Source organism: Ruegeria sp. YTSC230 (genome assembly GCF_059609665.1).
On sequence record NZ_JBXWMC010000004.1, the window covers coordinates 335,727 to 382,108 of the forward strand.

Below are 46,382 nucleotides of genomic sequence, written 5' to 3' on the forward strand. Positions count from 1 at the left end.
TTCGTGCATTCTCAATCGTACTGGTGACCCTAGCTGGCGCATCCCAACACCACGCTACACCTCCGAAGTTAACGTTGGGGCAGGCAAAGGCAATAGGCTTTACGTCAATTTGTATGATCTTTTTGGGTAGCCATGCTCGTAGGCAACTTACCGTTGCATTGATTGAACATGTCCTGGGACTGCGCCTCGCCCCGGTGTCAAAAGGGGGGCGAGGCGAAAAAGTCAGTCGCCGCGCAGCAGGGCGGCCACGCCGGTGCGCGCGATCTCAACAAGGCCCAGCGGGCGCATCAGATCGGCAAAGGCGTCGATTTTGTCAGGGGCACCGGTAATTTCGAATATGAACGAATTCAACGTGCTGTCGACGACGCTGGCGCGAAAGATATCGGCTAGACGCAGGGCCTCGACCCGCTTGTCGCCCGCGCCGACAACCTTGATGATCGCCAGTTCCCGCTCGACCGAGGGGCCTTCGACAGTCAGGTCGTGAACCTCGTGTACCGGAACGATACGGCCCAATTGGGCTTTGATCTGTTCTATCACCTGAGGGGTGCCGGTGGTGACGATGGTAATCCGGCTCAGGTGGCCAGTGTGATCCACCTCGGCGACGGTCAGGCTTTCGATGTTGTAACCCCGGCCCGAGAACAGTCCGATCACCCGGGCCAGAACACCCGGTTCGTTTTCGACCAAGACAGCAATCGTATGGCGTTCCTGCACGTCCGAAAACGTGGGGCGTAGGTTATAGGCGGAGTGGCGCGTTGCACCTTTTTTGATATGTAGGGCAGACATTTATGTCCCTTTCATAATCCTGTGATAGTCGGGTGCGGTGCACCCGACAAAATCTGTCAAATTGTGTCAGACCAGAACCGAGCCTTTGGAGTCGATCACGCCCTGTGTCTCGGCCTCGCCCAACAGCATTTCGTTGTGCGCCTTGCCCGACGGGATCATGGGGAAGCAGTTCTCGTGCTTTTCGACCAGACAGTCAAAGATCACCGGGCCGTCATAGTTGATCATCTCCATGATGGCGTCATCCAGATCGGCCGGATCGGAACACAGGATGCCCTTGGCACCAAAGGCCTCGGCGAGTTTGACGAAATCGGGCAGGGCCTCGGACCAGGAATGCGAGTACCGCTCGCCATGCAGCAATTCCTGCCACTGACGAACCATGCCAAGGCGTTCATTGTTCAGAATAAACTGTTTCACCGGCAGGCGATACTGTGCCGCGGTGCCCATTTCCTGCATGTTCATCAGCCACGAGGCCTCGCCCGCGACGTTGATGACCAGCGCGTCAGGGTGCGCCATCTGCACACCGATGGAGGCCGGGAAGCCATAGCCCATCGTGCCCAGACCGCCCGAGGTCATCCAGCGGTTCGGATCTTCGAACCCCAGATACTGTGCGGCCCACATCTGGTGCTGACCGACCTCGGTGGTGATGTAACGGTCATGTTTTTTGGTCAGCTCTTCCAGCCGTTCAAGCGCGTATTGCGGTTTGATCGTCTTTTCGCTGTTGGTGTAGGCCAGACAATTGACCTTGCGCCATTCGGTGATCTGATCCTGCCACTTGGCAACCGACGCCTCATCTGTCTTGCGGCCACGCGCTTTCCAAACCTTCAGGATGTCCTCCAGCACATGTGCAACATCACCAACAATCGGGATGTCCACGCGGATCACCTTGTTGATCGAGGAAGGGTCGATGTCGATATGCGCCTTTTTCGAGTTGGGCGAGAACGCGTCAATCCGCCCGGTGATCCGGTCATCGAACCGCGCACCGATGTTAATCATCAGGTCGCAGTCATGCATCGCCAGATTGGCCTCATACAGACCATGCATGCCCAGCATGCCCAGCCAGTTTTTGCCCGACGCCGGGTATGCGCCCAGGCCCATCAGGGTCGAGGTGATCGGGAAGCCGGTTGCATCGACCAGTTCGCGCAGCAACTGGCTGGCCGCTGTGCCGGAATTGATGACGCCGCCGCCGGTGTAAAAGACGGGCTTCTTGGCGGTCTCAATTGCGGCCACCAGTTCGGTGATCTCTTCCAGATCGCCTTTCAGAACCGGCTGATAATGCGAGGTCGAAGGCTTCGGCGCGCTATACTCGCCCGAGGCGAACTGAACGTCCTTGGGAATGTCGACAAGCACCGGGCCGGGGCGACCGGAGGTGGCGACATGGAATGCCTCGTGCATCGTGTCGGACAGCGAGTCCGTATCCTTGACCAGCCAGTTATGCTTGGTGCAGGGGCGGGTGATGCCAACGGTATCGGCCTCTTGGAACGCGTCCGAGCCAATCATAAACGTCGGAACCTGTCCGGTCAGAACCACAATCGGGATCGAATCCAGCAGCGCATCCGTCAGGCCGGTCACGGCATTTGTCGCGCCGGGGCCAGAGGTCACAAGGGCAACGCCGGGCTTGCCGGTCGACCGGGCATAGCCTTCGGCCGCGTGAACCGCACCTTGTTCATGCCGCACCAGAATGTGACGAATATCGTTTTGCAGAAAAATCTCATCATAAATCGGTAGCACAGCACCGCCGGGGTATCCGAATACCGTGTCCACGCCCTGATCCTTGAGGGCCTGAACTACCATCTTTGCGCCGGTCATCTCACGTGTCATCTGCTTTGCTCCGTTCGCGACATGTGTCTTGCGTTTGACAAAAAAAAGCCCCCGAGATTTTCGGAGGCGCATGGGTTCGATTATGGTTTACCGTTACCGGCCCATGCGCGTGGTTCCTACGATTACGACTAGCGTTCTCATCGCCAGAGGCTCCTTCTTTGCGTGCAGGGACATTATGAGCCGGGGGAAGGGGCGTCAACAGGCTTTTGCACCAATTTTCTAACTCTGAGGGTGAATTTTGCGACATTTTATTGCGCAGATTGACGCATGCAGGGAATATTCAGGAAAAATGCCCCCTTTGACCTCCGGAATTCTGCCTTGAGGGTAGTCAAAAAGCGGCATCGCGATGTCCGAAACAAGCATGATGAGCAGTTTTGACTGCGGCACCCTGAGATTGACCGAACAAGGAAGGGAGGCGGAGGATGATCCATGATCTGGTTGATCTGGGGCGGTATCCGATCGATTGCCCGGACTCGCGCGCATATGAACGACTGATCGGTGATCTGCGCCGCGAGTTGGATCAGGACGGTTGTGCCGTTTTGCCCGGTTTTATCCACCCCGAAGGTTTGGCGCAGCTATTGAAAGAGGCGGATGCCGTGGCCGAAATGGCGCATCGGTCTTTCAACCGCACCAACGCCTATTTCTCGCAGGACGATCCTCGGTTGGATCTGAACCACCCAATACGCAGATTCTATGACCGGTCGAACGCCTTCGTTCCGGCGGATAACTTTCCCAAATCGGGTCCGCTGCGCCGAATCTATGAATTCGAGGGCTTTTTGCCGTTCATACGCGATGGGCTGGATGAGCCGGAGGATCGGTTCTTTCGCTATGACGACCCGCTGGCGGATGTGATTGTCAACGTGGTCGAGGAAGGGCAGGGCTTTCCCTGGCATTTTGATACCAACAACTACACCGTGACACTGGCCATCCAGAATGGCGAGGCGGGTGGGGCCTTTGAATACGTGCCGAACCTGCGCGGCATCGAGGACGAAAATTTCTCATCCGTGGCTTCGGTGCTGGACGGAAACCGGGCACTGGTCAGGACGTTGGAGCTGCAGCCCGGGGATCTGCAGATATTCAAGGGCAGATACGCATTGCACCGGGTCGCCCCGGTACAAGGAACGCGCAGCCGATATGTCGGCATCTTTTCCTTTGTCGAAGCCGAAGGCATGTGTGGCGGGGTTGAGCGTACCCAACAGCTGTATGGGCGGGTTCTGCCGCATCATCACCAGCGTGCTGGATTGCGCAAGGATCAGTTGTTGGATTGACCGGTCGCGGGTTACAATCGAGAGCAGGGGCTACCGTCGGAGGGGCACATGCCGGAATTGCTACAGCTCACGCCATTTGTTCTGTGTTCGTCACTGCAAAAGCAGATTGATTTTTATTGCGATCGGTTGGGATTTTCCTGCGGTTTCAGGCAGGATAATTACGCCTTCCTGTCGCGTGGCAAGGTTGCCATCCGATTGCTTGAATGCCCACCACGCGATGATGGGCGTGCCTTGGGGGATGATCAGTCCTTTTACATCGATGTGGCCGGGATTGATGATCTGTATGAAACCCTCAAGGCAGGGTTGGCTGATTTACCAGAGGGGCGCGTGCGTCCGCCGTTTGATCAGCCGTATCAACAACGCGAGTTTCACGTCCTGGATGAGGACGGAACACTGGTGTTTTTTGGCGAAGGTTTGCGAGCAAAGTCTTGAGTTAAAAAGCTCCCGCCCGTCGTCGATGCGCCTTCGGCGCACGTCCTCCGGTTGGGCCAGGCAGCGCATTCCGCGCTGCGGGGTCAGAAGCCAGGGCTTGTGCCTTGTAGTACGCCATGTTCAAGCGCATAGCGGGTCAGGCCAGCGGTGGATGAAATCCCAAGTTTGCGACGGATGTTCTTGCGGTGCGTTTCAACTGTTCGAACCGAGATATCCAATGCTGCGGCGACTTCCTTGTTGGATTTGCCCTGCGCCAATTCCAGCAGAATTGTCTGTTCGCGCCCGGTCAATGCCTCGCGGGCGCTATCGCCTTTGGGCTGAAGCGATCCACTGGCTCCGGTGCACAAGTACTGCTCACCACGCATCACTGCGTCGATAGCCTGTTTGATCTCGTCCGTCGGCACGTCCTTGAGCACGTATCCGCTGGCGCCGTGGCTCAGCGCGGTCGAGATGTATTCGGGGCTGTCATGCATGGACAGGATCAGGATGCGTGTTCGGGGCAGGCGTTCCAGAATGATCTCGGTCGCGCTAAGGCCGCCTAAACCGGGCATGTTCAGGTCCATCAGGATCACGTCGGGCGCAAGATCGGTCGCTTGATCCACAGCCTCTTGTCCGCTGCCCAAGGTCCCGACCACCTCGATCTCATCATAGCTTTCAAGGATCGACTGAATCCCTTCGGCGACCATGGGGTGGTCGTCAACGATAAGAACCCGGATTTTCTGATCGCTCATGTACCAGCCTTTCGGTTAGGCGTTGCGTCCTCTTGCGGCGGCAGCATGTGGCTCAGAGGCAGGCTGACCTCGATCACTGTGCCGCTGCGTGGGGCGCGTGATGACAGAATGCGCAGCGATCCGTCAAGCTGTTCGATGCGTTCCTGCATGTTGCGCAGGCCGATACCGGGGTTGGCGGGATCAGGTGTGGTGCGTAACCCACGGCCATTGTCGGTGATCCGCATTGTCGCGCCTTTCTTGTGGCCGCGCAGGTCGATTGTAACACGGGTCGCGCCGGAGTGGCGTTCAATATTGGTCAATGCCTCTTGAGCAATACGGTAGAGGGCGATCTTGCTGTCCTGGTCCAGCCGGTTGCGGAACACAACGGTCGAGAATTCGGTCTCGATCCCGGTGCGTTCGCAGAAATCGTCGGTCAGCGCCTTGAGGGCAGGGCCAAGGCCCAGATCGTCCAGCACGCCGGGCCGCAAGTCGCGGCTGATGCGGCGGACTTCTGTAATAGCCGCGCCCAGTGTGTCGATGCCCTTTTCCAGAGGTGCCTGTGCCCCGGCATCGTCACCGCGAGACAGGCGACGGCGGGCATTGTCCAGCGCATAGCGGACACCGACGAGGATCTGGCTGATACCGTCATGCAATTCGCGCGCCACGCGCCCACGCTCTTCCTCTTGCGCATCAAAAACCCGCTGCGTCAGTTCTTTAAGTTTGGCATCTGCCAGGCGGCGCTCGCGGACGTTCAGCAACATGCCCGAGGTGAAGACAACCAATACCGCGGCAAGAACAATTGCGCCAATATAAGAGAAAGTCCGTTGCACTCGGGCCTCAACCTCGGCCCGCGCGTTGGCGACTGTCGCGACGATGTCGTCGATGAAAACTCCTGTGCCGACAGCCCACCGCCAATCCTGCAGGCCGACCACATAGGCGATCATTTGCGCCTCTTCGCCTGTCGAAGGTTTTTGCCACATGAAACTGTGCCAGCCCGCACCTTGACGGGCTAGGCTGATGAATTCGTCCACAACAGGAGTGCCGTCGCTATCGGTCAGCCCCTCCCAGTTCCGGTTGATGAATTCGGTCTGGCGCGGGCTGACGAGATTGTTGCCGTCATAGTCATAGACAAAAAAGAACCCGTCCTTGCCGTAGATCATCGCTGACAGGATTTGCGTCACAAGGTTCTGCGCGACCTTATCCTCTGTAGATGCCCGTCCGTAGATATAGGCAAACCCGTTTCGAGCCTGCGTGACATAGTTCTTAAGTTCTTCTTTCTTGGCTTCAATCAGTCGCCGCTCAAGCGCTTCAATTTCACGTTCGGCGGTTGCCCGGGATTCATGAACCACGAAGAACGCAATCGCGGCCACTGCGACGACCAGAGGGATCGCCGCCACAAGCGACAATTTCTGGCCGTAGGTCAGTGAAATCAGATTACGGAATCCCCTCATAGGCGAATCGATACGCAAGCAGGCGGCAAATTGCAAAATTTTTGGTGAATTGGCGCATATGAGAGGGCCGGCGCGAAGAATTATTTTGCATTTGTCACGGTTTGCACCCGGGAAAACATCAAAAACGCGATCCCCTACGTAGTACTAGGTATTCACATTCACATCTTGGTCATTAGGCTGACGCGCACTGAAAACGACTACGCCCGGCAATTGCCCGGGTTTTGAATATGTAGGGGAGGAACACTCATATGGATCGTCGTTCATTTCTAAAAACATCTGCTCTGGGCGGCTCGGCAGCTGCAGCCACCACGCTGGCGGCACCGGCATATGCGCAGGGCAAGCGCACGCTGACCATGGTAACCTCGTGGGGTCGCGGCCTGGCGGGTGTTTTCGACAGCGCACAGCGCTGCGCCGACAGCATCACCGCAATGTCGGACGGTAACCTGACCGTTGACATCAAAGCTGCCGGTGAACTGGTTGGCGCATTCGAAGTCTTTGACGCGGTATCGTCGGGGCAGGCCGACATGTATCACGCAGCGGACTATTACTTTGTTGGTCAGCACCCGGGCTATGCCTTCTTTACCGCTGTTCCGTTCGGCATGACCGCTCAGGAAATGGTAAACTGGTATTACCAGGATGGCGGCATGGAGCTGCATGACGAGCTGGGCCAGATCTTTGGTCTGAAATCGTTCCTGGCAGGTAACACCGGCGCGCAGGCGGGTGGCTGGTACTCGAAAGAGATCAACGGTCCAGAAGACTTCCAGGGTCTGAAATTCCGTATGCCTGGTTTGGGCGGTCAAGCTCTGGGTAAACTGGGCGCGTCCGTGCAGAACATTCCGGGCTCGGAAGTGTATCAGGCGCTGTCGTCCGGCGCGATCGACGGAACCGAGTGGATTGGTCCGTGGGCTGACGAAAAAGCCGGTTTCCAGGAAATCACCAAGGTTTACTACACCGCCGGTTTCCACGAGCCGAACGCAGGCCTGTCTCTGGCAACCAACCGCGACGTCTTCGAAAGCCTGACGCCTGCGCAGCAGAAGATCATTGAGATCGCGGCGGCTGAATGCCACCAGTGGAACCTGGCACAATTCCTGGCCAATAACGGTGCGGCCCTGCAGCGTCTGCAATCAGGTGGCGTCAAGGTCATGGAATTCCCCGACAGCGTTTGGGATGCGTTCGGTCAAGCCAGCCAAGAAGTGCTGGACGAAAACATGGGCGACGAGCTGTTCAAGAAAATCCACGACAGCCACATGGCGTCGTCGGCATCGTCGGCCGGCTGGCAGGACCTGTCGTCGGGTGTTTACACAACACAGCGTAACCGCGTCCGCGGCTAAACGTTTTCCAAACGATCAATTGGTTTTCCCGCCTTCGCGGGGAAACCTTTCTCTGTTGCGTATGCGCGGACCCATCAAACCGCTATAATCAGCAGTGCAACTGATACGACCTGGGGACAACATGCAGGACGAAAACGGTATCTCGTTCTTCGGCGCCCTGTGGAACGGACTTGTGTGGTTCGTTCAAAACATTGCCGAAGCCTTCTATAATTTCGGATACGCCATCACGCATCCGCAACTCTGGCTGAACTGGTCGGACAAAGAAGCGATCATGCGCTTTGTCTATTACGGTGGATCAGTCGAGTTCTTCTTTGTGGTTTTCACCATCTTCCTGGTTCTGACAGCCATCGGGCTGTACTACCGGAATTTCATGTGGGGCATGGTGCGAGGCCTGGAAGGGTTCGCCAACACCACCGGGCGTTTCTTTGCCTGGGCCGGTTTGTTGATGGTCATTCAGCAGATCGTCATCGTGTTCATGCAACGCGTGTTTACCCGCCCGGATATGTCGTTTGGACTGGGTATTCCGTTTCAGATGGATATCAGCTGGTTCGCGGAAGAGCTGAAACTCTATAACGCGATGGTCGTCTGCCTGTGCTGCACATACACATTCGTTCAAGGTGGTCACGTGCGAGTTGACCTTATCTATGCCGGTATCAGCCACCGCGCCAAACGCGTGGTCGACATGTTGGGTGCGCTTTTGTTCATGATGCCGATGGCCGTGCTGACGTGGATGTATGGCTGGTATTTCATGTGGCGGCACCTGATCGTGCCGAAGCCTTCAGCCAGTGACACGCTGGATCGTTTGGTAATGAAATCCCGCGCGCTGCGCTGGAACATTGAAACCATCGGGTTCAGCCCGAATGGGTTCAACGGTTACTTCCTGTTCAAGATCCTGCTGATTGCATTTGCCGGAATGGTATTCCTGCACGCGATCGCATTCCTGTACCGCTCGTATCTGGAATACGTGGAAGGGCCGGACAGCGTTGGAAAATATCTCGACAAGGACAGTCTTGGCGAGGGTGAAGAAGCCTACGAAGGCGCACATTAGGGACGGAGACCCAGACTATGTTATTCGGACTTGATGGCGTCGAGATAGGCCTCATTATCGTATTCTTCTGCCTCTTCGGGGGCATCCTTTCCGGGTTCCCGGTGGCTTTTGCCATCGGTGGGGCCGGTATCATCTCATTCGGGATCATCGCCGCGCTGGACAGTGCCGGTCTGTTAATACACCAGGCAATTGATACCAGTTCCCAAGCATACCGAGACCTTGTGAATTCGGGCGTCAAACCGGACACGGTGTCGGTGTTCCGCTTCCCGGATTTACCAAGGATCGCCGAGCCGGTCTTTGTGCAAGGCTGGGAAACCGCGCTGGACCGCAATGTCTCGTTCATCGTGAACCGCATGAACGAACGCGTTCTGGCGGGGCAGTCTATTGAGACCCTGCTGGCCGTCCTGATGTTCGTTCTGATGGGCATCACGCTGGAACGCTCAAAGATCGCGAACGATCTGCTGACAACAATGGCGCGCGTCTTCGGACCGCTGCCGGGTGGTCTGGCCGTGTCGATCGTGGTGGTGGGTGCATTCCTGGCGGCCTCGACCGGTATTGTTGGTGCGACCGTGGTAACCATGGGCCTGCTGGCGCTGCCGACCATGTTGCGCAACAACTACTCGCCTGAACTGGCGACGGGTGTGATTGCGGCATCGGGCACGTTGGGGCAGATCATTCCGCCGTCCATCGTGATCGTTCTGTTGGGCACCTTGGCGGGTGATCTTTATTCAACTGCGCAGGAAACGCGCGCTCAGGACGCTGGCTGTACCGATGCGCTGACCTATTTGGGGGAACCGGCTGTGGTTTCGGTCGGTACGCTGTTCCAGGCCGCCTTGTTGCCGGGGATCATGTTAGCGTTGCTCTATGCGCTTTATGCCTTTGGCTATGCACTGTTGAACCCTGAGAAAGCCCCGGCAGTTCCAATGTCCGGCGGAAGTGGTGAGCCGATCACGCGCAGTGAAGGGCTGACTTGGTTGCTTGGAGCACCTGTCGCCCTGATCGTTGGCGCAGTCCTGCTGGGCAGCTCGGGGGTCATTGGCAGCCAGAACATCAACGTCTCGGCGTTTTCAGACATCGGTGCGGGCGCGTCGCTGCGCACCAATGTTTCCGAGCAGTGCAAGGTGTCGATGATTGAGCTGCACGGACAATCCGCCTGGGATCAGGCCGTATCCGAGCAGGAATCGATTGACGCCGCAGGTGGTGTCGCCAACGCCGAACGACTGAGCGAAGAGGCGCTGGTCGAGGCGCGCGAGGCCAAGATCGCCGCTGCGGCGCCGATTGGTACTGGTGTTGCGGTGATTGTGGTTCTGCTGGGTCTGACACTGGTCATGGGCCGCGGCATTGCGCCGTCCAAACCGACGCAACCGTTGATCCTAGGGGCGATCGGTCTGCTGTTGATGTTGCTGGTTGATGTTCTGTTGATTGCACCAACAACGTCTTCGGGATTGACCTTCGTCCTTCTGGCTTTGCCCTTTGCCTTGGCAATGTACGGCTGCAAGGAGGCGGCAGCCCGGTGTGCCACGAATGATCTGATCCGGGTGGTCTTCCCGCCATTGGTTCTGATTATCGCGGTGCTAGGATCAATTCTGGGCGGTGTGACCAACCCGACACCAGCGGCCGCGTTGGGAGCGGGCGGAGCGATCATGCTGGCAGCCTATCGCAAGCTGCAGGATCAGGAGCGTTCCGGCAAGGTGATCATCTGGGCCACTTTTGCCGTGATCATTGCGCTGCTGATGGGCGTGAACTTTGATCTGCGCATCAATCAGAGCAATGTGAACTTTGAGACCTGGGTCGCCTTCATAATTGCTTACGGTGCTTATCTGTATGCTCTGTTCGGTCTGTTGTTTGGGTGCTGGGTTTTGTTCACCAGCGGTGTTCTGACGCCCGTGGTGCGCGAAACGGCCAAGGTGACCTCGATGGTGTTTACCATCCTGATCGGATCGCAACTGCTAAATTTGGTGGTGATCTCGTTCGGGGGTGAGCACTATATTCAGCAGTTCCTGCGCAGCTTTGACAACGAGTTCACGGTCTTCCTGATCGTGATGCTGGTGCTGTTCATTCTGGGCTTCGTGCTAGATTTCCTCGAGATCATCTACATCGTGATCCCCATCGTGGGACCGGTGATTTATGGTGGTTCGTTCGATCCGAAATGGGTGACGATCATGGTGGCGGTGAACCTTCAGACGTCGTTCCTAACGCCGCCGTTTGGGTTTGCGCTGTTCTACCTCAGGGGTGTTGCACCCAAAGAGGTCACAACAGGCCACATTTATCGTGGGATCATCCCGTTCGTGATCATTCAGGTGGTTGGGATTGCGATCCTGTGGTTCTTCCCGTCGATCGTGACCATTGTTCCGGATCTGATCCCGAATTGATGCGACGTTCATAACCAAATTGAAAAGGGGGCCTTTGGGCCCCCTTTGCTTTGGTGTTTAGGGGAAGGCGCGCTGCCCCTTCTTGGTCTGCGACCAATTCACCCCCGGGATATTTTTTGCCAGATGAAGTGCGGATCAGGTGAATTGGATCAGGTCCCAGCGATTGCCGAACGGGTCGCGCCAGACGGCGACGGTACCATAGGGCTCATTGCGCGGATCTTCCTCGAAATGGACGCCTGCCGTGACCATTGCGTTGTGGTCACGTTGGAAATTATCCGTTTGAAGGAAAAAGCCGACGCGCCCGCCGGTTTGGTTTCCAACGGCAGCGGTCTGGCTTGGGCCATCTGCCTTGGCCAGTAGCAGGGATGCGTTGCCCGAACCCGGCGGAGTAACCCGGACCCAGCGTTTGCCACCGCCGAGATCAACATCTTGCAGCAGAGTGAATCTGAGTGTTTGGGTATAGAAGGCGATCGCGTCGTCGTAGTCCGGCACCACGAGGGTGACGGCGAAAAGACTTTGGGTCATGGGATATCAGCCTTTGGTAGGGTGGCGGTCGGGCAGTTGGATGCTGGCAACCTGTTCCGCGATTGGCGCGGTGGACAAAGGGTGGCGGCTGGAATCCGTCAGTTCAGATGGGTTGTTTACGCTGATCCATTCGCCCTGGTAATAGGCCTCAAGCCCTGAGAAGCGCGCTTTGTAGCCCATCTTGGGGCTGCCCGGCACCCAGTATCCGAGGTAGACATAGGGCAATCCGGCTTCGCGCGCGATGTCGATGTGATCGAGGATCATATACGTACCCAGCGAGTTCTGCGGTTGCTGGGGGGAGTAGAACGAGTAGACCATGCTGAGGCCGTCATCCAGAACATCCGTCAGGCTGACGCCGATCAGATCTCCTGTACTTGGGTCGCCATATTCTACGACCCGGCTGCGGATCGGAGTTTCTTCGATCATCGCGGCGAATTCGAAAACGTCCATATCGGCCATTCCACCATCCGCGTGGCGGGTATCCAAGTAGCGGCGGAAGAGTTCGTATTGCTCGTCCGTGGCCCAGGGTGAGTTCGCCCTGCGTTGCAGGTACGCGTTGCGTTTTGCCGCGCGTTTCTGACTTTTGCTTGGGCGGAAGGCCGTCACGTCGATCCGGGCCGACAGACAGGCCGCGCAATCGGAGCAGGACGGGCGGTACAACACGTTTTGCGATCGGCGAAACCCTTGTTGGGACAAAGAGTTATTCAGCTGATCCGCACCCTCCCCTTGAAGGGCAGTGAACAATTTACGCTCCATCCTGCCCTCAAGGTAAGGGCAAGGCTGTGGGGCCGTCACATAAAATTGTGGCGCGATTGGCAGCGTGTGTCGCATGAACGTTCCGTGTTTCCTTGGACCGGATGATAACAACCGATCCTAAAACCGCCAAGTGATTCACGTCGTTGAATTTTTTACGCGCGCTGGTTGATCATGACAGTTCCAAGGAACGCATCGGTAAGTCCCTGGCCACGTGCGCTGGTCAGCATCATGATGACTGAGATGATCTGTATGACCGGAAAGGCCATGCTGACAAAATACCCGGCCGTGTGGGCCACCGCTTTGCCCAAATCCATCCGGGATCCAAATGAATCGCGCAGTTCGATCCCCATAAAGCGCATGCCCAGTGTGGCCGAGCCATTGGCGATGGTAATCACGCGGTAGACGAAACTGACGACGGCGTAGATCAAGGCCAGGACGAAGAAGCCCAGACCAAAGGTCAGCAGGATGGCCACCGTACACAACAGCGAGATAAAGGCGATGTCGAAAAGCCAGGCGATAAAACGCTTGGTCGCGACAGACTGGTAAAACTCCGGCTGTCGGTCTGGGTCGGGCAGGTGGGTCATATTTTGATTTCCGGCTGAGAATTTAGGACACCCTGTCCCGAATGTCGGGACAGGGCAAGGTCGGCTTAGGCGCGTTCGCCGTTTTCAGCCTCATCGTTGTTTTCACGGGCGCGTTCGTCCATGAACTGGTCAAACTCGGCCTTGTCTTTGGCGTCGCGCAGGCGGCGCAGGAAGGATTCGAATTCCTGTTGTTCGCGCTCGAGCCGGGCCAGGGTGTCGGACTTGTAGGCGTCAAACGCGCTATTGCCGGATGGCTTCATCGCACTCATGTGGCTGTGCCAGGATTTGCGACTGCTGCAGGATTTGCTAAACATGCGTTTGCTCCAGATCATATAGGCAAGAAGCGCCAGGCCAACGGGCCAGAAAAAGATGAAACCAAGGACCATGGCGGCGATCCAGGCCCCTTTGCCCTTGTCATCCATCCAGGCTTCGGCACGAGAGAGCCACCCCGGATTTTGTGGGACGGCGTGGTCGGACAATGCGGTCATTTGGGTTCTCCGGGTTTGATGTAAATTGCGTTCACATTGTCTAGATGGGGACTGAAGCGGGGGTTGCAAGGGGTCGATGTAAAAATGATTTACATTTTGGATTTTGCGACGGTTGACCTTGCTGCGGAACGGGCGCACTTTCCGCCCATGCAACATGTTGAAAATACGACACCTCCGACGCTGGATGAAATTCTAAACCTGGAAAAGCAGGTTTGGACCGCCCTGATGGAAGGCAATGCGGCTGCAGACCGGGCCTTGCTGAGCCCAGATTTTCTTGGGGTTTATCCGACGGGGTTTGCGAGCCGGGATGATCACGTGGGACAGTTTGCCGACGCTCCGACGATGGCGCGCTATGAGCTAAGCGACACCCGGTTGCGGGTTTTGACCTCGGATATCGTTCTGCTGTCGTACCGGGCCGACTATCAGCGACCCAAGGCCGAGGGTTGGAGGGCGATGCTAATCTCGTCGCTTTGGGAGCGGCGGCATGACGTCTGGGTCAACAGTTTCAGTCAGGATACGCCCCTGGAGGGGAAATGACCGGGCCTCTTTCCATTCAGCGCCTGCCACGTGCATTCGACCAGTCGCTTGGCGATGATGCGCGCGCGGCGGTCAGCGGCATTACATCCGAACAGGGCGAGTTGATCGCTGGGGCAGCAGGGTCCAGCCCCTATCTGAAAAACTTGATCGATCACGAAAACGATTGGTTGGCCTCAGCGTTGCAAAACCCCGATGACGCGCTGGCCGACGTTTTGCAGGCTGCGCGAATGCTACCGCCGGATCAGTTGAAACCGGGACTGCGCCTGGCCAAGCGACGGATGGCGTTGCTGACCGCTCTGGCTGATCTGGCGGGCGCGTGGCCGTTGGAAAAGGTGACCGCGGCGCTAACCGATTTTGGCGCGTTGGCGGCGGATGTGGCGGCCAAGGCCGAGATCGCCAACCTGATCCGGCGCGGCAAACTTCCGGGCATGGGGCCGGACGATGTCGAAACCGCCGCCGGGATGATTATCCTGGCGATGGGCAAGATGGGCGCACACGAGTTGAATTACAGCTCGGACATCGACCTGATCGTCCTGTTCGATGAGACGCGGTTTGATCCCGATGACTTCTACGAAGCTCGGCAAGGCATGGTGCGGGCGACGCGCAATTTCTGCGCCACGCTCAGCGATAAGACGGCGGATGGGTATGTATTCCGCACTGATCTGCGCCTGCGCCCGGATCCAGCTGTGACGCCGGTCTGTATGGCGGCTGAGGCAGCCGAGCGGTACTATGAAAGCCTGGGCCGCACGTGGGAGCGCGCGGCCTATATAAAAGCACGCCCATGCGCTGGCGATATTGCGGCAGGACAACGGTTTCTGGATACGCTGCGCCCATTTGTCTGGCGGCGTCACCTTGATTTTGCTGCCATTCAGGACGCTCACGACATGCGCCTACGCATACGTGAAAATAAGGGAACCGGCGGTGCTCTGACCATTCCGGGCCATGACATGAAACTGGGGCAGGGCGGCATTCGCGAAATCGAGTTCTTTACCCAGACCCGCCAGTTGATCGCTGGGGGTCGAGACCCTGACTTGCGCGTGCGCGGCACGGTGCCCGGATTGGCGGCGCTTGCCGAAAAAGGCTGGGTCCCGCAGGACGTGGCAGACAAGCTGACCGATCACTACCGCGCCCATCGTGAGGTCGAACACCGTATCCAGATGGTCCATGACGCTCAGACCCACAAGGTGCCGCAATCGCCGGACGGGATAGAACGCGTCGCTTGCCTGATGGGGATCGACGTCGACGAACTGACCCGTGACCTGACCCACAGGCTAACCGAAGTGCACGACCTGACTGAAGGCTTTTTTGCGCCCGGTTCCTCGACGCGCGCGCCAGTTGGCGAGGTGGATTTTGACCAGAACGTTCTGGCCCGCTGGACGACATATCCCGCACTGCGATCACAACGCGGCGCGCGGATTTTCGAACGTCTCAAGCCCGAGCTGCTATCGCGTTTGGCAAAAACGGCGCAACCGGACGAGGCGCTGCGGGCGCTGGATGGTTTTCTGTCAGGCTTGCCCGCCGGCGTTCAGCTGTTTTCACTGTTTGAGGCCAACCCCCACCTGATCGACCTGCTGATTGATATTGTCGGGACATCCCACGCGCTTGCGGCGCATCTGTCGCGCAATGCATCGGTGTTTGATGCGGTGATCGGCGGGAGTTTCTTTAGCGACTGGCCGGGACAGGCCACGCTGCAGGCGGATCTGGATCAGGCCCTTTCAGAGGAAACAGATTACGAAAGCCAGTTGGATCTGGCCCGACGCTGGTGCAAGGAATGGCACTTCCGCGTTGGCGTTCATCACCTGCGCGGGCTGATCGACGGCGAACAGGCGGGGCAGCAATACGCTCAGCTCGCTAGTGCTGTGATCGCTGCGATCCTACCGCGTGTGTCCGAACAGTTTGCCCGTAAACACGGTCCGGCCCCGGGGCGCGGTGCAACCGTGCTGGGCATGGGGTCACTAGGGGCTGGGCGGATCAACTCGCAATCCGATCTGGATATGATCGTGATCTACGACCCTCTGGATCAGGATATGTCCGAAGGACCACGCCCATTGGCCACTCGCACTTATTACGCACGGTTTACGCAGGCGCTGATCACGGCCCTATCAGCGCCGATGTCGCAAGGGCGGCTGTATGAGGTCGATATGCGCCTGCGTCCGTCAGGCAATCAGGGGCCGGTGGCGACAAGTTGGGCCAGCTTTACCAACTATCAGCAGAACGAGGCCTGGGTTTGGGAGCATCTCGCCCTGACGCGGGCCCGCGTGATCGTCGGAGACGAAGGTCTGGCCGAAGACATCGAGGCGTTCCGCATAGGCTTGCTGTCGCAACCGCGTGACCAGCAGAAGGCCCTGCGCGAAGTGGCCGAGATGCGCGCCCGCCTGGCCGCTGCCAAATCACCAGCAGGGATCTGGGACGCCAAAAACGGCCCCGGCCGGATGATGGATATCGAGCTGATGGCTGAAACCGGGGCATTGATGTCGGGCGTGGCGCAGCGTGATGTGCATTCCGGTTTGGACGGCGCCGTCGCTGCTGGTTTGTTGGACGTCGCTCAGGCGCAAACGCTGAAGGACTGCTACGACCTATGCTGGTCCGTACAATGCGCGGCGCGATTGTTGTCCGGCAAGGTCATCGAAGCTGACAAGGTCGGCGAAGGCGGATCTGCCTTCCTGTGCCGCGCGACTGGATTTGAACAGGTTGAACAGCTGCAAAGCGCGCTGCAAGACAACTACAGCACGGCCGCCGGGATTATTGGCGGCGTGATCAGGGACGAAGATGATGGCGCAGAGTAAAGATCCAAATGATCACAAGGGGTTGATCCGCGAGGCGTATCGGATCGAAGGCATCACATTGCCTGAATGCCGCAGCATTTTTCTGGACTGGGCGCTGAGCCTGCCCGCTGAACGGGACCAATCCCAAGCGTTAATCGACCTGCATGCCGCCTATTCCCAGCAGGACGCCGATCACCCGATGACGCAGGTATTGGCCGAGGGGTTAAAATCTGCCAAAACCCCCAAGCGGCGGGGCGGTTGGCGATCGCGCCACCGCTAGGGCTTTTCCCTCGGGGTATTCGCGACTATGAGGGCGTCATGACCCAAACTGCCGATCACCCCCGTATCCGCCTGAAACCCAAAGCCAACGCACGTGGCCTGCGCCACGGTTTTCCGTGGGTGTATGCCAATGACATCGTGACGGACCGTCGGACACGAAAGATCCCAGCAGGGGCTTTGGCGGTGCTTGAGGATGACAAACGCGCGCCCATAGCGCTGGTTGCGGTGAATCCTGACTCCAAAATCATGTGCCGCGTTCTGGACCGCGATCTGGACGGGCAACTGGACGCAGCGTGGTTCGAAACCCGCCTGCGCCGTGCGCTCGAGATGCGTGAACGCCTGTTCGACGCACCCTATTATCGCCTGATCCACGCCGAAGCGGACGGCTTTCCCGGCGTCATCATCGACCGGTTTGGAGATGCCTGTGTGATCCAGCCCAATGCCGCGTGGGCCGAGGCGCATCTGGAAACTCTGACCGAGGCTTTGGTCACTGTCACCGGCGTGACAACCGTGCTCAAAAACGCCTCGGGCCGGACCCGAGGGCTGGAAGGCCTGGATGATGTAAACCTCACCTTGCGTGGCACCGCCCCCGATGCGCCGCTGCCGGTGCCGATGAACGGCGCCACGTATATGGCCGACCTGACAGGCGGCCAAAAAACCGGGCTGTTCTACGACCAACGGCCCAACCATGCCTTCGCCAAGCGACTGGTGCAGCCCGGCGCGCGGGTATTGGACGTCTTCAGCCACGTGGGTGGCTTCGGACTGGCCATGCTGGCCGGTGGCGCGGGGCAGGCGCTGTCCGTAGATGGATCTGCAGCCGCGCTGGATCTCGCGACCAAAGGGGCCGAGGCCTCTGGTTTTGCTGACACGTTCCAAACCCGCCAAGGCGACGCCTTCGATGTCCTGACCCAATTGGGTGAAGAGGGCGCGCAGTTCGACGTCGTCATCTGTGATCCGCCAGCCTTTGCACCTTCCAGACAAGCGCTGGACGCGGGCCTGCGTGCCTATGAACGAGTGGCCCGTCTGGCGGCGGCTCTGGCCAAACCCGGCGGCTATCTGGGTCTGTGCTCGTGTTCACACGCGGCTGATCTGGGCCGGTTCCGCGACGCCTCGTCTCGCGGGATTGGCCGTGCAGGAAGACAGGCGCAACTGATTCATACAGGCTTTGCCGGGCCCGACCATCCACAACTGCCGCAACTGGCTGAAAGCGGCTATCTCAAAGCTGTGTTCTACCGGCTGTGAAAGCAGTTCTGGATACCTGCGTCATCTACCCTACGGTGATGCGAGAGATGCTGCTCGGCGCTGCCAAACTAGGCCATTTCACCCCCGTTTGGTCGGCGCGCATCCTTGAGGAATGGGCCCGCGCGGCCCGTAAGCTGGGCCCAACAGGCGAGGCTCAGGCCCGCGCCGAAATCGTAATGGCGCAAGCCAATTGGCCCAAGGCCCAGTTTCCCACCGCAGCCAATGTCGAACAACGACTCTGGCTGCCGGACAGCGCGGATATCCACGTTCTGGCAACGGCTGTTGCATCCTCGGCGGACGTGATCGTCACCGTCAACGCCAAGGACTTTCCCCGAAACATCCTGTCCGAGGAAGGGCTGGACCGCCGCGATCCAGACGGTCTGCTGCACAGCTTCTGGCAATCCGATCCCGACGGTATGAGCGACACAGCCAACCGTGTCCTGGCCGAGGCAAACCGCCTGTCGGGCGACCAATGGACCCTGCGCCCGCTTATGAAAAAAGCCCGCCTCCCACGTCTGGGCAAAGCGCTCGCCACATAACCGGGATCCAGCTTCATCTGGCTAAAAATATGCCAGAGTGCGCGATAGACTGGCCTCTCGCTGCCCTTAGATCAGCCACGGTTCCAACGCTGCTCTAATGCCTCCAGGGCAGCGATCCGTTCGTCTGTTTTTGGATGGCTCATCAACCAGGCGGGCACAACGCCAGCACGCTGCTGCGTCAGGTCTTCCAGCTTGTGAAACAACGACTTCTGCGGCCCGATTCCGATCCCGGCTTTGGTCAGCAAAGCGGCGGCATACTCATCAGCTTCATACTCATCACTGCGCGACAGGCGCGACGCCAACAGGTGTGTCAGCATATTTGCAATCCACGCGCCGATAAACGGGATAAAGCGGTTCAGCAGCATCATCAAAGCGGCCCGCAGCGCATTCTGCCCGGAAAAGTCGATCATCCGGCGGCGCGCATGCCCCAGCGCCACGTGACCCAATTCATGCGCGATGACGCTGGCCATTTCCTCGGCGGAAACCTCGCCACTGCGAAATTTGCGGTAGAATCCACGCGTGATGAAAATCCGTCCGTCCGGTGCCGCCAGACCGTTCACGGGGTCAATCTCGTAGATGTAGACCGGCACCCGGTCGATCTCTAACGCTGCAGCCAGCCGGTCGGTCATGCGCTTTAAGGCCGGGTCGGCCAGCTCAGTCGACTTTGCATCCAAATCCTTATGGGTGCGCCAGACGGAAATCCGGTACATCACAATGGCATAGGCGATCGCCAGCAGGATCGGGGTAAGACGTAGCATGGTACAAATATGGTTTCGGGCAGGGGATTAGGCAACTGGCCCAGTGTCATAAACTCCGCGTTAAATAACAAGATTTTTGTCCATTGCTTCCAACGGCCCACTGCGCAAAAGAAAATCGCCGCCGGTAACCCGCTTGAGGGCAATCAAACTGAGGTGAACAGGTGAAATACCGCGGCTGCCTGACTTGTCGCAGAGCAGGTTGCGCCATAACTTTGAAATTATGTGGTCATTTGCCGATATCCGCCCGGCCTATAGCAGGGCTGAACGTGTCAGTGATGGCGTTGTTCATGTCCTTGGCGTCACTGCGGCTATCGTTGCCGTTCCGTCGCTGATCGCGTTGACCGCCTTATACCGGACCGAGCCTGCCGCTGTTCTTGGGGTCTCGGTCTACGGCTTCACGCTCATACTGATGCTGTCGTTTTCGGCTTTGTACAACATGGTGCAATCTGATCGATGGAGTGAGCTGCTACGCCGCCTCGATCACTCGGGAATTTATGTAAAAATTGCAGGTACTTACACGCCATTCATCTTGCTTTCCGGTGCCCCAATGACCGGACTCATGATCGGTCTTTGGTCATCTGCAACCCTTGGATCAATCCTGAAAATGATCGACCCGCACCGGTTCCGTTGGTTTGGTTTGGCGCTGTATGTGTTGATGGGATGGGCGTCCGTTTGGGCGGGTCAATCGCTGCTGGCCGACTTGTCGAAGCCTGTTGTGGCGCTGATGATCACCGGAGGCATCGTCTATACCGCAGGCATCGCCTTTTATCTTCTGGATTGGTTGCCGTTCCACAACACAATCTGGCATGTCTTCGTTCTGACAGGCAGCGTGTTGTTTTTCCTTGCGGTTTCGTTCCGTATTGCCTGGGCGCCGGTCCTGCAGATATGACGGTCAGCGGGTCAGTTCCCGCATCCCCTGTTCCAAACCGGCCAGCGTCATCGGCACCATGCGGTCCTCGAAAACCTCGCGGATCATGCCGATGGAATGGGTGTATTCCCAGTACTTTTCCGGCACCGGATTGATCCACAGGTTTGATGTCCACTGCTCGCGCGCACGTTGCAGCCAGACCTGACCGGCTTCTTTGTTCCAATGTTCGTTCGCGCCGCCGGGATAGGCAATCTCATAAGGGCTCATCGAGGCGTCGCCGACGAAGATGCACTTGTAGTCTGAACCATAGGTGCGCAGTACTTCGTGGGTCGGGGTCTGTTGATCCCATCGGCGGTGATTGTCACGCCAGACGCCTTCATACAGGCAGTTGTGAAAATAGTAATATTCCAGATGTTTGAACTCGGTTCTTGCAGCGGAAAACAGCTCTTCGACAACTTTGATATGTGGATCCATCGAGCCGCCCACATCCAGAAACAACAGCACTTTGACTGCGTTGTGACGCTCGGGGCGGGTTTTGACGTCGAGATAGCCATGTTCGGCGGTGGCGCGGATGGTGCCGTCCAGATCCAGTTCCTCGGCCGCACCTTCGCGGGCCCAGCGACGCAGGCGCTTCAGCGCGACCTTAATATTGCGCGTACCCAGTTCAACCGTGTCGTCCAGGTTCTTGAATTCGCGCTTGTCCCACACTTTTACGGCGCGCTGATGACGGCTTTCCTTCTGGCCGATCCGCACACCTTCGGGATTATAGCCATAAGCCCCGAACGGCGACGTCCCGGCGGTGCCGATCCACTTGTTGCCACCCTGGTGGCGGCCTTCCTGATCCTTGAGACGCTCGCGCAACGTCTCCATCAGTTTTTCAAAGCCGCCCATGGCCTCGATCTCGGCTTTTTCCTCGTCTGAAAGGTGTTTCTCGGCCATCTTGGCCAGCCATTCGGCAGGGATATCGACAGCTTCGAGCACCTGATCAAAGCTGATCTCTTCCAGACCTTTGAAGCTGGCGGCAAAAGCTTGATCGAACTTGTCGATATTGCGCTCGTCCTTCACCATCGACACGCGGGCGAGGTAATAGAACGCCTCGACATCATAGGTCGCCAGACCCTTTTTCATGCCTTCCAGAAAAGTCAGATACTCGCGTAGTGATACGGGAATGCCAGCTTTGCGGAGGTTTTCGAAAAAGGGCAGAAACATGCGTTAACCCACCAAACGAACCAGGATCAGGGAAAGCACCAGACCTACAATGGCAAATGCGATGCCGTAACCGGCCGCATATTGGGCAATATCCGCGCCGCTGCCATTGCGTTTGCGAGCCTTCATCGCGCCAAGGATCGCCCCCAATAACGCCATTCCCAAAACTACGACCATGCGTTACCCGCCTCTGTTGTTGGTGGACGGACCTTCGGCAACTTCCTGCATCAGCGACCGGACCACGACTTCCGAGCCAAAGCCGTATCGCGCCCATGCCAGACTGTCCAGCCTGACGGTACGTGCCTGTTTCGAGCGTCCGGCCTGATTGAGCGCTTCGGATTTCAACAGTAACAGAGTGGCCAATTGAGAGGCGTTTTCAGCCCGCGACATGACAGCAATTGCCTTGTCCAGTTCGGGCAGAATCTCTGGTCCTTTTCCCTGTGAAAGCGCGAAGGCCGCGGTTTGCGTGGTCACATAGGCCTGATGAATTTCAGTTCCCGGAGCAGAGCGCAGAAATTGCATCGCAGTTTCGTATTGTCGGATCGCTTCTTGCGGATTGTCGAATTGCGCCATGCGGCCAAGAATATAATGCGGATATGCCCGTCGATGGTCGGTCCAGCCCTTTTCCTGCCCGATCTGAACCGCTCTTTCCGCGGCTTTCACCCGGTTGCGTGTGCTTGGCCTTGATCCAAGCGACTTTTGGACGGCGTTGATCCACTCGCGCGGTGTGTCCGAAACAGGTTGCGCCGGCAAAGTGTCGCCGCGTGGGTTCAGCCGGCTAAGGATGCCGGGCAGGACCGCCTGGACTTGCTCACGCGTCATTCCGCTGCGCAGTTGGGGCGAATAAGCCGTGCGCAGGATCAGCATGTCAAAACCGGTCAGAATGGTGTGGATGTTGTCGTCGTTGAACACCGAATCCGGCAGGTGGTACAGATCATTCAGTGGCCCCAGTGCCTGTGCCAGTTCCTCGTGCAGGCAGTCGCGCTTTTCCTGCGGGCTCACGTCATAAGGAATGAAAATGCCCAGCCGTTCGCGGCTGCGCAGCGCGGTCCAACTGCTCTTCCGTTTGCGCCGGTCCTGTCGATATTCCTCAAAGCTGGATGCGTTGGGAACCACGAAACAGGCGGCTTGCGGCAGGATGCGCTGTATCTGCTCCTGGCTAACGGCCTCGATTGTTATGTTGGCCTGGCCATCCGTTATCTGGCGAATGTCGATCCCGGCCTCGCGTTGCAGACGCGTCAACAACCGGGCCAGATCGCGCTGCATTGACGGTGTGGGTGATCCCGTAAGCCGAACGGTGATGGGGCCCTCGAACCGCGTGAAGACGGGCAGGGTGGCGCCGCCTTCGAGCGCGAAGTGCAAAGAAAGGAAATCGGCTGCAATATTAGCGTTCGACCGGGCGGGTGGTCTGGGTCGGGTTGACGTGAACGCTTTGGCGGGCGGCAGGTTTGCCTCGATCGCCTTAACGCGTGTTGGCGGTTCAGGGGTGGTGACCGCGGTGCATCCGGCGACGGCAAAGCCAAACAGGACCGCAGCGACCCTGATCATGGGCGTTGATACCGGATAAAGGGCGTTTGCTTGCCGATCCGATCATAGAGCTTGCGCGCTGTGTGATTGAACTCTTGCGTCAGCCAATAGACGGACGGTGCGCCTTGCTGGTCGGCCTCATCATACACCGCTTGAATCAACGCGCGGCCAACACCAGTTCCGCGCGCCTCGGGCCGGGCGAACAGGTCTTGCAGGTAGCAAACGCTTTCCTCTTTCCACGCATGGCGGTGAAAAAGGTAATGGGTCAGGCCTACAAGATGACCATCCGCTTCGGCAACGAAACAAGAAAAATCATTGGGATTATCCGCAAGCAATCGTGCGAAGGTGCTGTCATATGTCTGATCCGGCACGGTCGTTTCATAAAACGCCAGATAGTCGCGCCACATCTCGGCCCATTCGGCGCGATCTTCGGGCAGCAGCGCCCGGATATTGAAGGTGTCAGACAAGCAATGGCTCCTATGTCGTCAGGCCGAACTGCCCGACGGCGTCGGACGGCCTTTTGGCCAATGCTGACACCGGGCCCCCCGCAAGGCAAGCGGGGATCACCAAGTGTTCAAATTTCTCAGCGTTTGCTGCGTGCCATGAAGGCGAGACGCTCAAACAAGTGAACGTCCTGCTCGTTTTTCAGCAGAGCGCCGTGCAACTTGGGCAACGCATTGGCCCCGTCGCGTTTGAGGTCTTCGGCGGTCAGGTCTTCGGCCAGCAACAGCTTGAGCCAGTCCAGCACTTCCGAGGTCGATGGTTTCTTTTTCAGCCCCTGCGTTTCACGGATTTCGTAAAACTGGGTCAGCGCTGTGGTCAATAATGCATCCTTGATGCCCGGGTGGTGCACGTCGACGATACGGCGCATGGTCGCCTCATCCGGGAAGCGGATATAGTGGAAGAAACAGCGCCGCAGGAACGCGTCGGGCAATTCCTTTTCGTTGTTCGAGGTGATGATCACTATGGGGCGGTTTTTGGCTTTGATGGTGTCCCCGGTTTCGTAGACATGGAACTCCATCTTATCGAGTTCTTGCAACAGATCATTGGGAAATTCGATATCGGCCTTGTCGATCTCATCGATCAGCAGCACGACCTTTTCATCGGTCTCAAAGGCCTGCCACAGTTTGCCCTTGCGAATATAGTTCGACACGTCATGTACGCGCTCGTCACCCAATTGGCTGTCGCGCAGGCGGCTGACCGCGTCATATTCGTACAGGCCTTGCTGCGCGCGGGTGGTGGATTTCACGTTCCACTCAATCATCTTCAGCCCCAGCGCGCCTGCTACCTGTCTGGCCAGTTCGGTCTTGCCGGTTCCGGGTTCACCCTTGACCAGCAGGGGACGTTCCAGCGTAACGGCGGCATTCACTGCAATTGTCAGGTCATCGGTGGCAACATATTCGGCTGTACCTTGGAAACGTGCGGTCATGGGCCCCTCATTCAATATCGCGCGGCATGTGTCTTTGGGGTTATAGTGGGGTGAAAAATTTGACAAGACAGGTCGCAACGTCGTGCAGCGCGAAATTGACGTGCGACTCCAATGCCTTTGGTTGATTCGGGTGCCAACATAGGGCGCGACGATTTTGGGAACGCCCAAAAAATGCCTGTCAATTTTCACAGAAAAACAAGGATTTGTTGTTTTAAGTCTCATATTTAGACGACCTGAAACAGCACGCAGCCGGGCTAAGTTTCCATAGTGACATTCCCCCCGCTGTCGGATAAACGCTCCGCAGAAGGGGATTGCCGCATGTCAGGTGAAGCAAAGGTGACCGGCGTTGCAGGCCACACCGAGGGAGCAAAAATGAAGCAGGAAGTATTTCTGCCAGAGGATTATCGTCCAGCCGAAGACGAACCATTCATGAACGACAAGCAGTTAGAGTATTTTCGTCGTAAGCTGCTGGATTGGAAAACTGAACTTTTGGCAGGCAGCCGCGATACGATCGAAGGGCTGCAGGACAACACTCGCAACATTCCGGACGTCGCAGACCGCGCAAGCGAGGAAACTGACCGTGCGCTGGAACTGCGGACACGTGATCGCCAGCGCAAGCTGGTGGCCAAGATTGACTCGGCCCTGCGCCGGATCGACGAAGGCGAATACGGATATTGCGAGAAAACGGGCGACCCGATTTCGCTGAAGCGTCTGGATGCGCGCCCGATTGCGACCATGACGCTTGAGGCGCAGGAACGCCACGAGCGCCGCGAAAAGGTCCACCGCGACGATTGATCGCTGGAAAAATCAGAATTCTCAAACGCCGGGGTCTTTTGCTCCGGCGTTTTTGCTTTAAGCCAGTGATATGAATATCAACGGTCTGAAATTTGGCATCATCGGCGGTGGTATCGGTGGGATCGCCGCCGCTCTGGCGTTGCGGCAACGCGGCGCTCAGGTTGTGGTTTTTGAGCAGGCAGCTGAATTGACCGAGGTTGGCGCCGGCTTGCAGATCAGCGCCAACGGAATGGTTGTGCTGCGTGCCCTGAACGTTGTGGGTGAAACACCCGAGGCGGGCCAGCGGTCCTACGGAACGGTGCTGCGCGACTACCGGACAGGGCGGTCTGTTAGCGAGATACCGGCACCGGTCGCTGGACCTACCTATTACTACCATCGTGCTGACCTGGTGGAATTGTTGCACAAAGCAGCGCTTCGGGACGGTGTTGAGTTTCGACTGGGCGCACGAGTTGCGCAGGTGCGCAAACATCCCTCCGAAGCCGAGATTGTTCTGGAAAATGGTACAAGCCTGCTCGTTGATTGTGCGATTGCCGCCGACGGTGGGCGAAGCACGATCCGGGTAGACATGAACGGGCCCGAAGCACCGAAATTCACCCATCAGGTGGCCTGGCGGGCGACGATTCCTTGGGCGCGTCGCGATCACAAACCCTGCGCCGTTCTGACGATGGGACCGGGCCGGCATGTTGTTACGTATCCTCTGCGCGACCACACACTGATGAACGTCGTCGCGATCGAGGAACGATCCGACTGGCGGGAAGAAGGCTGGCGCCGACGCGGCGACCCCGAGGAACTGCGCGCTCGATTTTCCGACTTTGGCGGCGTGGTCGGGGAAATTCTGGGGCAGGTACAGGAACCCCACATCTGGGCGTTGTTTCTGCGACCAGTCGCAGAACGCTGGCAGAACGGGCGCATTGCATTGTTAGGGGATGCGGCTCACCCGACACTCCCATTTATGGCGCAGGGTGCCTGCCTTGCGCTTGAAGATGCGTGGGTCCTGGCCCGATCTTTTGATGACCAATCCGGGATAGAGCAGGCGCTGTCCACCTATGAAACCCGCCGTCATCGAAGGGCGCAGCGGGTGGTTTCTGCGGCCGGTGCCAACGCCCGAAATTTCCACCTGCGCGGCCCGATGCGGCTGGCCGCACAGGCGGCTCTGATGGCGGTAGGGCCACGATTGTCCCGGAAATACGACTGGATTTACAGCTACGACGCGACGGCCTGAGGTTTCACAGGTCCAAGTCGACCCAGACGGGGACATGGTCCGAGGGCTTTTCATGCCCGCGTATCTCGGCATCAATCCTGCAATCGCGCAACAGATCGGCGGCCTGCGGCGTAAGAAGGAAATGGTCGATACGGATCCCGTCATTCCGGTTCCAGGCACCGGCCTGGTAGTCCCAGAACGAATAATGCTCAGGACCTTGGGTGACGGCGCGGAACGCTTCCGTGAACCCCAGATTCAGGATCTTGCGAAACGCGGCGCGGCTTTCCGGCCGGAACAGAGCATCCTCGCGCCACGCATCTGGACGTTTGGCGTCTTCGGCCTGCGGGATGATGTTGTAATCGCCAGCCATCAGCGCGGGCTCTTCGCTCGCCAGCAAATCGCGCGCGCGGTCATATAGCCGCTCCATCCAGGACAGCTTGTATTCGTATTTCGGACCCGGCACCGGGTTTCCGTTCGGCAGGTACAGACCGCAGATCCGAAGGGCTTTTGTGCCAATGACGGTCGCCTCAATCCAGCGGGCCTGTTCGTCCTCGTCGTCACCAGGAAGGCCCCGAGTCACATCTTCAAGTGGCAGCTTGGACAGGATCGCCACACCGTTGAAGCTCTTTTGCCCGTGGGTTTCGACGTTGTAGCCGCGCTCTTCAAACAGTTCGCGGGGAAAATTCTCGTCGATCGACTTGATTTCTTGCAGCAGCACAACGTCCGGCTGCGCGTCATCCAGCCAACGGGGCAGGGCTTCGGCCCGCGCTTTGATGCCGTTGATGTTGAACGTGGCGATTTTCATGCGCGATCCTCCGGCTGGCTGCCGGTTGATCTATCCCTCAACCGCGCTGGCAGGGCAAGGTCACATTGAAAATGAAGTGCCGCAGCCGCAGGATGAGGTTGCGTTGGGGTTCTCGATCACAAACCGCGCGCCGATCAGTTCCTGCGTAAAATCGATCACCGCGTTTTCCAGAAACGGCAACGAAATCGCGTCGACGATCACTTTCTGGCCTTTGCCTTCCAGCACAAGGTCGTCTTCTTTCGGTTCGTCCAGTGCGATTTCGTATTGAAATCCGGAACATCCGCCGCCTTCCACAGCGACGCGCAGGGCTTGTCCCTGATCGGCTGCACCGATCTCGGCGAGACGTTCAAAGGCGCGTTCTGTAACTGTGGGGGGCAGATTCATGCCAAACTCCAAAGGTTTATTTCCTTTACGCCTTACAATATAGAAAGTGCAAGGACAGGCGACAAGGACAAGGCCTTTGAACATAGCGGGTTTTGCCTCGAACCCAGGCCGCGCCAGGGGGCGGCTTGTGCCAGAGGAGGAAAGCAGTTTCCGGTCATGCTTTCAACGCGACAGGGACCGGATCATTCACGCCAGCGCGTTTCGGCGGCTTAAGCACAAGACACAAGTGTTTGTAGAGCACGAGGGCGACAGCTATCGCACGCGCCTGACCCATTCTATCGAAGTTGCACAGGTCGCGCGAACAATCGCCGGAGCTTTGGGCTTGAACGGCGAACTGACCGAGGCCGTGGCGTTGGCGCATGATCTGGGACACACACCGTTCGGACATACGGGCGAAGATGCCCTACATGCGCTCATGGAGCCTTACGGCGGATTTGACCACAACGCACAGGCCATTCGCATCGTCACGAAGCTGGAACGCCACTATGCCGAGTTTGACGGATGCAACCTGACATGGGAGTGCCTAGAGGGGATCGCCAAGCATAACGGGCCGGTCACCGGTGATTTGCCGTGGGCACTGGCCGAGTGCAACGCGAGTTTCGATCTGGAGCTGTACACTCATGCCGGTGCCGAAGCACAAGTTGCCGCCCTTTCGGATGACATAGCCTATAACAACCATGACCTGTTGGACGGGTTGAGGGCGGGTCTGTTCACGGATGATGAAATCGGGCAATTACCTATCGTCGGTGACTGCTATGCCGAGGTGGATCGGAGATATCCGGGTTTGGATTCTTATCGTCGCCGGCATGAGGCGCTGCGCCGTGTTTTCGGCGTCATGGTTTCCGATGTGATTGTCACGTCGCGTGGGCTGATCACGAGTTCGGGCGCGGAGACCGTCGAGGAAATTCGCAATCTTGGTTATCCGGTGATCCAGTTCTCGGGTGGCTTGTGGGCGCAACTCAGGGAAATCCGCGCCTTTTTGTTCAAGCAGATGTACCGCGCGCCCAGCGTCATGGACGTGCGCGCCGAGGTTAGCAAAGTCGTGGAAGATCTGTTCCCAATCTACATGAGCGATCCGAAACAGATGCCCGCGCGCTGGCATGAGGATATTGAGGCGGCCAGCGATGAAACAGCGCTGGCGCGGATTGTCTCGGACTACATTGCAGGAATGACCGACCGATTTGCCCTGCAGGATCATGCAAGGCTGGCTGGTACCTGATCACTCTATCCCGATATAGGCCAGCGCCCAGACCTGCTGGCCCGACTGTTCGGCGGCCAGGTCGGGGTCATCGGTCGGGGGGAAGACGATCATAGTGGGGCCATAGCCGCCAACACCCATCGGTGAGCCATCGGCATGGGTCGCGACGATGGGTTGATGGGCGGTGATGCTGTCCCAAGGAATTTCAGACTGATAGCCATCCATGGCCATTGGCTTGGCGGTTTTTCCTTCGGCCCCGGCCATGATCAACAGGTCCGACAAGCGTGGCCCGGAAAAGGCGATGTCTCTCTGATTGTCTTCCGGGCCGTAAGGAATAGTGATTTCAACCTGCTCCAGTCCGTCCAACATGGCCGCATCAAAGCCCGCGGCTCCGTCGTGCTGAACCTCCAAATATCCCAGCAGACCGCCATCGTTTTCACCGCGGGCTGGCAGGTTAGTTTCCGGGACTGCTCCGCCAAGGGTCAAAAGTACATGGCCTTGCGGTTCAGGCATGTCGGCCCAAAGCGGCAGGGCAGAGGTCAGAACAAAGGCGATGGGCAGGGCAAAGCGCATAGGGGTGTCTCCGGCTTGAATTTCCACCGACGTTAGCTGAGTCTACCGCTAATCCAAGCCCAAACTGATCGCTTCCATTGACCTTGCCGCTTTGCGTGGTAAACCGCCGGGCAAGCAAAAGGACATCCGAAATGAACCTGTTTTCCGAGATCCGCGGCCTCGTGCTGGACGCGCTGGCGCAGATGCAGTCCGAAGGCGCATTGCCCGAGGGGCTGAGTTTTGACAACGTGGCAGTCGAACCGCCGCGTGATGCAGCGCATGGCGACATGGCAACCAACGCCGCGATGGTGCTGGCGAAACCGGCCAAGATGAAGCCGCGCGACATTGCCGATGTGTTGGCTGGGAAGCTGGCGGCGGATGACCGGATAACCAGTGCTGAAGTGGCCGGACCGGGGTTCCTGAACCTGCGGCTTGCGGCGTCGGTGTGGCAGAGCGTTCTGGCCGCTGTGCTGGAAAAGGGCACGGATTATGGCCGTTCCAACATGGGGCATGGCCAGAAGGTCAACGTCGAGTATGTCTCGGCAAACCCCACAGGCCCGCTGCATGTGGGCCATACGCGTGGTGCCGTGTTCGGTGACGCGCTGGCAAGCTTGCTGGCGTATTCGGGCCATGACGTGACACGTGAATACTACATCAACGACGGGGGCGCGCAGGTAGATGTACTGGCGCGGTCCGCGTATGAGCGCTATCGCGAGGCCAACGGGCTGAGCCCCGAGATCGCCGAGGGGCTGTACCCTGGTGACTATCTGATCCCGATCGGCGAGGCGCTGAAGGAGAAATACGGCGACAGCCTGATCGACAAGCCGGAAAGCGAGTGGCTGGAAGAGCTGCGCGAGTTTTCGACCGATGCAATGATGGATCTGATCCGCGCCGACCTGAAGGCGTTGGGTGTTGAGATGGATGTGTTCTATTCCGAAAAATCGCTTTATGGCACCGGAAAGATCGAGGCTGCGCTTAAGTCCCTGACCGATAAGGGCTTGATCTACGAAGGTGTGCTGGAACCACCCAAAGGTAAAAAGCCCGAGGATTGGGAGCCGCGCGAGCAAACCCTGTTCAAATCGACCGAGCATGGTGATGACGTCGATCGGCCGGTCAAGAAATCGGACGGCAGCTGGACCTATTTCGCCCCGGATATCGCCTATCACTATGACAAGGTGACCCGTGGTTTTGATGCGCTGATCGACGTGTTTGGTGCGGACCATGGCGGCTATGTCAAACGGATGAAGGCAGCTGTTTCGGCCCTGTCCGATGGCAAGGTGCCGTTGGATATCAAGCTGACGCAGCTGGTAAAGCTGTGGAAGAATGGCGAGCCGTTCAAGATGTCCAAGCGGGCAGGGAACTTTGTCACTCTGCGCGATGTGGTAGATCAGGTTGGCCCGGACGTGACCCGGTTCGTAATGCTGACCCGCAAGAACGACGCGCCGTTGGACTTTGATTTCGACAAGGTGTTGGAACAAAGCCGCGAGAATCCTGTGTTCTACGTGCAATACGCTCATGCCCGTGTCATGAGCGTGCTGCGCCGTGCCGCCGAGGCGGAAATCGCTACGGATGACGCGACTCTCAAGGGTGCTGATCTTGGCAAGATCGACCATGCCTCAGAGCTGACGGTGGCCAAAAAGCTGGCTGAATGGCCGCGTCTGATCGAAATTGCCGCACGCACCAATGAACCGCATCGGGTTGCCTTTTACCTGTATGAGCTGGCGGGTGACTTCCACGCGCTTTGGAATAAGGGCAACGATGAAACGCAACTGCGATTCATTCAGGATGGCGATGTTGCCACAAGCCAATCAAAAATCGCATTGGCCCGGGCCGTTTCTGTTGTGATTTCAGCGGGCTTGGGTATTCTTGGCGTCACTCCGGCGCAGGAGATGCGGTAACTAACACCGCCCGACGCGCCGGTACGAGGTAGGCAAGAAATGACCCGCGCGCCACTTTTTAAGGCGCAATCGGGCGGTGAGGCGGACATGGCAAGTTACGATTACTCGGGGCAGATGCGCCCCGAGGAGATGCATTACACGAATCAGCCGCATCCTGAGGATGGGTATGAGTATCCCGACGACTCCTATGGCTATGAACAGGCTCCGCGAGGGGCAGGGTTAGGCCGTATCGTCAACGTCATGGGTGCAGTAGCGTCGCTGGCATTGGTCGCCGGGATCGGCGTCTGGGGCTTCAAACTGGTGATGCGCGACGTTAGTGGCGTGCCTGTAGTTCGCGCCATCGAAGGGCCAATGCGCATTCAGCCGGAAAACCCGGGCGGCACCCCGGCCGATCACCAGGGTCTGGCCGTCAATGCGGTGGCAGCCGTTGGAACGGCAGCGCCGCCAGCAGATCGCCTGATCCTTGCGCCGCGCCCGGTTTCGCTGACAGACGAAGATACGCCTGTTGAACCGCTGAAGCCGACGCAGGCCGTGCATGTCGTCGAAGAAGAGATCTCGGATCAAGAGGCCGCGCAGCTGCGCCAGAATACAGTCGATGCCCTGGTTGCAGAATTGGCCGGTGGAGCGGCAAAAGCGGATGAACCGGCAGAGCAGGGCGTACAGCTCGCCTCGTTGGCACTGCCCGAGGAAGAGCCCGCCATTGATCCTGCTGATCTGGCCGCACAATTACCGGACCCGGAACTGGCGGCACTGCCCGGTGTTCGCCGGTCCCTGCGTCCGTCCACGCGGCCAGCCCGAGCGACGCCAAGCGGGATTTCATCCAACAGCAGTACCGAAGCTGCGATCAACGCCGCTGTCAAAGCCGCCGTTGGCGTTGACGTGGATCCGAATACCCTGTCCAAAGGCACGCGCATGGCCCAGCTGGGTGCGTATGAAAGCTCGGATGTGGCCCGTGCGGAATGGGATCGCATGAATGGCCGTTTTGGTGAGTATATGGCTGGAAAACAACGTGTTATCCAGAAAACCTCAAGCGGCGGGCGGACATTCTATCGTCTGCGTGTTCTTGGGTTTGATGACCTGAGCGACTCGCGTCAGTTCTGTGCCGCTCTGGTCGCACAAGGTGCAGACTGTATCCCGGTTGCCGTTCGGTGACATTCGGAGCTGCGATCACCGATGCCGAAGGGCTGCGCCTGACGTCAGAGGAAAAGAGACTATTCCAGCAGATGAACCCATTCGGGTTCATTTTGTTTGCGCGCAACATAGATACAGCTGAACAAGTTCGTGCCCTATGCGATGACTTTCGCGATGCCGTAGGGCGCAATTGCCCTATCACCATCGACCAGGAAGGTGGCCGTGTGCAGCGTCTGCGCGCGCCATTGGCACGCGAATGGATGCCGCCCCTGGATCATGCGGGCCGCGCAGGGGATCAGGCGGAACGCGCTATGTACCTGCGGTATCGACTGATCGCAAAAGAGCTGTTCGAGCTTGGCATTGACAGCAACTGCGCCCCGATGGTCGATTTGGCGCGCGACGATACCCATGGGTTTTTGAAGAACCGCTGTTATGGCTCTGACCCCAAACGGGTTTCAGTTCTTGGGCGTGCGGTTGCCAAAGGCCATCTGGATGGGGGTGTTTTGCCGGTGCTTAAGCACATGCCGGGGCATGGATTGGCAACGCTGGACAGCCACCATGATCTGCCGCATGTGGACCTGACACAGGACCAGCTTGTGCAAGCGGATTTCGAACCGTTTCGGGCGCTGAACGATCTGCCGATGGGGATGACGGCGCATCTGGTCTATGACCGGATTGATCCGCAACCAGCTACGATTTCATCTGCGATGATCGGGCTGATCCGCGATAAAATCGGTTTTGACGGTCTAATCATGACCGACGATATCTCGATGAAAGCGCTGAGTGGCGCGCCCGAAGACATTGCGCGTCAGTCACTGGCCGCAGGGTGCGACGTGGTTCTGCACTGTAACGGAACGTTTGACGCGCGTGCCAAGGTGCTGGAAACAGCCGGAGAAATGACCGCGCAAGCGCAAAAGCGCGCGGAAAGGGCGTTGTCGATGCGACAGAAGCCTGTGGAACTTGACATCCAAGCGGCCGAAGCGGAACTATCTGCCCTAATGGGCGGGCAGGTATATGAACGATAATCTCTTTAGCGAAGACCCGGCCTCGGTCGCGGATCGTCTTGCGGCAGAGGCGTTGATTGTTGATGTCGACGGGTTCGAAGGTCCGTTGGATGTATTGTTGACCCTGTCGCGAACCCAAAAGGTCGACCTGCGGAAAATCTCGGTTCTCGCGCTTGCGCAGCAGTATCTGTCCTTTGTGGAAAAGGCGCGCGCGCTGCGGATTGAACTGGCGGCGGACTATCTGGTAATGGCCGCTTGGCTGGCCTTCCTTAAATCCCGGCTTTTGTTGCCACCGGATCCGGATGACGAAGGCCCCTCGGGCGAGGAACTGGCCGCTCACCTGGCGTTCCAGTTGGAACGCCTGCAGGCCATGCGCGACTCTGCCGCGCGTCTCATGGCCCGTGATCAACTGGGGCGCGATTTCTTCAAACGCGGGCAGGGTGAGGATATCACCCGTATCCGCACCGTGACTTACTCTGCCACGCTGTTGGATCTGATGCAGGGATACGCCCGTATCCGAACTCGTGACGAGTTCCGCCCCTTTGTTATGGACCGCGATTCAGTTTTCACAATGGAACAGGCGCTAGAGCGGATGCGCCCACTGATCGGGTTTGCCGGGGCTTGGACGGATATGGAATCCTATCTGCCCGAGGGCTGGGACGCTGACCCGGTGCGTCGCCGCTCGGCCACTGCAGCGACCTTTGCTGCCTCGCTTGAGCTGGTGAAAGAAGGACATATGGAGATGAAGCAAACCGAGACGTTTGCTCCGATCCATTTGCGCAAAAGGACTGACACACGTGACTGACGAACCGCAAGACGAAGGCACCGGCACTCTGTTCGAAGCGCCACCCCTGGCGGAGCAGGAGCGCATGGTCGAGGCTGTGCTGTTCGCCAGTTCCGAACCGGTAACGATCGCCGATCTTGAGGCGCGGATGCCCCACGGCAGCGATGCGGCGCAAGCGGTTGAAATTCTTCAGAAACGATATGAGGGCCGCGGCGTACGTGTTGTGCGTGTGGGTGAGGCTTGGGCTATTCGCACCGCCCCCGATCTGGGTTTTCTGATGCAAAAGGAAACGGTTGAAACCCGCAAGTTGAGCCGCGCAGCGATCGAAACGCTGGCCATTGTCGCCTATCATCAGCCCTGCACGCGGGCCGAGATCGAGGAGATCCGGGGCGTCTCGGTCTCGCGCGGTACAATCGACCAACTGTTGGAAATGGAGTGGATCCGTCTGGGCCGTCGCCGGATGACACCCGGCCGTCCGGTCACCTTTGTTGTGACGCCACAGTTTCTGGATCATTTCGGGTTGGAAAACGCCCGCGATCTTCCGGGGCTCAAGGAATTGCGGGCTGCTGGGTTGCTGGAAAACCGGCCGCCCCCGGGCACGATGCCGTTGGGCGAAGGGCGTGATGACAGCGAAGATGAGGACCAGACCGAGCTGTTCGAGGAAGAGTGATAACTTGGCCCTTTTGTTGCCGTTGGAATCACCTATGTTGTGGCCAATCTGAGGAGTTGAGCAATGAATATGAATCGCATCATCGACATGATCATCCGCCAGATCATGCGGCGGGTCGTCAACAAAGGAATCGACAAGGGTTTTGATGTGGCGGGCCGGATGGGAAAGCCGAAACAAAGATCGGCTGTGCCTCATGACTCGGGCGCAAATGACGACAGCAACCGTCAAGCCTAGCAGATAAGCCCGGCGCAGGGCGTAATCTGAACGTGCGCCGGTTCAAGAAGTGTTAACCAACAGCCTTGAAGTGTTTGGACAGTTTCAGCCCCTGTCCCTGATAATTCGACGCGATGCCCGCACCATAAAGCTGCGTGGGCATTTCGGCCATCTTCTCATAGACCAGCCTCCCGACGACCTGCCCATGTTCCAGAACAAAGGGAGCCTCGTGGCAGCGTACTTCCAGCACGCCGCGTGATCCCGCACCGCCCGCCGCGGCGTGACCAAAGCCGGGATCGAAGAATCCGGCATAGTGCACCCGGAACTCGCCGACCATTGCAAGGTAGGGGGCCATTTCAGCCGCATACATGGGGGGAATATGGACCGCCTCGCGGCTAACCAGGATATAGAATGCGCCGGGGTCCAGGATGATGCGGCCATCGGTGGTGCGCACCTCTTCCCAGTATTCTTGCGGGTCATATTCCCCAATCCGGTCCAAATCGATCACACCGGTATGCGGTTTGGCCCGATAGCCAACCAGATCAGTGTCGGGCAATTGCAGGTCGACCGAGAACCCCAGCCCATCCTGAATGACTGCCGGTCCGTCGACCAGTGGCGAGTCGTTGTGCAACGCGGTCAGTTCCGCGTCGCTGAGCACTGCCTGACCCTGACGAAAGCGAATCTGGTTCAGCCGCATGCCCGGTCTCACCAGAACCGAGAATGAGCGTGGACAGATCTCGGCAAAAAGCGGCCCGGTATAGCCTGCCGGTACCCGGTCAAACTCGGTGCCACCATCGGTGATTGTGCGGGTCAGAAGATCCAGCCGCCCAGTCGAGCTTTTGGCATTTGCCACCGCACTGGTATCGGCGGGCAGGGCCAGTGATTCCATCAGCGGCACCAGATAGACGCAGCCTTTTTCTAGAACGGCTCCGTCGGTGATGTCGATGCGGTGCATCTCGAACTCGGCGAGACGATCCGCGACCGTACGTCCTTCGCCGGATAGAAATGAAGCGCGGACCCGGTAAGCAACTGTACCTAAACGTAAATCAAGGCTGGCGGGTTGAATTTGCGCCGGGATAACCTCGGGGCTGGCGGTGATCTCACCGCGGCCGATCATCGCCTCGATCTGTTGGTTTGGGCATACACCTGTCATTCCGATCCCCTCTGTTGCCAGAGCGGGATCTGGCCAGTCTGCCATAAACGTCGGTGTGATTTGGTCGGGCTAGCAGGACTCGAACCTGCGACCTTCCGTCCCCCAGACGGACGCGCTACCAGGCTGCGCCATAGCCCGACGTTGAGGTGTTCATAAAGACTTTCCCGGCGGGGGCAAGAGGAAATCATCGCCTTTTTTCTTATCCTGCCGACCGGTTCTCAATTCGGTTGATGACAGCGCGCAAGTCCTTGGCGATTGGTGCAATCCGACGCAAAAGATCGTCGTCAAACTCGGTCCGTTCCCACGCTTGTGTGGCGATGCCGCCCATCAGGGGGGCTTCATCCAGATACTCGGGCGCAGGCTGTGGTGGCTCTGCTTGTGGTTGCTGCGGCGCAGGCGGGGGCGTTTCGACCTGAGGGGCTTGTTCAGCCGGAGCGGTTGCCTCGGCTACCGGGGCCGGTTCGCCCAGATCCAGATCGATCTGATCGCTGGGCGTGGCAGGCTTGGCGGAAAAGGGCACGACAACGGTATCGTCTGCCGGGGCGCTTTCAGGCGCGGCGGGCTCATCCAGGCTGGGCGACAGCGAGGAAACATAGGCCACGCCTTGTTCACGCAGGATGCGTTGGACGCCTTTTATGGTGATCCCGTCCTCGTGCAGCAGCTTTTTGATACCACCCAAAAGGCGCATATCATTTGGCCGGTAATACCTGCGGCCACCCGCGCGTTTGACGGGTTTGACTTGGCTAAAACGGCTTTCCCAGAAGCGCAGGACATGAGCCTGAACGCCTAACCAGTCCGCAACTTCACTTATTGTGCGAAAGGCGTCGGGGGACTTGCTCATGACCGTTCCGTCCCGAATTTACTTGCGATTCCCTGCGGCGACGCGATCCTTCATCAGGTGCGACGGGCGGAATGTCAGGACACGTCGAGGCTGAATTGGCACCTCTTCGCCGGTTTTGGGATTACGGCCGATGCGGGCGGTTTTGTCCCGAACACTGAACGTACCAAACGATGAAATCTTGACCTGTTCACCTTGGACCAGTGCGTCCGACATGTGGTTCAAGACGCTTTCGACAAGCTGAGCACTTTCATTACGTGAAAGGCCAACCTCGCGGAAAACAGCCTCGCTCAGATCCATTCGCGTCAGTGTTTTTTCGCCCATACCATTTCCCCTGTTGATATCAGAGAATATGGTGATGGCAAATTCGCTGTCAATATCAATGAATTGCACGAGGCTGTGTAAGCCGTTTTGCGCCGGTTACCAGCGCAGAACCACTGCGCCCCATGCCAGGCCGCCGCCGATAGCCTCGGTCACGATCAGATCCCCGGTCTTGATCTGGCCCCGTTGTTTGCCCACTGACAGGGCCAGGGGAATCGATGCGGCGGACGTGTTGCCGTGATCCTGAACTGTCACGACAACGTTATCCATCGGCAGGCCCATTTTCTTGGCAGTGCCCTGAATGATGCGAATGTTGGCCTGATGTGGCACGATCCAATCGACGTCCGCGTTGGTCAGACCGGCACGCCCCAGGGCCGTTTCTGCGGTTTTGGCCAGCTTTTCGACCGCGTGGCGGAACACCTGATTGCCCTGCATCCGCAGATGCCCGGTCGATTGGGTCGACACACCGCCGTCGACATAGAGCAAATCCTTGTAGCGCCCATCAGAATTCAGGTCAGTCGACAGAATGCCGCGATCCTGCGCGGTTCCTTCGCTGTCCTGCAGCTCAAGAATCAACGCGCCGGCACCGTCGCCAAACAGCACGCAAGTGGACCGATCAGTCCAATCCATGATGCGCGAAAACGTCTCGGCGCCGATGACCAGCACACGTTTGGCCTGACCGGACACGATCAAAGCGTTGGCGTTGCTGAGGGCAAAAACAAAGCCCGCACAGACGGCTTGCACGTCAAACGCAAATCCGTGGGTCATGCCCAGGCGCGCCTGGACCATCGTCGCGGCAGAGGGGAAAGTCAGGTCAGCAGTCGATGTCGCCAGGATGATTGCGTCGATATCCTCGGCCTTCAGGCCAGCATCGGCCAGGGCGGCCAAAGCAGCGTTGGTCGCCAGATCGGACGTGGTTTCACCATCAGCGGCAAAGTGGCGGCGTTCGATTCCCGAGCGAGCTTTGATCCACTCGTCCGACGTATCTAGCGTCTTTTCAAATTCGGAATTCGGAACGATGCGCTCTGGCAAATAGTGTCCGACACCTACAACAACTGAACGGCCTGCCATTTGGGGGTACTGCCTTTATTGTTATTCGCCCGCCTTTGGCGGTACGTGCGCGGCATCTTGTGCAAGCTGGGCTGTCGATGCAACCCGTGCCGCCAATTTTTCGGCGAAACCGGACTCGGCCAGGGTAAAGGCCAGTTTGATCGCTGCCGAAACTCCGGTGGCATCTGCGCCACCATGTGATTTGACCACGGTTCCGTTGAGGCCAAGAAAGACACCGCCATTCACTTGGCGTGGGTCGATGCGTTTCTTCAACCGTTGCAGCGAGGTGATGGCCAGAACCGATGCGAGCCGGGACAGGGGGGAATATTTGAAGGCCTCGCGCAGCAGGTCACCGATCAGGCTGGCCGTGCCTTCGCCGGTTTTGATTGCGACGTTTCCGGTAAAGCCATCGGTAACAATGACATCCGCCTTGTCACCGGGAATGTCGCTGCCCTCCACGAAGCCTGCGAAGTCAAAATTCGCCTGCTCTGCGAATTCCGAGATCATCGCGTGGGCTTCTTTCAGTTCGGCCCGGCCTTTGTGTTCTTCGGTGCCAACATTCAGCAAACCGATCCGGGGCCGATCCAATGCCATGCCGTTGCGGGCATAAGACGCCCCCATCAATGCATATTGCAGCAGATCCTTGGCGTCGGCCCGCACATCGGCGCCGACATCCAGCATCACGTTAAAGCCCTGAGGGTTGCGCGAGGGCCACAGAATCGCAATTGCCGGGCGGTTTACACCCGGCAATTTGCGCAAACGCATCATCGACAGCGCCATCAGTGCGCCGGTATTGCCACAGGAAACAGCCCCGTGGGCTTCGCCTTTGCGCACTGTTTCCAGCGTCGACCACATCGATGTCTGCTTGCCGCTGCGGACGACCTGGCTAGGTTTGTCCTCCATCGTGACCACGTCGGGGCAATCACGAAAAACGACGCGTCCCTGCAGGACACGCCGTTTGGCGACAAGTTTGCGCAACTTTTGCTCGGGCCCGTGCAGAACGAAGGCGATATCGGGGTTCTTGTTTGCCGATTTGGCAATGCCCGCAACAACAGTCGCGGGCCCCGAATCTCCGCCCATAGCGTCAACCGAGATGGTAATCCGTCCGGCTTGCGTGGGCTGTTCCGTCATGCCTTGGCCTACGAGTTATGAGGCTTAGGCCGCGTCTTCGTCCAGGTCGATTTCGTCGGCCTGAGCGACGACTTCACGGTCATCATAATGGCCGCAGGACGCGCAGACGTGGTGCGGGCGCTTCAGTTCGCCACAGTTTGCGCATTCGTTCGGGTTTGCAGCAACCAGAGCGTCATGTGCGCGGCGATTGTTGCGGCGCGACTTGGAAACTTTGTTCTGTTGGACAGCCATGGTCTCAACCTTTGTCTATTAAGGGTCAGCAGATTCGCTGCTGGCCGGGTTTCATTCTTCGTTTTTCTAGTGGTTTGACGCGCGTTTAGGGGACGGGCCCCGCAATGTCCAACCCAAATTCCGTTGAGCGCGCGAAAATACTGCGATTCTCGGCATGTTCAAGCGATTTTTCTGGAGGCCTGCTATGACAGGAAATCAGACCTATGTCACTCGTCTTTTTTCAAAGCATCGCGCAAATTCGCCAGTCCGGCAAACGGCTTTGCGTCTTCGTCCGTCATCGCCTGTTTACCCGGCTCAGTATAGCCGGCCTGTTCCAATTCTGCGCCGTCCTTCCGTGGGTATTGGGGCAGGGCAAGCGACAGCGCCTCAACCATCACCGATGCGGGGTCGATTTCCGTGCCCAGTGCTTCGGTCTCATCGCCTTCGGGGATTTCGAATTCAGGCTCGTCGGGGTTTTGCCAGTCTTTCAGATAGATCCGTGACACAGGGATATCGATGCGCGTGGTTACGGGTTCAAGCGTCACGACACAGGGTTGAATCACCGTCGCCCCCAGTTTTCCGGCAAGAATCCAATCGCGTTTGCCTTGTGCCCTTACGTCACCCACAAAGCTGAGCTTGCGCAGACCCAACAATCCCAGTTCAGTTTTGATTGCGTCCAGGCCCTTGCTATCGGGGCGCAGATCAAACGGTGTGGGCGCGTTTTGGGGCAGGTCGGCCACCCGCAGAGATGTATTAGTCGTCATTCGTGACCCTTTCGTGTGTTGAACCGGGGCTGCGGTTTATGTAATCGGATAGGGTCCGCAAGGTCCCAAGGCAAGAGGATGTAAATGTTGAAGGTTGTGAACAGGTTGAAACCGGCGTCCAAAAGGCTTGTCTTTGCGGCCTGTTTGGTTGCGGCTGGCGCTTGCACGCCAATCTTCAAGAATCACGGATACGTCCCGCCGGCTGACCAACTGGCTGAGATCAAAGTGGGCGTCGATACCCGCGACAGCGTTGTTGAAACTATCGGAGCGCCCAGCTCTGCCGGGCTGGTGAAGGATTCGGGTTTTTACTATGTCCGCTCTCGCGTGCGCCATTACGGCCCTAAGCGCCCCGAAGTGGTGTCGCGCGAACTGGTTGCGATTAGCTTTGACCAGCGTGGCGTTGTGCGGAATATCGAACGTTTTGGTCTTGAGGATGGATATGTGGTGGTACTGGACCGCCGCGTGACCGAATCCAGCGTTCAGAACCGTGGCTTCCTGCGCCAGCTGTTGGGCAATATCGGCAACTTCAACCCTGCGAACATTCCGGGCGCGAATTAAGTCTGCGCCGCCTCTTGCTACGGTCACAGGACAGTCACATGTTCTGTGGTAGAACCGCTGCAACATGAAGCAGGTCAGCAACCGCGGAGGATGCGACCATGGCATTATTGCTGGGCAAGGGCAGATACCGGGCTCGTTTGGCGCAGTCACCACAGGATGTGGAGGCGGCGCAGAAACTGCGAACTCTGGCATTTGGGACGGATCAGATTGACCGGGATGAATTTGATACGGTCTGCGCGCATATCCTTGTTGAAGATTCGCGCTCCGATGGACGGCTGGTGTGTTGTTTCAGAATGCTGACAATGGAGCACGGGGCCGAGGTTGACCGCAGTTATTCTGCCCAGTTCTATGATCTGTCTGCCCTCAAAGGGTTCGACGGCCGCATGGTCGAAATGGGCCGTTTCTGCATTCACCCGGAATGGACAGACCCGGATATCCTGCGGGTCGCCTGGGGTGCGATGACCAATTACGTGGACCAGAACAACGTCAAGATGTTGTTCGGCTGTTCATCCTTTGCAGGAACCGAAACTGTCGAGTATCTGGACGCCTTTGCCATGTTGAAGCAACGGCATCTGGCGCCAAAGCGTTGGTTGCCGCGGGTCAAGGCCCCTGATGTATTCAAGTTTGCCTCTCGCCTGCGGCGTAGGCCCGATGTGAAAAAGGCTATGTTGCGGATGCCTCCATTGTTGCGCACCTATCTGATGATGGGCGGCTGGGTCAGTGATCATGCGGTTGTGGATCGGCATATGAATACGCTGCATGTATTCACCGGGCTTGAGATCGGGGCGATCCCCCCGGCCCGAAAACGGTTGCTGCGCGCAGTGGTCCGGTAGTTTGAGTATTTTCGAAAAGGTGAAACAGGGGCGTTGACGCTTTGTGTCCACCGGTTTAGCTGGCGGCATGGCGAGAATTCCTTTGTTGCAGATGTCCGGCATTTCCCTGACTTTCGGGGGCGATCCGGTGTTTTCGGGGCTGGACCTAGTGGTTCAGCCGGGCGACCGAGTTGCGTTGGTTGGGCGAAACGGGTCGGGAAAGTCGACCCTGATGAAAGTCATGGCCGGTCTAGTCGAGCCTGATCAGGGTGACATCGTGGTGCCGCCCGGAAAATCTGTTGGCTACATGGAGCAGGACCCCGGCATGGAAGGGTTCGCGACACTGGGCGATTACGCGTCCAGCGAGTTGGAGCCGGGTGAGCTGTACAAGGTCGAACGCGCGGGCGAGGGGCTGAAGTTCGATCCCTCCCGCCCGATTGAAACCGCTTCGGGTGGCGAGCGTCGCAGGGCCGCATTGGCCAAGCTGATGGCCGAAGCGCCGGACCTGATGCTGCTGGACGAGCCGACAAACCATCTGGATATCGAAGCGATTGCCTGGCTGGAACGCGAACTGGGATCGACCCGCGCAGCCTTCGTTCTGATTTCACATGACCGTGCGTTTTTGCGCGCTTTGACCCGCGCGACGTTGTGGATCGACCGCGGCATGGTACGGCGGCAGGAGCAAGGGTTTGAGGCTTTTGAAACCTGGCGCGACAAGATTTGGGAAGAAGAAGATCAACAGCGTCACAAGCTGAATCGTCTGATCAAATCTGAAGCCAAATGGGCGGTCGAAGGTATCAGTGCACGGCGCAAGCGAAATCAAGGCCGGGTGCGGGCTTTGCAGGCCTTACGCGCTGAAAAGGCCGCGCAGATCAAACGTCAAGGATCAGCGGCAATGTCGCTGGAAGGCGGACCAAAGTCTGGGCGAAAAGTGATTGAAGCCAAGGGGTTGTCCAAGTCTTTTGACGCGCAGAAGATCGTTCGGAACTTTGATCTGTTGGCACAACGTGGGGATCGCGTTGCCTTTGTCGGACCGAATGGTGTGGGAAAGACAACCCTGCTCAAAATGTTGCTGGGTCAGGAACAGCCCGACGAAGGAACAGTGACGCTGGGCACCAATCTTGAAATCGCGGTTTTCGACCAGGCTCGCGCGCAGCTGGATCCCGAAATGACCCTGTGGGATAGCCTGACAGGCGATCCCGAAATGCGGGTTTCCGGCAAAGCGGATCAGGTGATGGTCGGTGGCCAGCCAAAGCACGTGGTCGGATACCTCAAGGAATTCCTGTTTGATGATGCGCAGGCAAGAGCGGCCGTTAAGTCATTGTCAGGTGGCGAAAAAGCGCGTTTGCTGTTGGCGAAACTGATGGCCAAGTCCTCGAACCTTTTAGTGCTGGACGAACCGACCAACGATCTGGACGTTGAAACGCTGGACCTGTTGCAAGAACTGCTGGACGACTATGACGGCACTGTCCTGCTGGTTAGCCATGATCGGGATTTTCTGGACAGGGTTGCCACCACCACGATTGCGATGGAGGGCAATGGCCGCGCGACCGTCTATGCGGGCGGGTGGTCGGACTACATCGCGCAACGGGATGACGTTGCCGAAAAGAAAGCTGAAAAAGCAAAGACTTCGAAGTCAAAGCAAAAGCAGGAAGCGCAGCCGAAATCCGGACTGTCTTTCTCGGAAAAGCATCGGCTTGAGAAATTGCCTGCCGAGATTGCCCGCCTAGAGGCCGAAATCGGCAAGCTGGAAGAGCTTATGTCCGATCCCCAGCTGTTCACCCGTGAACCGGTCAAGTTCCAGAAGGCGACTGAGGCGCTGGTCGAACGGCAAGAGAAACTGGCCGCCGCCGAAGAAGAGTGGTTGGTGCTTGAGGAAAAGGCCGAAGGCCCCTAGCGGCGCGTCAACGGTCGGGCAGGGTTGCCGACAACCGTTTCCCCGTCCGCGACGTCTTTGGTTACAACGCTGCCTGCGCCAATAATGGCGTTGTCGCCGATGGTGACGCCGGGCATCACGATGGCACCTCCGCCAACCCAGACGTTTCGGCCAATGGTCACCGGTATCCCGATTTCCAAACCTTTTGCACGCTCAACGGGGTCTTTGGCGTGCTGCGCGCAATAGATCTGTGCGTGTGGGCCAAACATCGTGTCATCACCGATCCGAACCTGCGCGGTGTCCAAAATTACGCAGCCCGCGTTGAAATAGACACGCGCGCCGAGGTGGATGTTAAGCCCGTAGGCGCAATGAAACGGAGCCTCAAGTAAGCAATCCGGCCCGACGCGAGCGAACAACGCCTGCAACTCGGGCGCCATGGCACCCCAGGCATCTGGCGGGCAGGTGTTATGTGCGTGGACTGCGTGCCGGGCACGGGTGCGCAGCGCCTCAAGTTCCGGGTCCAGGCAGTTATACCACTGCCCGGACTGCATCTTTTCCCGCTCTGTCATGGGACAGGCTTAACGCATACGAAGGGCTCCGTCGATGCGGATGACTTCTCCGTTCAAGTAGCCCATCTCGACGATGAAACCGGCCAACCGCCCGTATTCTTTCGGATCACCCAGACGTGCAGGGTTTGGGACATCTGCCGCCAGTTGTTGTTGTACTTCTTCAGGCAGGCCCGCCAGCATCGGCGTCATGAAAATTCCCGGAGCGATGGTCATTACGCGCACTCCGGTCGAGGCCAGATCGCGCGCCATTGGCAGCGTCATCCCCACGACACCGCCTTTTGAGGCTGCGTATGCCGCTTGTCCTTTTTGCCCGTCGAAGGCCGCGATTGAAGCGGTGTTGATGATCACCCCGCGCGCGCCGTCCGGTTCGGGTTCGTTCTTAGCCATTTCAGCTGCGGCCAGGCGCGAGACATTGAACGTTCCCACCAGATTGATGTCGATTGTGCGCTGAAACGCGTCCAAAGGGTGGGGGCCATCTTTGCCGACCGTCTTGATGCCATAGGCAATCCCGGCGCAGTTCACCGCGACCGTGATGCGGCCCATCTTGTCCTTTGCATGCTCAATTGCCGACGCGACTGAGGTTTCGTCTGTCACATCCGTTTCTGTAAAATGCCCACCGATCTCTGCGGCCACTTTTGGGCCGCGCTCAGCGTCGCGGTCCAGAAGCGTCACCTGCGCGCCCTGTTCTGCGAAATAGCGGGCGGTTGCCTCGCCCAGACCTGACGCGCCGCCAGTTATGATTGCCGCGGATGTCGATAGTTGCATCACGGATACCTCTCCAAAATTTTGACACTTTTCTGCCACTTTTTATGTGGCGGTCCTAATAGATGTTGTATATTTGGCCTATCGGACCGTCACAACTGGTGTCGTGCCCGAGTTTAATGAGTGGTGGTGAGCCAAAGTTAACGCATCTTCAGCGGATATTTATCCGCACTTCATTTGCGGCTCCCACTTGGTAATCGAAGACCCTGACGCACTTGGGTGTTAAGGCGCAAGGAGCTAAATGATGCGAATTAAACTGAAATCTAGCGTTTCGGCTTTGGTGGCCTCTCCGTTTGTTGGGGCGCTTCTGGTGACCACAGCGCAAGCTGCATCTGGGGTTTGCGACGCACGCACAGCACGGATCGCAGCAAATGCAGGAGACTACCAAACACTGTGTGATTGCACTCAGGTGACCCCGAGTTTCCTGAACCGGCTGCAGAAGCACTCCGATTTCGATTCGATACTGGCTGCAACTGGTCAACAGTGCCCCGGTTTGGCCGCATTGTTGACGGATTTTTCAACTGGAACGATCGCGGCGGTGACCTCGAATGGCGAAGATCGTGATTCCAGCCAGTCATCTGGGAGCGGTTCCAATTCCAGCGGTGAGAATGGTTCGGGCGGCGAATCTTCTGGAGGAGGTAGCTCCTCTGGCGGCGGGTCTGGTGGCGGAGCGCCAGGCGGTCCCGGCGGAGCACCAGGTGGCCCAGGTGGTGGAGACGGCGGCGGAAATGGCGGCGGCAGCGGCGGTGGAGACGGCGGCGGCAGCGGCGGTGGAGACGGCGGCGGCAGCGGCGGTGGAGACGGCGGCGGCAATGGCGGCGGAGACGGCGGCGGCAGCGGCGGTGGAGACGGCGGCGGCAACGGCGGCGGCAACGGCGGCGGAAATGGCGGCGGCAACGGCGGCGGTAATGGCGGCGGCAACGGCGGCGGAAATGGCGGCGGCAACGGCGGCGGTAATGGCGGCGGCAACGGCGGCGGAAATGGCGG

50 protein-coding genes and 1 tRNA gene are annotated in these 46,382 nt (G+C 58.3%); 24 read left to right on the forward strand and 27 right to left on the reverse strand.

The features are described from left to right. Positions 1-222: 222 nt before the first annotated feature. Complete coding sequence (gene ilvN, locus AC2FD9_RS10825) at positions 223-783, reverse strand: acetolactate synthase small subunit (RefSeq protein ID WP_058273965.1); 561 nt, start codon at positions 781-783, stop codon at positions 223-225. Between the two features lie 66 nt (positions 784-849). Continuing rightward, positions 850-2,601: an acetolactate synthase 3 large subunit gene (locus AC2FD9_RS10830; RefSeq protein WP_282120496.1), complete on the reverse strand. Its 1,752-nt coding sequence runs from the start codon at positions 2,599-2,601 to the stop codon at positions 850-852. A gap of 422 nt (positions 2,602-3,023) precedes the next feature. On the opposite strand from AC2FD9_RS10830, the gene AC2FD9_RS10835 reads away from it, so the two are divergent. After that, positions 3,024-3,869 carry a HalD/BesD family halogenase gene (locus tag AC2FD9_RS10835; protein ID WP_496836807.1) on the forward strand — a complete coding sequence of 282 codons (846 nt, stop codon included), beginning with the start codon at positions 3,024-3,026 and terminating at the stop codon, positions 3,867-3,869. Between the two features lie 48 nt (positions 3,870-3,917). Beyond that, complete coding sequence (locus AC2FD9_RS10840; RefSeq protein ID WP_282151453.1) at positions 3,918-4,301, forward strand: bleomycin resistance protein; 384 nt, start codon at positions 3,918-3,920, stop codon at positions 4,299-4,301. 83 nt (positions 4,302-4,384) lie between these two features. Here the strand turns inward: AC2FD9_RS10840 and AC2FD9_RS10845 are convergent, their stop codons facing one another. Then, positions 4,385-5,032: a response regulator transcription factor gene (locus AC2FD9_RS10845; protein ID WP_496723300.1), complete on the reverse strand. Its 648-nt coding sequence runs from the start codon at positions 5,030-5,032 to the stop codon at positions 4,385-4,387. Continuing rightward, positions 5,029-6,462, reverse strand: coding sequence for a cache domain-containing protein (locus AC2FD9_RS10850; protein WP_282169385.1), 1,434 nt, complete (start codon positions 6,460-6,462; stop codon positions 5,029-5,031). Before AC2FD9_RS10850 ends, AC2FD9_RS10845 begins: the two co-directional genes overlap by 4 nt. 248 nt (positions 6,463-6,710) lie before the next feature. On the opposite strand from AC2FD9_RS10850, the gene AC2FD9_RS10855 reads away from it, so the two are divergent. The 3 genes from AC2FD9_RS10855 to AC2FD9_RS10865 all read left to right on the forward strand — a co-directional run bounded on the left by AC2FD9_RS10855 (position 6,711) and on the right by AC2FD9_RS10865 (position 11,213). Next, positions 6,711-7,793: a TRAP transporter substrate-binding protein gene (locus AC2FD9_RS10855; protein WP_058273960.1), complete on the forward strand. Its 1,083-nt coding sequence runs from the start codon at positions 6,711-6,713 to the stop codon at positions 7,791-7,793. Positions 7,794-7,914: 121 nt separating this feature from the next. After that, positions 7,915-8,841, forward strand: coding sequence for a TRAP transporter small permease subunit (locus AC2FD9_RS10860; protein ID WP_496836810.1), 927 nt, complete (start codon positions 7,915-7,917; stop codon positions 8,839-8,841). Positions 8,842-8,858: 17 nt separating this feature from the next. Next, a complete protein-coding gene (locus AC2FD9_RS10865; RefSeq protein WP_496836811.1) occupies positions 8,859-11,213 on the forward strand; it encodes a TRAP transporter large permease subunit in 2,355 nt (784 codons plus the stop codon). Positions 11,214-11,348: 135 nt separating this feature from the next. Here the strand turns inward: AC2FD9_RS10865 and AC2FD9_RS10870 are convergent, their stop codons facing one another. The 4 genes from AC2FD9_RS10870 to AC2FD9_RS10885 form a co-directional block, all read right to left on the reverse strand. Next, positions 11,349-11,738, reverse strand: coding sequence for a VOC family protein (locus AC2FD9_RS10870; RefSeq protein WP_496836812.1), 390 nt, complete (start codon positions 11,736-11,738; stop codon positions 11,349-11,351). A 6-nt stretch (positions 11,739-11,744) separates the two neighbouring features. Next, a complete protein-coding gene (locus tag AC2FD9_RS10875) occupies positions 11,745-12,569 on the reverse strand; it encodes an arginyltransferase (protein WP_496836814.1) in 825 nt (274 codons plus the stop codon). Between the two features lie 77 nt (positions 12,570-12,646). Next, positions 12,647-13,078, reverse strand: a complete 432-nt coding sequence (locus AC2FD9_RS10880; protein WP_058274521.1) for an RDD family protein — start codon at positions 13,076-13,078, stop codon at positions 12,647-12,649. Between the two features lie 65 nt (positions 13,079-13,143). Continuing rightward, on the reverse strand, positions 13,144-13,566 hold the full coding sequence (locus tag AC2FD9_RS10885) for a DUF2852 domain-containing protein (protein ID WP_282151432.1): 423 nt from the start codon (positions 13,564-13,566) through the stop codon (positions 13,144-13,146). A 147-nt stretch (positions 13,567-13,713) separates the two neighbouring features. On the opposite strand from AC2FD9_RS10885, the gene AC2FD9_RS10890 reads away from it, so the two are divergent. Genes AC2FD9_RS10890 through AC2FD9_RS10910 form a run of 5 tightly spaced genes read left to right on the forward strand, consistent with a single transcriptional unit; the run spans position 13,714 to position 18,928 of the window. Continuing rightward, positions 13,714-14,103 (forward strand): DUF4440 domain-containing protein, encoded by a 390-nt coding sequence (locus AC2FD9_RS10890; protein ID WP_496836815.1) that lies wholly within the window; start codon positions 13,714-13,716, stop codon positions 14,101-14,103. Further along, positions 14,100-16,889, forward strand: a complete 2,790-nt coding sequence (locus tag AC2FD9_RS10895; protein WP_496836817.1) for a [protein-PII] uridylyltransferase family protein — start codon at positions 14,100-14,102, stop codon at positions 16,887-16,889. Before AC2FD9_RS10890 ends, AC2FD9_RS10895 begins: the two co-directional genes overlap by 4 nt. After that, positions 16,876-17,148: a hypothetical protein gene (locus AC2FD9_RS10900; protein WP_496696713.1), complete on the forward strand. Its 273-nt coding sequence runs from the start codon at positions 16,876-16,878 to the stop codon at positions 17,146-17,148. Before AC2FD9_RS10895 ends, AC2FD9_RS10900 begins: the two co-directional genes overlap by 14 nt. A gap of 38 nt (positions 17,149-17,186) precedes the next feature. Continuing rightward, positions 17,187-18,389, forward strand: coding sequence for an RSP_2647 family RNA methyltransferase (locus AC2FD9_RS10905; protein WP_496696711.1), 1,203 nt, complete (start codon positions 17,187-17,189; stop codon positions 18,387-18,389). After that, complete coding sequence (locus AC2FD9_RS10910) at positions 18,386-18,928, forward strand: RSP_2648 family PIN domain-containing protein (protein WP_496696710.1); 543 nt, start codon at positions 18,386-18,388, stop codon at positions 18,926-18,928. Before AC2FD9_RS10905 ends, AC2FD9_RS10910 begins: the two co-directional genes overlap by 4 nt. Positions 18,929-18,999: 71 nt before the next feature. Here AC2FD9_RS10910 and AC2FD9_RS10915 read toward each other — a convergent pair whose 3' ends face one another. Beyond that, a complete protein-coding gene (locus AC2FD9_RS10915) occupies positions 19,000-19,686 on the reverse strand; it encodes a M48 family metallopeptidase (protein WP_282120510.1) in 687 nt (228 codons plus the stop codon). A 220-nt stretch (positions 19,687-19,906) separates the two neighbouring features. Here AC2FD9_RS10915 and trhA point away from each other — a divergent pair, with 220 nt between their 5' ends. After that, positions 19,907-20,575: a PAQR family membrane homeostasis protein TrhA gene (trhA, locus tag AC2FD9_RS10920; protein WP_496696707.1), complete on the forward strand. Its 669-nt coding sequence runs from the start codon at positions 19,907-19,909 to the stop codon at positions 20,573-20,575. Between the two features lie 3 nt (positions 20,576-20,578). On the opposite strand, the gene AC2FD9_RS10925 is transcribed toward trhA, so the two are convergent. From AC2FD9_RS10925 to AC2FD9_RS10945, 5 genes are all read right to left on the reverse strand, one after another. Continuing rightward, positions 20,579-21,763 (reverse strand): vWA domain-containing protein, encoded by a 1,185-nt coding sequence (locus tag AC2FD9_RS10925; protein WP_058274514.1) that lies wholly within the window; start codon positions 21,761-21,763, stop codon positions 20,579-20,581. A gap of 3 nt (positions 21,764-21,766) precedes the next feature. Further along, positions 21,767-21,937: a hypothetical protein gene (locus tag AC2FD9_RS10930; RefSeq protein WP_186437468.1), complete on the reverse strand. Its 171-nt coding sequence runs from the start codon at positions 21,935-21,937 to the stop codon at positions 21,767-21,769. Between the two features lie 3 nt (positions 21,938-21,940). Then, positions 21,941-23,308, reverse strand: coding sequence for a DUF2927 domain-containing protein (locus tag AC2FD9_RS10935; RefSeq protein ID WP_496836820.1), 1,368 nt, complete (start codon positions 23,306-23,308; stop codon positions 21,941-21,943). Next, positions 23,305-23,754, reverse strand: a complete 450-nt coding sequence (locus tag AC2FD9_RS10940) for a GNAT family N-acetyltransferase (protein WP_496836822.1) — start codon at positions 23,752-23,754, stop codon at positions 23,305-23,307. Before AC2FD9_RS10940 ends, AC2FD9_RS10935 begins: the two co-directional genes overlap by 4 nt. 116 nt (positions 23,755-23,870) lie before the next feature. Continuing rightward, positions 23,871-24,716 carry an AAA family ATPase gene (locus AC2FD9_RS10945; protein WP_109311345.1) on the reverse strand — a complete coding sequence of 282 codons (846 nt, stop codon included), beginning with the start codon at positions 24,714-24,716 and terminating at the stop codon, positions 23,871-23,873. A 372-nt stretch (positions 24,717-25,088) separates the two neighbouring features. Here AC2FD9_RS10945 and dksA point away from each other — a divergent pair, with 372 nt between their 5' ends. Together dksA and AC2FD9_RS10955 are read left to right on the forward strand one after the other, a co-directional pair. Continuing rightward, on the forward strand, positions 25,089-25,511 hold the full coding sequence (gene dksA, locus AC2FD9_RS10950; protein ID WP_058274529.1) for an RNA polymerase-binding protein DksA: 423 nt from the start codon (positions 25,089-25,091) through the stop codon (positions 25,509-25,511). A 70-nt stretch (positions 25,512-25,581) separates the two neighbouring features. Next, complete coding sequence (locus tag AC2FD9_RS10955; protein WP_496836824.1) at positions 25,582-26,733, forward strand: FAD-dependent monooxygenase; 1,152 nt, start codon at positions 25,582-25,584, stop codon at positions 26,731-26,733. A 4-nt stretch (positions 26,734-26,737) separates the two neighbouring features. On the opposite strand, the gene xth is transcribed toward AC2FD9_RS10955, so the two are convergent. Both xth and AC2FD9_RS10965 read right to left on the reverse strand, forming a co-directional pair. Next, positions 26,738-27,517, reverse strand: a complete 780-nt coding sequence (gene xth / locus AC2FD9_RS10960) for an exodeoxyribonuclease III (RefSeq protein ID WP_496735767.1) — start codon at positions 27,515-27,517, stop codon at positions 26,738-26,740. 60 nt (positions 27,518-27,577) lie between these two features. Beyond that, complete coding sequence (locus AC2FD9_RS10965; protein ID WP_058277565.1) at positions 27,578-27,901, reverse strand: HesB/IscA family protein; 324 nt, start codon at positions 27,899-27,901, stop codon at positions 27,578-27,580. A gap of 76 nt (positions 27,902-27,977) precedes the next feature. Between AC2FD9_RS10965 and AC2FD9_RS10970 the strand changes: the two genes are divergently transcribed. Next, a complete protein-coding gene (locus AC2FD9_RS10970; RefSeq protein ID WP_496836826.1) occupies positions 27,978-29,120 on the forward strand; it encodes a deoxyguanosinetriphosphate triphosphohydrolase in 1,143 nt (380 codons plus the stop codon). On the opposite strand, the gene AC2FD9_RS10975 is transcribed toward AC2FD9_RS10970, so the two are convergent. Continuing rightward, positions 29,121-29,672, reverse strand: a complete 552-nt coding sequence (locus tag AC2FD9_RS10975; RefSeq protein ID WP_496836827.1) for a putative pterin-binding protein — start codon at positions 29,670-29,672, stop codon at positions 29,121-29,123. Positions 29,673-29,803: 131 nt separating this feature from the next. On the opposite strand from AC2FD9_RS10975, the gene argS reads away from it, so the two are divergent. The 6 genes from argS (at position 29,804) to AC2FD9_RS11005 (ending at position 35,372) form a co-directional block, all read left to right on the forward strand. Then, the gene (gene argS / locus AC2FD9_RS10980; RefSeq protein WP_058274506.1) at positions 29,804-31,549 is read left to right on the forward strand and encodes an arginine--tRNA ligase; all 1,746 of its coding nucleotides are present in this window, start codon (positions 29,804-29,806) and stop codon (positions 31,547-31,549) included. A 39-nt stretch (positions 31,550-31,588) separates the two neighbouring features. Beyond that, positions 31,589-32,701 carry an SPOR domain-containing protein gene (locus AC2FD9_RS10985; RefSeq protein WP_496836829.1) on the forward strand — a complete coding sequence of 371 codons (1,113 nt, stop codon included), beginning with the start codon at positions 31,589-31,591 and terminating at the stop codon, positions 32,699-32,701. Continuing rightward, a complete protein-coding gene (nagZ, locus tag AC2FD9_RS10990) occupies positions 32,698-33,705 on the forward strand; it encodes a beta-N-acetylhexosaminidase (protein ID WP_496836831.1) in 1,008 nt (335 codons plus the stop codon). Before AC2FD9_RS10985 ends, nagZ begins: the two co-directional genes overlap by 4 nt. Continuing rightward, positions 33,695-34,489, forward strand: coding sequence for a segregation and condensation protein A (locus AC2FD9_RS10995; protein WP_058274503.1), 795 nt, complete (start codon positions 33,695-33,697; stop codon positions 34,487-34,489). The genes nagZ and AC2FD9_RS10995 overlap by 11 nt, the downstream gene beginning before the upstream one ends. Further along, positions 34,482-35,138, forward strand: a complete 657-nt coding sequence (scpB, locus tag AC2FD9_RS11000; RefSeq protein ID WP_282151414.1) for an SMC-Scp complex subunit ScpB — start codon at positions 34,482-34,484, stop codon at positions 35,136-35,138. Before AC2FD9_RS10995 ends, scpB begins: the two co-directional genes overlap by 8 nt. Positions 35,139-35,201: 63 nt before the next feature. Further along, the gene (locus AC2FD9_RS11005) at positions 35,202-35,372 is read left to right on the forward strand and encodes a hypothetical protein (RefSeq protein WP_159089934.1); all 171 of its coding nucleotides are present in this window, start codon (positions 35,202-35,204) and stop codon (positions 35,370-35,372) included. Between the two features lie 52 nt (positions 35,373-35,424). Here the strand turns inward: AC2FD9_RS11005 and AC2FD9_RS11010 are convergent, their stop codons facing one another. The 8 genes from AC2FD9_RS11010 to AC2FD9_RS11045 form a co-directional block, all read right to left on the reverse strand. Continuing rightward, positions 35,425-36,504, reverse strand: coding sequence for a 2'-deoxycytidine 5'-triphosphate deaminase (locus tag AC2FD9_RS11010; RefSeq protein WP_282151413.1), 1,080 nt, complete (start codon positions 36,502-36,504; stop codon positions 35,425-35,427). A gap of 61 nt (positions 36,505-36,565) precedes the next feature. After that, positions 36,566-36,642 (reverse strand) — tRNA-Pro (locus AC2FD9_RS11015). 61 nt (positions 36,643-36,703) lie between these two features. Continuing rightward, positions 36,704-37,345 carry a MerR family transcriptional regulator gene (locus AC2FD9_RS11020; protein WP_496836834.1) on the reverse strand — a complete coding sequence of 214 codons (642 nt, stop codon included), beginning with the start codon at positions 37,343-37,345 and terminating at the stop codon, positions 36,704-36,706. Positions 37,346-37,363: 18 nt separating this feature from the next. Further along, on the reverse strand, positions 37,364-37,666 hold the full coding sequence (ihfA, locus tag AC2FD9_RS11025) for an integration host factor subunit alpha (RefSeq protein ID WP_058274526.1): 303 nt from the start codon (positions 37,664-37,666) through the stop codon (positions 37,364-37,366). 96 nt (positions 37,667-37,762) lie between these two features. Further along, positions 37,763-38,734: a beta-ketoacyl-ACP synthase III gene (locus AC2FD9_RS11030; RefSeq protein WP_109311337.1), complete on the reverse strand. Its 972-nt coding sequence runs from the start codon at positions 38,732-38,734 to the stop codon at positions 37,763-37,765. A 21-nt stretch (positions 38,735-38,755) separates the two neighbouring features. Then, positions 38,756-39,844 carry a phosphate acyltransferase PlsX gene (plsX, locus tag AC2FD9_RS11035; protein WP_058277573.1) on the reverse strand — a complete coding sequence of 363 codons (1,089 nt, stop codon included), beginning with the start codon at positions 39,842-39,844 and terminating at the stop codon, positions 38,756-38,758. A gap of 24 nt (positions 39,845-39,868) precedes the next feature. Next, the gene (gene rpmF, locus AC2FD9_RS11040) at positions 39,869-40,075 is read right to left on the reverse strand and encodes a 50S ribosomal protein L32 (protein ID WP_037316137.1); all 207 of its coding nucleotides are present in this window, start codon (positions 40,073-40,075) and stop codon (positions 39,869-39,871) included. Positions 40,076-40,281: 206 nt separating this feature from the next. Further along, positions 40,282-40,818, reverse strand: a complete 537-nt coding sequence (locus AC2FD9_RS11045; protein WP_496836837.1) for a YceD family protein — start codon at positions 40,816-40,818, stop codon at positions 40,282-40,284. 84 nt (positions 40,819-40,902) lie between these two features. Here AC2FD9_RS11045 and AC2FD9_RS11050 point away from each other — a divergent pair, with 84 nt between their 5' ends. The 3 genes from AC2FD9_RS11050 (at position 40,903) to AC2FD9_RS11060 (ending at position 44,085) form a co-directional block, all read left to right on the forward strand. Then, on the forward strand, positions 40,903-41,376 hold the full coding sequence (locus AC2FD9_RS11050; protein ID WP_058274497.1) for an outer membrane protein assembly factor BamE: 474 nt from the start codon (positions 40,903-40,905) through the stop codon (positions 41,374-41,376). Positions 41,377-41,474: 98 nt separating this feature from the next. Next, the gene (locus AC2FD9_RS11055; protein ID WP_058274496.1) at positions 41,475-42,209 is read left to right on the forward strand and encodes a GNAT family N-acetyltransferase; all 735 of its coding nucleotides are present in this window, start codon (positions 41,475-41,477) and stop codon (positions 42,207-42,209) included. Positions 42,210-42,276: 67 nt separating this feature from the next. Continuing rightward, a complete protein-coding gene (locus AC2FD9_RS11060) occupies positions 42,277-44,085 on the forward strand; it encodes an ABC-F family ATP-binding cassette domain-containing protein (RefSeq protein WP_496836839.1) in 1,809 nt (602 codons plus the stop codon). Here AC2FD9_RS11060 and AC2FD9_RS11065 read toward each other — a convergent pair. Together AC2FD9_RS11065 and AC2FD9_RS11070 are read right to left on the reverse strand one after the other, a co-directional pair. After that, positions 44,082-44,633 carry a sugar O-acetyltransferase gene (locus tag AC2FD9_RS11065; protein ID WP_496836841.1) on the reverse strand — a complete coding sequence of 184 codons (552 nt, stop codon included), beginning with the start codon at positions 44,631-44,633 and terminating at the stop codon, positions 44,082-44,084. The two genes, AC2FD9_RS11060 and AC2FD9_RS11065, sit on opposite strands and share 4 nt — an antisense overlap. 9 nt (positions 44,634-44,642) lie before the next feature. Continuing rightward, complete coding sequence (locus AC2FD9_RS11070; protein ID WP_496836843.1) at positions 44,643-45,398, reverse strand: 3-hydroxyacyl-CoA dehydrogenase; 756 nt, start codon at positions 45,396-45,398, stop codon at positions 44,643-44,645. 241 nt (positions 45,399-45,639) lie between these two features. Between AC2FD9_RS11070 and AC2FD9_RS11075 the strand changes: the two genes are divergently transcribed. Next, on the forward strand, positions 45,640-46,382 hold a 743-nt coding region (locus AC2FD9_RS11075), incomplete at its 3' end, for a hypothetical protein (protein ID WP_496836845.1).

What these genes read in the sequence shown, in the direction of transcription:
- ilvN (WP_058273965.1), bottom strand. Translation starts at nt 783, where the DNA reads ATGTCTGCCCTACATATCAAAAAAGGTGCAACGCGCCACTCCGCCTAT.
- AC2FD9_RS10830 (WP_282120496.1), bottom strand. Translation starts at nt 2,601, where the DNA reads ATGACACGTGAGATGACCGGCGCAAAGATGGTAGTTCAGGCCCTCAAG.
- AC2FD9_RS10835 (WP_496836807.1), top strand. Translation starts at nt 3,024, where the DNA reads ATGATCCATGATCTGGTTGATCTGGGGCGGTATCCGATCGATTGCCCG.
- AC2FD9_RS10840 (WP_282151453.1), top strand. Translation starts at nt 3,918, where the DNA reads ATGCCGGAATTGCTACAGCTCACGCCATTTGTTCTGTGTTCGTCACTG.
- AC2FD9_RS10845 (WP_496723300.1), bottom strand. Translation starts at nt 5,032, where the DNA reads ATGAGCGATCAGAAAATCCGGGTTCTTATCGTTGACGACCACCCCATG.
- AC2FD9_RS10850 (WP_282169385.1), bottom strand. Translation starts at nt 6,462, where the DNA reads ATGAGGGGATTCCGTAATCTGATTTCACTGACCTACGGCCAGAAATTG.
- AC2FD9_RS10855 (WP_058273960.1), top strand. Translation starts at nt 6,711, where the DNA reads ATGGATCGTCGTTCATTTCTAAAAACATCTGCTCTGGGCGGCTCGGCA.
- AC2FD9_RS10860 (WP_496836810.1), top strand. Translation starts at nt 7,915, where the DNA reads ATGCAGGACGAAAACGGTATCTCGTTCTTCGGCGCCCTGTGGAACGGA.
- AC2FD9_RS10865 (WP_496836811.1), top strand. Translation starts at nt 8,859, where the DNA reads ATGTTATTCGGACTTGATGGCGTCGAGATAGGCCTCATTATCGTATTC.
- AC2FD9_RS10870 (WP_496836812.1), bottom strand. Translation starts at nt 11,738, where the DNA reads ATGACCCAAAGTCTTTTCGCCGTCACCCTCGTGGTGCCGGACTACGAC.
- AC2FD9_RS10875 (WP_496836814.1), bottom strand. Translation starts at nt 12,569, where the DNA reads ATGCGACACACGCTGCCAATCGCGCCACAATTTTATGTGACGGCCCCA.
- AC2FD9_RS10880 (WP_058274521.1), bottom strand. Translation starts at nt 13,078, where the DNA reads ATGACCCACCTGCCCGACCCAGACCGACAGCCGGAGTTTTACCAGTCT.
- AC2FD9_RS10885 (WP_282151432.1), bottom strand. Translation starts at nt 13,566, where the DNA reads ATGACCGCATTGTCCGACCACGCCGTCCCACAAAATCCGGGGTGGCTC.
- AC2FD9_RS10890 (WP_496836815.1), top strand. Translation starts at nt 13,714, where the DNA reads ATGCAACATGTTGAAAATACGACACCTCCGACGCTGGATGAAATTCTA.
- AC2FD9_RS10895 (WP_496836817.1), top strand. Translation starts at nt 14,100, where the DNA reads ATGACCGGGCCTCTTTCCATTCAGCGCCTGCCACGTGCATTCGACCAG.
- AC2FD9_RS10900 (WP_496696713.1), top strand. Translation starts at nt 16,876, where the DNA reads ATGGCGCAGAGTAAAGATCCAAATGATCACAAGGGGTTGATCCGCGAG.
- AC2FD9_RS10905 (WP_496696711.1), top strand. Translation starts at nt 17,187, where the DNA reads ATGACCCAAACTGCCGATCACCCCCGTATCCGCCTGAAACCCAAAGCC.
- AC2FD9_RS10915 (WP_282120510.1), bottom strand. Translation starts at nt 19,686, where the DNA reads ATGCTACGTCTTACCCCGATCCTGCTGGCGATCGCCTATGCCATTGTG.
- trhA (WP_496696707.1), top strand. Translation starts at nt 19,907, where the DNA reads ATGTGGTCATTTGCCGATATCCGCCCGGCCTATAGCAGGGCTGAACGT.
- AC2FD9_RS10925 (WP_058274514.1), bottom strand. Translation starts at nt 21,763, where the DNA reads ATGTTTCTGCCCTTTTTCGAAAACCTCCGCAAAGCTGGCATTCCCGTA.
- AC2FD9_RS10930 (WP_186437468.1), bottom strand. Translation starts at nt 21,937, where the DNA reads ATGGTCGTAGTTTTGGGAATGGCGTTATTGGGGGCGATCCTTGGCGCG.
- AC2FD9_RS10935 (WP_496836820.1), bottom strand. Translation starts at nt 23,308, where the DNA reads ATGATCAGGGTCGCTGCGGTCCTGTTTGGCTTTGCCGTCGCCGGATGC.
- AC2FD9_RS10945 (WP_109311345.1), bottom strand. Translation starts at nt 24,716, where the DNA reads ATGACCGCACGTTTCCAAGGTACAGCCGAATATGTTGCCACCGATGAC.
- dksA (WP_058274529.1), top strand. Translation starts at nt 25,089, where the DNA reads ATGAAGCAGGAAGTATTTCTGCCAGAGGATTATCGTCCAGCCGAAGAC.
- AC2FD9_RS10955 (WP_496836824.1), top strand. Translation starts at nt 25,582, where the DNA reads ATGAATATCAACGGTCTGAAATTTGGCATCATCGGCGGTGGTATCGGT.
- xth (WP_496735767.1), bottom strand. Translation starts at nt 27,517, where the DNA reads ATGAAAATCGCCACGTTCAACATCAACGGCATCAAAGCGCGGGCCGAA.
- AC2FD9_RS10965 (WP_058277565.1), bottom strand. Translation starts at nt 27,901, where the DNA reads ATGAATCTGCCCCCCACAGTTACAGAACGCGCCTTTGAACGTCTCGCC.
- AC2FD9_RS10975 (WP_496836827.1), bottom strand. Translation starts at nt 29,672, where the DNA reads ATGCGCTTTGCCCTGCCCATCGCCTTTGTTCTGACCTCTGCCCTGCCG.
- argS (WP_058274506.1), top strand. Translation starts at nt 29,804, where the DNA reads ATGAACCTGTTTTCCGAGATCCGCGGCCTCGTGCTGGACGCGCTGGCG.
- AC2FD9_RS10985 (WP_496836829.1), top strand. Translation starts at nt 31,589, where the DNA reads ATGACCCGCGCGCCACTTTTTAAGGCGCAATCGGGCGGTGAGGCGGAC.
- AC2FD9_RS10995 (WP_058274503.1), top strand. Translation starts at nt 33,695, where the DNA reads ATGAACGATAATCTCTTTAGCGAAGACCCGGCCTCGGTCGCGGATCGT.
- AC2FD9_RS11005 (WP_159089934.1), top strand. Translation starts at nt 35,202, where the DNA reads ATGAATATGAATCGCATCATCGACATGATCATCCGCCAGATCATGCGG.
- AC2FD9_RS11010 (WP_282151413.1), bottom strand. Translation starts at nt 36,504, where the DNA reads ATGACAGGTGTATGCCCAAACCAACAGATCGAGGCGATGATCGGCCGC.
- AC2FD9_RS11020 (WP_496836834.1), bottom strand. Translation starts at nt 37,345, where the DNA reads ATGAGCAAGTCCCCCGACGCCTTTCGCACAATAAGTGAAGTTGCGGAC.
- ihfA (WP_058274526.1), bottom strand. Translation starts at nt 37,666, where the DNA reads ATGGGCGAAAAAACACTGACGCGAATGGATCTGAGCGAGGCTGTTTTC.
- AC2FD9_RS11030 (WP_109311337.1), bottom strand. Translation starts at nt 38,734, where the DNA reads ATGGCAGGCCGTTCAGTTGTTGTAGGTGTCGGACACTATTTGCCAGAG.
- plsX (WP_058277573.1), bottom strand. Translation starts at nt 39,844, where the DNA reads ATGACGGAACAGCCCACGCAAGCCGGACGGATTACCATCTCGGTTGAC.
- rpmF (WP_037316137.1), bottom strand. Translation starts at nt 40,075, where the DNA reads ATGGCTGTCCAACAGAACAAAGTTTCCAAGTCGCGCCGCAACAATCGC.
- AC2FD9_RS11045 (WP_496836837.1), bottom strand. Translation starts at nt 40,818, where the DNA reads ATGACGACTAATACATCTCTGCGGGTGGCCGACCTGCCCCAAAACGCG.
- AC2FD9_RS11050 (WP_058274497.1), top strand. Translation starts at nt 40,903, where the DNA reads ATGTTGAAGGTTGTGAACAGGTTGAAACCGGCGTCCAAAAGGCTTGTC.
- AC2FD9_RS11055 (WP_058274496.1), top strand. Translation starts at nt 41,475, where the DNA reads ATGGCATTATTGCTGGGCAAGGGCAGATACCGGGCTCGTTTGGCGCAG.
- AC2FD9_RS11060 (WP_496836839.1), top strand. Translation starts at nt 42,277, where the DNA reads ATGGCGAGAATTCCTTTGTTGCAGATGTCCGGCATTTCCCTGACTTTC.
- AC2FD9_RS11065 (WP_496836841.1), bottom strand. Translation starts at nt 44,633, where the DNA reads ATGACAGAGCGGGAAAAGATGCAGTCCGGGCAGTGGTATAACTGCCTG.
- AC2FD9_RS11070 (WP_496836843.1), bottom strand. Translation starts at nt 45,398, where the DNA reads ATGCAACTATCGACATCCGCGGCAATCATAACTGGCGGCGCGTCAGGT.